This window comes from Desulfarculaceae bacterium, from assembly GCA_020444545.1.
GTDB lineage: Bacteria > Desulfobacterota > Desulfarculia > Desulfarculales > Desulfarculaceae > Desulfoferula.
Genome location: JAHLKT010000002.1, coordinates 345,417 through 401,588 on the forward strand (window position 1 = coordinate 345,417; position 56,172 = coordinate 401,588).

Annotated in this window: 54 protein-coding genes (1 of these 54 cut by a window edge); 34 read left to right on the plus strand and 20 right to left on the minus strand. The window is 66.4% G+C overall.

The features are described 5' to 3' along the window. From KQH53_06015 to KQH53_06055, 9 genes are all read left to right on the plus strand, one after another. Positions 1-116: the 3' end of an HD domain-containing protein gene (locus KQH53_06015; protein ID MCB2226216.1), read on the plus strand. The gene continues 472 nt to the left of window position 1, outside the view; the window shows 116 of its 588 coding nt (coding positions 473-588); the start codon falls outside the window, past its left edge; it ends in the stop codon at positions 114-116. 107 nt (positions 117-223) lie between these two features. Continuing rightward, positions 224-2,215, plus strand: a complete 1,992-nt coding sequence (locus KQH53_06020; GenBank protein ID MCB2226217.1) for an FAD-dependent oxidoreductase — start codon at positions 224-226, stop codon at positions 2,213-2,215. 4 nt (positions 2,216-2,219) lie between these two features. Next, the gene (locus tag KQH53_06025; GenBank protein ID MCB2226218.1) at positions 2,220-3,089 is read left to right on the plus strand and encodes a hypothetical protein; all 870 of its coding nucleotides are present in this window, start codon (positions 2,220-2,222) and stop codon (positions 3,087-3,089) included. 10 nt (positions 3,090-3,099) lie between these two features. Then, positions 3,100-3,831, plus strand: a complete 732-nt coding sequence (locus KQH53_06030; protein ID MCB2226219.1) for a metallophosphatase family protein — start codon at positions 3,100-3,102, stop codon at positions 3,829-3,831. After that, entirely contained in the window at positions 3,828-5,156 is a 1,329-nt protein-coding gene (locus KQH53_06035) for a protein kinase (protein ID MCB2226220.1), read from the plus strand. Before KQH53_06030 ends, KQH53_06035 begins: the two co-directional genes overlap by 4 nt. 80 nt (positions 5,157-5,236) lie before the next feature. Next, the gene (locus tag KQH53_06040; protein ID MCB2226221.1) at positions 5,237-5,824 is read left to right on the plus strand and encodes a YceI family protein; all 588 of its coding nucleotides are present in this window, start codon (positions 5,237-5,239) and stop codon (positions 5,822-5,824) included. 2 nt (positions 5,825-5,826) lie between these two features. Continuing rightward, positions 5,827-7,017, plus strand: a complete 1,191-nt coding sequence (locus tag KQH53_06045; GenBank protein MCB2226222.1) for a class I SAM-dependent methyltransferase — start codon at positions 5,827-5,829, stop codon at positions 7,015-7,017. 127 nt (positions 7,018-7,144) lie between these two features. Continuing rightward, positions 7,145-9,052 (plus strand): ATP-dependent zinc metalloprotease FtsH, encoded by a 1,908-nt coding sequence (gene ftsH, locus KQH53_06050; protein MCB2226223.1) that lies wholly within the window; start codon positions 7,145-7,147, stop codon positions 9,050-9,052. Between the two features lie 27 nt (positions 9,053-9,079). Continuing rightward, positions 9,080-9,493 carry a cupin domain-containing protein gene (locus tag KQH53_06055; protein ID MCB2226224.1) on the plus strand — a complete coding sequence of 138 codons (414 nt, stop codon included), beginning with the start codon at positions 9,080-9,082 and terminating at the stop codon, positions 9,491-9,493. A gap of 97 nt (positions 9,494-9,590) precedes the next feature. Here KQH53_06055 and KQH53_06060 read toward each other — a convergent pair whose 3' ends face one another. The 3 genes from KQH53_06060 to pyk all read right to left on the minus strand — a co-directional run bounded on the left by KQH53_06060 (position 9,591) and on the right by pyk (position 11,787). After that, positions 9,591-9,803: a gas vesicle protein GvpG gene (locus tag KQH53_06060; protein ID MCB2226225.1), complete on the minus strand. Its 213-nt coding sequence runs from the start codon at positions 9,801-9,803 to the stop codon at positions 9,591-9,593. 137 nt (positions 9,804-9,940) lie between these two features. After that, a complete protein-coding gene (locus tag KQH53_06065) occupies positions 9,941-10,294 on the minus strand; it encodes a DUF86 domain-containing protein (protein ID MCB2226226.1) in 354 nt (117 codons plus the stop codon). A gap of 77 nt (positions 10,295-10,371) precedes the next feature. Beyond that, positions 10,372-11,787, minus strand: a complete 1,416-nt coding sequence (pyk, locus tag KQH53_06070) for a pyruvate kinase (GenBank protein MCB2226227.1) — start codon at positions 11,785-11,787, stop codon at positions 10,372-10,374. Between the two features lie 89 nt (positions 11,788-11,876). Between pyk and KQH53_06075 the strand changes: the two genes are divergently transcribed. Genes KQH53_06075 through KQH53_06085 form a run of 3 tightly spaced genes read left to right on the plus strand, consistent with a single transcriptional unit; the run spans position 11,877 to position 13,278 of the window. After that, positions 11,877-12,374: an acyl-CoA thioesterase gene (locus KQH53_06075; GenBank protein ID MCB2226228.1), complete on the plus strand. Its 498-nt coding sequence runs from the start codon at positions 11,877-11,879 to the stop codon at positions 12,372-12,374. Further along, positions 12,371-12,781: a threonyl-tRNA synthetase editing domain-containing protein gene (locus KQH53_06080; protein MCB2226229.1), complete on the plus strand. Its 411-nt coding sequence runs from the start codon at positions 12,371-12,373 to the stop codon at positions 12,779-12,781. Before KQH53_06075 ends, KQH53_06080 begins: the two co-directional genes overlap by 4 nt. After that, the gene (locus KQH53_06085) at positions 12,781-13,278 is read left to right on the plus strand and encodes a hypothetical protein (protein ID MCB2226230.1); all 498 of its coding nucleotides are present in this window, start codon (positions 12,781-12,783) and stop codon (positions 13,276-13,278) included. Before KQH53_06080 ends, KQH53_06085 begins: the two co-directional genes overlap by 1 nt. A gap of 272 nt (positions 13,279-13,550) precedes the next feature. On the opposite strand, the gene KQH53_06090 is transcribed toward KQH53_06085, so the two are convergent. Next, complete coding sequence (locus KQH53_06090; GenBank protein MCB2226231.1) at positions 13,551-13,991, minus strand: thioesterase family protein; 441 nt, start codon at positions 13,989-13,991, stop codon at positions 13,551-13,553. A gap of 96 nt (positions 13,992-14,087) precedes the next feature. Between KQH53_06090 and KQH53_06095 the strand changes: the two genes are divergently transcribed. Continuing rightward, a complete protein-coding gene (locus KQH53_06095; protein MCB2226232.1) occupies positions 14,088-14,966 on the plus strand; it encodes a LysR family transcriptional regulator in 879 nt (292 codons plus the stop codon). Here the strand turns inward: KQH53_06095 and KQH53_06100 are convergent. Then, entirely contained in the window at positions 14,963-16,114 is a 1,152-nt protein-coding gene (locus KQH53_06100; protein ID MCB2226233.1) for a hypothetical protein, read from the minus strand. The two genes, KQH53_06095 and KQH53_06100, sit on opposite strands and share 4 nt — an antisense overlap. A gap of 175 nt (positions 16,115-16,289) precedes the next feature. Here KQH53_06100 and KQH53_06105 point away from each other — a divergent pair, with 175 nt between their 5' ends. Genes KQH53_06105 through KQH53_06115 form a run of 3 tightly spaced genes read left to right on the plus strand, consistent with a single transcriptional unit; the run spans position 16,290 to position 17,693 of the window. After that, positions 16,290-16,712, plus strand: a complete 423-nt coding sequence (locus KQH53_06105; GenBank protein ID MCB2226234.1) for a hypothetical protein — start codon at positions 16,290-16,292, stop codon at positions 16,710-16,712. Positions 16,713-16,716: 4 nt separating this feature from the next. Beyond that, complete coding sequence (locus tag KQH53_06110) at positions 16,717-17,106, plus strand: protease inhibitor I42 family protein (GenBank protein ID MCB2226235.1); 390 nt, start codon at positions 16,717-16,719, stop codon at positions 17,104-17,106. Further along, the gene (locus tag KQH53_06115; protein MCB2226236.1) at positions 17,103-17,693 is read left to right on the plus strand and encodes a molybdopterin-dependent oxidoreductase; all 591 of its coding nucleotides are present in this window, start codon (positions 17,103-17,105) and stop codon (positions 17,691-17,693) included. Before KQH53_06110 ends, KQH53_06115 begins: the two co-directional genes overlap by 4 nt. A gap of 557 nt (positions 17,694-18,250) precedes the next feature. On the opposite strand, the gene KQH53_06120 is transcribed toward KQH53_06115, so the two are convergent. After that, positions 18,251-18,592 carry a cupin domain-containing protein gene (locus tag KQH53_06120; GenBank protein MCB2226237.1) on the minus strand — a complete coding sequence of 114 codons (342 nt, stop codon included), beginning with the start codon at positions 18,590-18,592 and terminating at the stop codon, positions 18,251-18,253. Beyond that, positions 18,589-18,792, minus strand: coding sequence for a hypothetical protein (locus tag KQH53_06125; GenBank protein MCB2226238.1), 204 nt, complete (start codon positions 18,790-18,792; stop codon positions 18,589-18,591). The genes KQH53_06120 and KQH53_06125 overlap by 4 nt, the downstream gene beginning before the upstream one ends. A gap of 163 nt (positions 18,793-18,955) precedes the next feature. Here KQH53_06125 and KQH53_06130 point away from each other — a divergent pair, with 163 nt between their 5' ends. The 9 genes from KQH53_06130 (at position 18,956) to lepB (ending at position 27,317) form a co-directional block, all read left to right on the plus strand. Continuing rightward, on the plus strand, positions 18,956-19,894 hold the full coding sequence (locus tag KQH53_06130; GenBank protein ID MCB2226239.1) for an SDR family oxidoreductase: 939 nt from the start codon (positions 18,956-18,958) through the stop codon (positions 19,892-19,894). A gap of 6 nt (positions 19,895-19,900) precedes the next feature. Continuing rightward, complete coding sequence (locus KQH53_06135) at positions 19,901-20,335, plus strand: NUDIX hydrolase (GenBank protein MCB2226240.1); 435 nt, start codon at positions 19,901-19,903, stop codon at positions 20,333-20,335. A gap of 238 nt (positions 20,336-20,573) precedes the next feature. Continuing rightward, positions 20,574-21,188, plus strand: a complete 615-nt coding sequence (locus tag KQH53_06140; GenBank protein ID MCB2226241.1) for a cytochrome c family protein — start codon at positions 20,574-20,576, stop codon at positions 21,186-21,188. A 23-nt stretch (positions 21,189-21,211) separates the two neighbouring features. Beyond that, entirely contained in the window at positions 21,212-23,530 is a 2,319-nt protein-coding gene (locus KQH53_06145; protein ID MCB2226242.1) for a molybdopterin-dependent oxidoreductase, read from the plus strand. A gap of 13 nt (positions 23,531-23,543) precedes the next feature. Continuing rightward, entirely contained in the window at positions 23,544-24,386 is an 843-nt protein-coding gene (locus tag KQH53_06150) for a 4Fe-4S dicluster domain-containing protein (protein ID MCB2226243.1), read from the plus strand. An 18-nt stretch (positions 24,387-24,404) separates the two neighbouring features. After that, positions 24,405-25,670 (plus strand): molybdopterin oxidoreductase, encoded by a 1,266-nt coding sequence (locus tag KQH53_06155; GenBank protein MCB2226244.1) that lies wholly within the window; start codon positions 24,405-24,407, stop codon positions 25,668-25,670. 13 nt (positions 25,671-25,683) lie between these two features. Further along, positions 25,684-25,845, plus strand: a complete 162-nt coding sequence (locus KQH53_06160; GenBank protein ID MCB2226245.1) for a hypothetical protein — start codon at positions 25,684-25,686, stop codon at positions 25,843-25,845. Positions 25,846-25,927: 82 nt separating this feature from the next. Next, entirely contained in the window at positions 25,928-26,581 is a 654-nt protein-coding gene (locus KQH53_06165; protein MCB2226246.1) for an HAD-IA family hydrolase, read from the plus strand. A gap of 88 nt (positions 26,582-26,669) precedes the next feature. Then, positions 26,670-27,317, plus strand: a complete 648-nt coding sequence (lepB, locus tag KQH53_06170) for a signal peptidase I (protein MCB2226247.1) — start codon at positions 26,670-26,672, stop codon at positions 27,315-27,317. Positions 27,318-27,613: 296 nt separating this feature from the next. Here lepB and KQH53_06175 read toward each other — a convergent pair whose 3' ends face one another. The 5 genes from KQH53_06175 to KQH53_06195 form a co-directional block, all read right to left on the minus strand. Beyond that, positions 27,614-28,813: an amidohydrolase family protein gene (locus tag KQH53_06175; protein MCB2226248.1), complete on the minus strand. Its 1,200-nt coding sequence runs from the start codon at positions 28,811-28,813 to the stop codon at positions 27,614-27,616. A 254-nt stretch (positions 28,814-29,067) separates the two neighbouring features. Beyond that, positions 29,068-30,147 carry a dehypoxanthine futalosine cyclase gene (mqnC, locus tag KQH53_06180; GenBank protein ID MCB2226249.1) on the minus strand — a complete coding sequence of 360 codons (1,080 nt, stop codon included), beginning with the start codon at positions 30,145-30,147 and terminating at the stop codon, positions 29,068-29,070. Beyond that, positions 30,147-31,316 carry an aminofutalosine synthase MqnE gene (gene mqnE / locus KQH53_06185; GenBank protein ID MCB2226250.1) on the minus strand — a complete coding sequence of 390 codons (1,170 nt, stop codon included), beginning with the start codon at positions 31,314-31,316 and terminating at the stop codon, positions 30,147-30,149. The genes mqnC and mqnE overlap by 1 nt, the downstream gene beginning before the upstream one ends. A gap of 452 nt (positions 31,317-31,768) precedes the next feature. Further along, positions 31,769-33,685 carry an aconitate hydratase gene (locus KQH53_06190; GenBank protein MCB2226251.1) on the minus strand — a complete coding sequence of 639 codons (1,917 nt, stop codon included), beginning with the start codon at positions 33,683-33,685 and terminating at the stop codon, positions 31,769-31,771. 155 nt (positions 33,686-33,840) lie between these two features. Next, positions 33,841-34,140 (minus strand): hypothetical protein, encoded by a 300-nt coding sequence (locus KQH53_06195; GenBank protein MCB2226252.1) that lies wholly within the window; start codon positions 34,138-34,140, stop codon positions 33,841-33,843. Between the two features lie 454 nt (positions 34,141-34,594). On the opposite strand from KQH53_06195, the gene KQH53_06200 reads away from it, so the two are divergent. The 3 genes from KQH53_06200 to KQH53_06210 all read left to right on the plus strand — a co-directional run bounded on the left by KQH53_06200 (position 34,595) and on the right by KQH53_06210 (position 38,086). Then, a complete protein-coding gene (locus tag KQH53_06200) occupies positions 34,595-34,966 on the plus strand; it encodes a hypothetical protein (protein ID MCB2226253.1) in 372 nt (123 codons plus the stop codon). Between the two features lie 112 nt (positions 34,967-35,078). Continuing rightward, a complete protein-coding gene (locus tag KQH53_06205) occupies positions 35,079-37,481 on the plus strand; it encodes an AAA family ATPase (GenBank protein MCB2226254.1) in 2,403 nt (800 codons plus the stop codon). A gap of 44 nt (positions 37,482-37,525) precedes the next feature. Beyond that, on the plus strand, positions 37,526-38,086 hold the full coding sequence (locus tag KQH53_06210; protein MCB2226255.1) for a hypothetical protein: 561 nt from the start codon (positions 37,526-37,528) through the stop codon (positions 38,084-38,086). Positions 38,087-38,336: 250 nt separating this feature from the next. On the opposite strand, the gene KQH53_06215 is transcribed toward KQH53_06210, so the two are convergent. Together KQH53_06215 and KQH53_06220 are read right to left on the minus strand one after the other, a co-directional pair. Next, the gene (locus tag KQH53_06215) at positions 38,337-39,791 is read right to left on the minus strand and encodes a sigma-54 dependent transcriptional regulator (protein ID MCB2226256.1); all 1,455 of its coding nucleotides are present in this window, start codon (positions 39,789-39,791) and stop codon (positions 38,337-38,339) included. After that, positions 39,788-39,979, minus strand: a complete 192-nt coding sequence (locus KQH53_06220; GenBank protein ID MCB2226257.1) for a hypothetical protein — start codon at positions 39,977-39,979, stop codon at positions 39,788-39,790. The genes KQH53_06215 and KQH53_06220 overlap by 4 nt, the downstream gene beginning before the upstream one ends. Before the next feature lie 133 nt (positions 39,980-40,112). Here KQH53_06220 and KQH53_06225 point away from each other — a divergent pair, with 133 nt between their 5' ends. Beyond that, positions 40,113-42,953, plus strand: coding sequence for a UvrD-helicase domain-containing protein (locus tag KQH53_06225; GenBank protein ID MCB2226258.1), 2,841 nt, complete (start codon positions 40,113-40,115; stop codon positions 42,951-42,953). Positions 42,954-42,962: 9 nt separating this feature from the next. Here KQH53_06225 and KQH53_06230 read toward each other — a convergent pair whose 3' ends face one another. The 4 genes from KQH53_06230 to KQH53_06245 form a co-directional block, all read right to left on the minus strand. Then, a complete protein-coding gene (locus KQH53_06230; protein ID MCB2226259.1) occupies positions 42,963-45,047 on the minus strand; it encodes a PAS domain S-box protein in 2,085 nt (694 codons plus the stop codon). A gap of 130 nt (positions 45,048-45,177) precedes the next feature. Continuing rightward, on the minus strand, positions 45,178-46,536 hold the full coding sequence (locus KQH53_06235) for a sigma-54 dependent transcriptional regulator (protein ID MCB2226260.1): 1,359 nt from the start codon (positions 46,534-46,536) through the stop codon (positions 45,178-45,180). After that, positions 46,533-47,978 carry a hypothetical protein gene (locus tag KQH53_06240; protein MCB2226261.1) on the minus strand — a complete coding sequence of 482 codons (1,446 nt, stop codon included), beginning with the start codon at positions 47,976-47,978 and terminating at the stop codon, positions 46,533-46,535. The genes KQH53_06235 and KQH53_06240 overlap by 4 nt, the downstream gene beginning before the upstream one ends. Positions 47,979-48,053: 75 nt before the next feature. Then, entirely contained in the window at positions 48,054-48,566 is a 513-nt protein-coding gene (locus tag KQH53_06245; protein MCB2226262.1) for a periplasmic heavy metal sensor, read from the minus strand. A gap of 343 nt (positions 48,567-48,909) precedes the next feature. On the opposite strand from KQH53_06245, the gene KQH53_06250 reads away from it, so the two are divergent. From KQH53_06250 to KQH53_06270, 5 genes are all read left to right on the plus strand, one after another. Continuing rightward, on the plus strand, positions 48,910-50,136 hold the full coding sequence (locus KQH53_06250) for a phosphatidylserine decarboxylase (protein ID MCB2226263.1): 1,227 nt from the start codon (positions 48,910-48,912) through the stop codon (positions 50,134-50,136). Between the two features lie 156 nt (positions 50,137-50,292). Continuing rightward, positions 50,293-50,835, plus strand: a complete 543-nt coding sequence (locus KQH53_06255; protein MCB2226264.1) for an XRE family transcriptional regulator — start codon at positions 50,293-50,295, stop codon at positions 50,833-50,835. Positions 50,836-50,887: 52 nt separating this feature from the next. Next, entirely contained in the window at positions 50,888-52,255 is a 1,368-nt protein-coding gene (locus tag KQH53_06260) for a hypothetical protein (protein MCB2226265.1), read from the plus strand. A gap of 15 nt (positions 52,256-52,270) precedes the next feature. Then, positions 52,271-52,780 (plus strand): hypothetical protein, encoded by a 510-nt coding sequence (locus KQH53_06265; GenBank protein ID MCB2226266.1) that lies wholly within the window; start codon positions 52,271-52,273, stop codon positions 52,778-52,780. 140 nt (positions 52,781-52,920) lie between these two features. Beyond that, a complete protein-coding gene (locus tag KQH53_06270) occupies positions 52,921-54,072 on the plus strand; it encodes an acyl-CoA dehydrogenase family protein (protein ID MCB2226267.1) in 1,152 nt (383 codons plus the stop codon). A gap of 46 nt (positions 54,073-54,118) precedes the next feature. On the opposite strand, the gene KQH53_06275 is transcribed toward KQH53_06270, so the two are convergent. Together KQH53_06275 and KQH53_06280 are read right to left on the minus strand one after the other, a co-directional pair. Continuing rightward, a complete protein-coding gene (locus KQH53_06275; protein ID MCB2226268.1) occupies positions 54,119-54,934 on the minus strand; it encodes a hypothetical protein in 816 nt (271 codons plus the stop codon). A 342-nt stretch (positions 54,935-55,276) separates the two neighbouring features. Continuing rightward, positions 55,277-56,050 carry a hypothetical protein gene (locus KQH53_06280; GenBank protein ID MCB2226269.1) on the minus strand — a complete coding sequence of 258 codons (774 nt, stop codon included), beginning with the start codon at positions 56,048-56,050 and terminating at the stop codon, positions 55,277-55,279. Positions 56,051-56,172 lie beyond the last annotated feature (122 nt).

Below are 56,172 nucleotides of genomic sequence, written 5' to 3' on the forward strand. Positions count from 1 at the left end.
TGCAAACCGAAGCCGCCCGCGAGCTGGCCCACACCGTGCTCACCACCGACTGGACCGACTGGTGGTTCGAGAAGCGCGACGACCTCTGGGTGCGCAACAACCACAACGGGGACTAGCCCCGCTTGCCCGTCTTTCCCCTGCCCCGCGCAATGAGCTAAGATATATGGCCGAAAGCGGCGCCCCCGCGCCGCCCGGCCGTATAAACCCAAGGATGGGATGTTCTATGCCTGAGTACCCCAGACTGTTCAGCCCCCTCAAGGTGGGCGGCCGCGAGCTGCCCAACCGGGTGATCATGCCCTCCATGGGCAGCAACCTGGCCGACAGCCAGGGTCGGGTGACTCCGGCCATGATCGCCTATTACCGCGCCCGCGCGGCGGGGGGGCCGGGCCTGCTGGTGGTGGAGGCGGCCTGCGTGCATCCCTCGGGCAAGGTGATCGACCGGAACTTCATGGCCCACGAGGACAGCCTTCTGGACGGCATGAGCGCCCTGGCCGAGGCCATCAAGGAGCAGGGGACCATTGCCATCCTCCAGCTCATCCACGGGGGGCGCAACGCCCATCCCCGCCTGGTGGGCGAGGCCCTGGCCCCCAGCGCCCTGCGCGGCCCCACGGCCCACGCCACCCCCCGCGCCATGACCATCATCGAGATCGAGGCCATGGTGCAGGCCTTTGCCCGCACCGCCTGGCGGGCCATGGCCGCTGGTTTCGCCGGGGTGGAGGTGCACGCGGCCCACGAGTACCTGGTGCACGAGTTCCTCACGCCCTATGCCAACAAGCGCCAGGACGCCTATGGCGGCGACTTGCAGCGCCGGGCCCGCTTCGCCCTGGAGGTGGCCCGCGCGGTGCGCGGGGCCATCGGGCCGGAAGGGCTCTTGTCCTTCCGCCTCTCGGGCGAGGACCACGTCAGCGGGGGCATGGGGCCGGCCGAAGCGGCCGCCACCGCCAAGATGCTTCAGGACGCGGGGGCTGACCTGATCTCGGTGACCGGCGGGGTGTATGAGACACCGCACATGGTGGTGCCGCCCATCCCCATGCCCGCGGGCACCCATCTTGACGCGGCCCGCGAGGTGAAAAAAGCGGTGAGCATCCCGGTGGCCGGGGTGGGGCGCATCAACACCGCTTCTCAGGCCGAGGCCGCCTTGGAGGGCCTGGACCTGGTGGCCGTGGGCCGCGCCTTCATTGCCGACCCCCAGTGGCTCAAGCGCGCGGCCGAGGGGGGCGAGACGCTCACCCGCCCCTGCATCGGCTGCAACCAGGGCTGCATCGACCGGGTGCTCTCCGGCGCCCCGCTCAGCTGCGTGGCCAATCCCTGGGCCGGGCTGGAGGAGCTTACCGAGTCCCTGGCCCCGACGCCGCTGCCGGCCACGGTGGCTGTGGTGGGGGCCGGTCTGGCCGGGCTGGAGGCGGCGCGCACCCTGGGCGAGCTGGGCCACAAGGTTACGCTGTTCGAGGCGGGCGAGGAAATCGGTGGCCAGGTGCGCCTGGCCTCCCTGCCGCCGGGCAAGGGCGAGTTCTTGGGCATGGTGCGCTTCTACCAGAACGCCCTGGCCAAGCTGCCCAACGTGGAGCTGCGCCTCAAGCAAAAGGCCACGGTAAAGACAGTCTGCGCGGTGCATCCCAACGCGGTGGTCATCGCCACCGGCTCCGACCCCATGCTGCCCGACCTGCCCGGAGTGAGCGAGGCCCCGCTGGTCACCGCCCGCCAGGTGCTGGCCGGAGTGGCCGAGGTGGGCAAGCGGGTGGCTGTCCTTGGTGGCGGCAACCTGGGCTCCGAGGTGGCCCACTACCTGGCCGAGCGGGGCCATGAGGTGTGCATCATCGAGCTGGGCCTGGGCATCGGCAACGACCTGGGGCCCGCCCGCCGCTACTATCTGCGCCGCGAGCTGGGCAAGTACAAGGTGCGCCGCTACGTGCGGGCCAAGGTGCGCCGTCTGTTCAAGGACAAAGTGAGCTTCTTGCACACCCGGCCCGACGGCACCCGCGAGCTTACCTACGTGGAGCCCCTGGACACCTTCGTGGTGGCCATGGGGGCCAAGCCGGTGGAGCGCATCTTCCTGGCCCTGGAGCCCAAGGTGAGCGCCATCTTCCTGGCCGGCGACGCCCTGAGCCCGGCCGGCATGGGCCAGGCCACCAGCGAGGGAGCCCGGGTGGCCCTGGCCATCCATCAACTGGCCGTGGAGGGCAAGCTGGCCCCTCCCGCGGCCCCGACCTGCTGAGGCCTTGAGCGCCTCGGCCCGGCCCTGCCTGGCCCTGCATTTGGGGGCCTTGGGCGACTTCGTGCTCTCCTGGCCCGCCCTGGGCCTGCTCAATGCTGAGCAGGGGCTAAACCTCTGGGGCCGTGCTGAGTGGGGCCGCCTGGTGCTGCCGCCCGAGAGGGTGCACGAACGCGAGGCGGCCCGCTTCGCCTCCCTTTTCGCCCCGCAAATGGACGACAAGCTGCACGAATGGCTCTCCGGTTTCGGCCGGGTGGTGGTGTTCGCCGCCTCGCCTCCGGCCGAGCTGCTGGCCAACCTCTGGGCCGCGGCGCCCGAGGTGTGGTCCATATCCACCCGCCCCGCGCCGGGCAACCAGCGCCACGCGGGCGACATGCAGGTGAGCCAGCTGCGCGCCCTGAACCTCGACAGCGAGGCCGCGCCCCTGGAGCCCCGCTTGAATGAGCCGGTCGCGGACAGCGGGGCGATCCTGGCCCCGGGCTCCGGCGGCCAGGCCAAGCGCCTGAGCCCCGAGCTGTGCGCCCTGCTGGGGCGGCGGCTGGCCGATGAGCACGGCGAGATCACCCTGCTCCTGGGACCGGCCGAGGACGAGGCCTACGCCGGGGCCGTGCGGGACGCCTTGACGGAAGTGCCTCACCGCATGGTGCAAAGCCCTTCCATGTCCGAGCTGGCCGCCCTGCTGGCCGGGGCCTCGCTCTATTTGGGCGCGGACTCGGGGGTGACCCATCTGGCCGCCGCCCTGGGCGCGCCCTGTTTGGCGGTGTTCTTTGCCTCCAGCCCTTTCATCTGGGCCCCGCGCGGTCCCCGGGTGCGCATCCTGGGCGCGGTGGAGGCCGCCCACGCCAGCCTTTCCCCGCCGGACCCTCAGGTGTGCTAACGTAAATCTCATGCGGCTTGCGGCTCTCAGCGACGTGCACGGCAACCTGGAGGCCTTTCGGTCGGTGCTAAACGACCTGGAAGGGCAGGGAGTGGAGCACACTGTGCTTCTGGGCGACCTGGTGGGGTATGGCCCGGACCCCGAGGCCTGCGTGGAGCTGGCCCGCGAGCTGGAGCTGCCCGCCGTCATGGGCAACCACGAGCTGGGACTGAGCGATCCCAAGACCATGGCCTGGTTCAACCCCACCGCCCGCCGCTCCCTGGAGCAGGTGGGGGCCATGCTCAGCCCGGAGTCCCTGGCCTGGCTGGGCGGCCTGCCTCTTTTCCTGGTCTATGGGCCTTGCCGCCTGGTGCACGGCGCGCCGCCCGCCTCGGCCACCAAGTATTACTTCGAGATGGGCAAGGCCGAGATCGTCAAGCGCATGAAGCGCATCGCCGAGCCCTGGTGCCTGGTGGGCCACACCCACGAGCTGGACATGTGCCGCATCGACGGCAACGAGGTGACGCGCATCGGGCTGAAGGAAGGCCGCCATGATCTGGAGCCGGGCGCGCGCTATTTGATCAACGCGGGCGCGGTGGGACAGCCCCGCGACGGCGACCCCCGCGCCAAGTACGTCATCGTGGACGACCAGGCCCGCGATATCGAGGTGCGCTGCGTGCCCTACGACGTGGACACCACGGTGGACAAGATCCTGGCCAAGGGCCTGCCCGAGTTCAACGCCCGCCGTTTGCAAAATCCTTGAAGACCATCGGCAAATACACGGTGCTGGGTTTCCTGGGGCGCGGCGGCATGTCCCGGGTGTACAAGGTGCGCCACGATATCGGCCCGGTGCGGGCGCTCAAGCTCTTCGCGCCCCGGGCCGAGCTGGCCACCCTGCTGCCCGGCGATGAGTTGCGCGCCCGCTTTTTGGACGAGGCAGCCACCCTGGCCGAGCTGAAACACCCCCGCCTGGTGCGGGTGCACCAGGTGCATCCCCACGAGCCCGCTTTTTACGTGATGGACCATTACTGCCTGAGCCTGGCCGAGGTGATCGGCGAGGGGGCCCGTTTGGAAGACCCCACCCGGCCCCTGGGGGTGGAGCAGGCCCTGGCCTGGGGGGCCCAGGCCCTGGAGGGCCTGAGCGTGTTGCACCGGGCCGGAGTGGTGCACCGCGACCTCAAGCCGGCCAACCTCATGCTGGGCGACGACGAGACGGTGCGCCTGGGCGACCTGGGCCTGAGCCACCGCCACGGGGAGCTTTCCAGCGGGAGGCCCAACCTGGTGCTAGGCTCGCCGGCCTATGCCGCGCCCGAGCTGGAGCGCGATCCCTTGGGCGTGGACCCCCGCGCGGACCTCTACTCCCTGGGGGTGAGCCTGTTCCGTCTGCTCACCGGACACCTGCCCGAAGAGGGTAGGGCAGCCTCGGTGCTGCGCCTCGAACTGGACGTGGCCTGGGACGCCTTTTTCGATACGGCCCTGGCCGACAAGCCGGACGGCCGCTTTGTGGACGCCCAAGCCATGGCCTCGGCCCTGCACGAGCTGTTCGTGGCCTGGGAGGCGCGCCGCGAGGCGGCCTGCGCCTTGATCGAGCCCACGCCCGCTCCGGACAGCGCCCCGGAAGGCCAGCCCCGGAGCGAGCCGCTGCGGGTGCGCCTGGCCGAGGCGCGCGATGCCTTTGGCCTGGACGGGCTCATGCGGCCCCAGCAGTGGTTGCCCCGCGATCTGGCCCAGGCCGGTCCGGGAGTGCTGCATGACGCGGCCAGCGGCCTGTTCTGGCAAAAGGGCGGCTCGCCCCAGCCCCTGACCCACGAGCAGGCCGCCGGTTACGTCCAGGCCCTGAACCTGCGCCGCCTGGGGGGCCGCAATGGCTGGCGTCTGCCCACCGTGGCCGAGCTGGCCACCCTGTTGGCCCCGCCCCCCGCGCCTGGGCAAGACTGCGCCCCGCCCATCATGGACCCCTTGCAGGATCGCCTGTGGTCGGCGGACACCGCCACGCCCTGCGCGGCCTGGTACGCCAACCTGGCGGCGGGCTATTTGGGCCGGGCCGACAAGGACTGCTTTTTGTTCGTGCGCGCGGTCCGCGCTTGAATCAAGCCTCTCCCTGGCATCCCGCCGGGCCAAGCCTCATAATTGTTACATGTGAGAATTAACTTCTTAGGAGAAGACCCATGAGGCGAATCAGCTTGTTGGTGGCCCTGGCCGCTCTGTTGGCCCTGTCCGCGCCCGCCCTGGCGGCCGCGCCCGCCTGGCAGTTCGACCCGCCCCACTGCCAGATCATCTTTCAGATAAAACACGTCTTCGCCCCGGTGATGGGCCAGTTCATGAAGTTCGGCGGCAAGGTTAACTTCAGCCCCGATGACCTGGCCACGAGCAAGGTGGAGCTGACCATCGACGCGGCCAGCCTGGACACCGGGGTGGACGCCCGCGACAACCACCTGCGCACCGCCGATTTCTTCGACACCAAGCGCTACCCCCACATCACCTTCCGGAGCACCAGCTTCCAGGCCAAAGGCAAGAACCGGTTCGTGGTCAAGGGCAAGCTGACCATGAAGGACGTGACCAAGCCGGTGGAGCTGGTGTTCAACTATCTGGGCAGCAAGCCCAACCCCATGAACAAGGGCCAGATGGTGGCAGGCTTCACCTCCGAGTTCTACCTGGACCGCCTGGACTATCACGTGGGCAGCGGCAAGTTCTACGAGCAGGGGGTCGTGGGCAACAAGGTGCTGGTGTACATCCATCTGGAGCTGGTGCGTTAGCAATGAGTCCGCTGGACCCCAGAGGCGCGGCCGGCCTGATCCTGGAGTTGGTCTGGGCCAGCGGCGAGGCGGCCCACAAGGATCTCTTGTACGCCCCGGTGGACCTGTGGGGCGACATCCTGCCCCCCCGCCTGCTGGACGGTCTCAAGGACCTGGGACAGGGCGACAGCCTGGAGCTGGACCTTACCACCGCCGAATCGGTGCCTGCCCGCAGCGAGGCCCTGGTGCGCGCCGCGCCCTGGAGCGCCTTTGCGAGCGGCCAAATGCGCCCCCGCGCTGGCCGCTTCTATCCCCGCCGCCTGCTCTCGGGCGTGGCCGGGGTGTCGCCGAACAGCCTGGAGCCCTTCCGCTGCCTGGGGCCGGGCGGCGAGGGCTTCTCCCTGGACCTGAACCACCCCCTGGCCGGGCACGGGCTCAAGCTGGTGGTGGCCGTGGAGCGCGAGACCCTGCCCGAGTCCGAGCTGAGCGGGCGCGGGGTGGACTGGCTGAGCCGCCTTTGCGCCGGGCCGGGTATGCAGGCCCGGGCCGACGGCAAACCCACCGACTTCCTGGACGGCGAGGCCTTGGAGCGGGGCGACGAGTCCCCGGACTCTGAGTTCTATGAAAAGCCCCGCCTGGTGGGGCACGTGGATTCGCGGGCCAGCGAGCACATCGCCGAGTTCTACGGCGGGCTGCTGCCGCCCGGAGGCCGGGTGCTGGATTTGATGAGCGCCTACCAGAGCCATTTGCCCCTGGGGGCGAACGTCGGCGAGGTGGTGGGCCTGGGCCTGAACCTGGAGGAGATGGCGGCCAACCCGGCCCTGGACGGCCGGGTGATCCACGACCTCAACGCCGAGCCGCGCCTGCCCTTTGATGACGCCAGCTTCGACGCCATAATCTGCACCGCCAGCGTGGAGTATCTCACCCGGCCCCGCGAGGTCTTCGCGGACCTGGCCCGGGTGCTGGCCCCGGGCGGAGTCCTGGCCATGACCTTCAGCAATCGTTTCTTTCCGCCCAAGGCGGTGCGCCTGTGGACCGAGCTGCACGATTTCGAAAAGCTGGGCCTGGTCCTGGACTACTTCCTGGAGAGCGGGCGATTCACACAGCTGGGCACCCTGAGCGCCCGGGGCTGGCCCCGGCCGGAGGATGACCGGCACTATGGTGAGTATCCCGCATCGGACCCGGTTTACGGGGTGTGGGGGCGCCGGTCCTGAGCCGGGACGGCTTGACCGTTATTCGAACGGCAAGTAACCTGATTAACAATATTTGAGTGGTCTTACCCCTCATGGGGCCGCCCCCGGCGAATGCAGGCGGCCTCTGGGCAAAAGGGAAGGGTGTCCGTTGGAAAAGCACCATAAATTTTCAATCTGGTACGTGCTCTTGGGCATCTGGTTCGTACTCATCCTCAACAATGTCATCTCCAGCCAGATCGGGCCCAAGCAGATCCCTTACAGCGAGTTCATCAATCAGGTGCGCTCCGACAAGGTCCAGGAGATCGCCATCGGCAAGGACACCATCACCGGAAAGATGCTTGACGATCAGGGCAAGGCGATCAGCTTCACCACGGTGCGGGTCAACCCGGACCTGGCCAAGGAGCTGCAAGGCCACAAGATCGAGTTCCGCGGAGAGGTGGAGTCAACCTTCCTGCGTAGCCTCTTCTCCTGGATGGTGCCGGTCTTACTGTTCCTGGGCATCTGGTACTTCATGATGAAGCGCATGGGTCCGGGCCAGGGGGTGATGAGCTTCGCGGGCAACAAGGCCAAGGTCTATGCCGAGGAGGACATCCCCACCCGCTTCGTTGATGTGGCCGGGGTGGACGAGGCCAAGGGGGAGCTGGAGGAGGTGGTGCAGTTTTTGCGCACCCCGGATAAATTCACCCGTTTGGGGGGGCGCATGCCCAAGGGCGTGCTGTTGGTGGGCCCTCCGGGCACCGGCAAGACGCTCCTGTCGCGCGCGGTGGCCGGCGAGGCCGCGGTGCCCTTCTTCAGCATCAGCGGCAGCGAGTTCGTGGAGCTGTTCGTGGGCATGGGCGCGGCCCGGGTGCGCGACCTGTTCAAGCAGGCGCGGGAAAAGGCCCCCTGCATCGTGTTCATCGACGAGCTGGACGCCCTGGGCAAGGCTCGGGGCATGAGCGGCGCCATGGGCGGCCACGACGAGCGCGAGCAGACCTTGCAGCAGCTGTTGGTGGAGATGGACGGCTTCGACCCCCGGGTGGGGGTGATCATCATGGCCGCTACCAACCGCCCCGAGATATTGGACCCGGCTCTCTTGCGGGCCGGGCGTTTCGACCGCCAGGTGCTGGTGGACAAGCCGGACCTGAACGGCCGTATCGCCATCCTGGAGGTGCACGCCAAGCGCATCACCCTGGCCGACGACGTGAATCTGAAGGTGTTGGCCCAGCGCACCCCGGGCCTTTCGGGCGCGGACCTTGAGAACATCCTAAACGAGGGGGCGCTCTTGGCCGCCCGGGCCGACCGCGACGAGGTGATCATGGCCGACCTGGAGGAGGCGGTGGACCGCATCGTGGGCGGCCTGGAAAAGAAGAACCGGGTGATCAACCCCGAAGAGAAGAAGCGGGTGGCTTTCCACGAGACCGGGCACGCCCTGGTGGCCTCCTTCACCCCCAAGGCCGACAAGGTGCACAAGATATCCATCATCCCCCGGGGCATCGCCGCCCTGGGCTACACCGAGCAGCGCCCCACCGAAGACCGTTACCTCATGAGCCAGAGCGAGCTGGAGAGCAAGGTGGACGTGATGCTGGGCGGCCGGGTGGCCGAACGCATCATCTTCGGGGAGGGGAGCACCGGCGCGGCCAACGACCTGCAACGGGCCACGGACCTGGTGCGGGCCATGCTCACCCAATACGGCATGGGCACCACCCTGGGGCCGGTGACCTACTCCCGGCGGGGCCAGCCGGTGTTCATCCCCAGCGACTCGGCCTACGCCCCGCCCCCCTCGGAGTATTCCGAGGCCACCGCCGCCTCCCTGGACAAGGAGCTGCGCGAGTTCATGGAGGAGCGCGAGCAGCAGGTGGAGAACCTGCTTACCAAGCACCGCGACCTGCTGGAAAAGGTGGCCCAGAAGCTGTTGGATGTGGAGGTTTTGGACGAGACCCAATTCCGCGAGCTCATCGGCCAGGTGGAGGGCGAAGAGGCCAAGCAGCAGGTGGCCGAGCTGGACGCCGAGAAGCCCGACCGGCCTGGCGACGAAAAGAGCACCCTGGGCAGCCATCCGGCCCCGGACGCGTAATCACCGAGCAACGAGGAGCTACACAGCATGGAAGCGAATCAGGCCCTGGATTACGAGGACATCGTAATCGAGCAGTTCCCCTACCGGGGCAAGATGTACGAGGTCAAGGGCATCAGCGTGCGCTGGCTGTCCAAGTGCGGCGACGACGGCCACGGCAACCCCGAGTACGGCCTTAGGCTGTTCACCGCCCAACCCGGCGGCGAGATACCCATCCACAACCACTTCTATCACCAGACCATGTACATCACCGAGGGCGAGTTCGAGTGCTACGCCTATGACCCGGAGAGCGATGAGCTGACCGAGACCAAGCTGTGCGGCCCCGGATCGAGCATCTACATCCCCTCCCTGGAGCCTCACGGCATGAAGAACGTCAGTGACGGGCAGGGCCGCTTCCTGTGCTGCATCGCCAATGTCTACGAGGACAAAGAGGCGGTCCTTTAGACGGCCTCTTCTCACACCGCAAAAAACCGGGTCCGGCGCGTTGCCGGGCCCGGTCTCTTTTTTGATGGCCTGGTGCGGCGCTGGCCGCGCCGGAGAGCTACTTGTCCAGAATCTTCTCTTTCTGGTCCTCGTACTGCTCTTTGGTGATGGCCCCGGACTTGTAAGCCTTTTGCAGGTCGATTAGCTGCTGGCCCTCGGACACGGTGGTGGTCTGGGTTTTTACGTCCGCGCCGCCGCAGCCGCTCAGGCCGACCAGGCCCAGAGAGAACAGCAGCGACAAGCCGATGAGCAGGGAGATGGTTTTGCGCATGGTTGGATCACCCTTCTGGCGTTGGAGTGCATGATCAATACGGGCACGAATATATGCAAACATGCTAACCCGGTGCGTGAAACGGGTCAATCCTTCCCGGCTGGCAAAGTGCCCGGGGACGAGAGGCGGCGAATAGCCTATTCGCCGCGAGGAGTGAGCTTCTCCAGAAGCAGGTAGCAGCCATGTCCCAGGGGTTCCAGGTCGTGGTGCACCACCTCCCAGGCCAGGGCCAGGGCGGCGGCTTCGTCTTGGTGCGCCAACTCTTCGCGCAGGGCGATTATCTTGCGCCAGGGCACCCTGGGAGCGCTGGAGCGCAGCTTGTCCGGTAGGCGGCTCGCGGCCTCGCTTATGGCCTGCAAATCGCTGATCGCGACCTCCTGGGCCTGGGGAGCGTTTTGGAAATCCTTAAAGTCCATTCCCGCGAGGTAATCACGGATGCGCGCCATGGACTCCAAGATGGCGTCCAGATACGGGCGGTAATCTTCTGGCATATTGGTCTCCTTGTATATCCCCGGCCCAGGCGGCGGGAGCGCTATGCATCTTGGCAAACCACCCCGCGCCCGGCCGGCTACAGTTCCAGAACCTTGAGCAGGTTGGTGGTGCCGGGCACGCCCACCGGCGCGCCGCCGGTTACGATGATGTGCTCGCCCTTCTGGGCCAGGCCCGAAGCCAAGACCCACTCCCTGGCGCGCTCGCCCATCTGCTCGATGTCCGCGAAGGGCTCCACCAGGGCCGGGATGATGCCCCAGGAGATGGCCAGCTGGCGGCAGGTGCCCGCGTCCGGGGTCAGGCCGATCACCGGAGCCCCGGGCCGAAGGCGGGCGATGAGCCGGGCGGTGGAGCCGCTGGTGGTGGAGGCCACGATGGCCGCGGGCCGAAGGTCCTGGGCCAGCCAGCCGGCGGCGCGGCTGAGCGCGGCGGCCACGGCCGGGAGCAGGGGGCTGAGCCCCTCCTTGAGCGCGGCCTGGCTGTCCACCGAGCCCTCGCTGGCCCGGCAGATGCGGTCCATCATGGCCACCGACTCCACCGGGAACTCGCCCATGGCCGTTTCGTCGGAGAGCATCACCGCGTCGGTGCCGTCCAAGACCGCGTTGGCCACGTCGGCGGCCTCGGCCCGGGTGGGGCGCGGGTTCTCCATCATGGAGCGCAGCATCTGGGTGGCGGTCACCACCACCTTGCCTGCCTTGCGCGCCTCGGCGATGATGCGTTTCTGGATCAGGGGCACCTGCTCCAGGGGCATCTCCACCCCCAGGTCGCCCCGGGCCACCATGACCCCGTCCACCGCGGCCATGATCTGAGGCAGGCGCTCCACGGCCTGGGGCTTTTCGATCTTGGCCACCAACAGGGGCGGGTCGTCGGCGTGGTTCAGGCGCTCGCGCACCGGGCCCAGGTCGTCCTCGTGGCGCACGAAGGACAGGGCCACCAGGTCCACCCCGGCCTCCAGGCCGGCCTCCAGGTCGCGCTGGTCCTTGGGGGTGAAGGAGCTGACCCGAAGGTGGCTGGTGGGCAGGTTGACCCCTTTCCGGGAGCTGACCGTGCCGCCCACCTTGACCTGGCAGCGCACCCGGTCCGCCTCCACGGCCAGCACCTTGAGCTCCACCATGCCGTCGGCCAACAGGATGGGCTGGCCCTCTTTCACGTCCTCCAGCAGGTGCTCGTAGGCCACGGGAAGGATGTCGCCCTCCGCCTCGGAGCCCGGGGCCAGGATCACCTCGTCTCCGGCGTCCAGATCGCGGGGTTCGGGTAGGGTGCCCAGGCGGATCTTGGGGCCGGCCAGGTCTTGCAGGATGGCGATCTGGCGACCCTCTTGGGCCGAGAGGGCGCGCAGGCGGCCGACCATCTCGCGGTGGCTGGCGTGGTCGCCGTGGGAGTAGTTGAGCCGGGCCACGTCCAGCCCGGCGTTGATCATGCGGCGGAGCGTGGCCTCGTCGGCGCTGGCCGGGCCGATGGTGGCCACTATCTTGGTCTTGCGAGCAGGCTTCATTCGTACCCTCCAGGGTTTGCCAAGCATCGTCCTACACAGGTAAGCTTAGGCTGAAAAGCCGCTTTTTAAAGGCCTGTAAGAGGAATGTCATGGAATCTAAACCGGTCAGTGACACCAGCGTGGTCATGGCCATGCTCATGGAGCCCGCCGACGCCAACGTGGCGGGCAATGTGCATGGCGGCGTGATCATGAAGAACATCGACAACACCGCCGCGGTGGTGGCCCTGCGCCATGCGGGCTGCAACGTGGTCACCGCCAGCATCGACCGCCTGGACTTCCATAACCCAGTGTACGTGGGCGAGGTGCTGTTTTTAAAGGCCACCCTCAACCGCACCGGCACTTCCTCCATGGAGGTGGGGGTGCGGGTGGAGGCCGAGAACCCCAGCAAGGGCGTGGTGCGCCACGTGGCCAGCGCCTACCTCACCTTCGTGGCCCTGGACGCCGACGGCCACCCCACCGGAGTGCCGGAGGTGGTGCCCGAGACGGCCATGCAGCGCCAGCGCCACGCCGAGGCCACCGAGCGCCAGAAGACTCGCCTGGCCGAGAAGCAGCGCGAAAAAGAGGGGCGTAAGAAGGCCGGCCTGTGAAGCTTCTTATGTTCTATAGTCCCAGCTTCTGGCACCGCACCTTTGCCAAGGTCTTGCCCGACGCGCCGGAGATGGAGCAGGACCAGGAGGCCATCAACGCAGTGGTGGTGTTCTACCAGGCCGAGGCCGAGGACCAGGGCCGCGAGTCCAAGGTTCTCAATAAGATGCTCAAGAACATTAAATGGCTGGCCGGCAAGTTCGACAGCAAGCGGGTGGTTCTGCACTCCTTCGGCCACCTCTCGGCCTCCAAGGCCCCGCCCTCGCTGGCCCGGGAGCTGGCCGGCCAGGCGGCCGAGCGCCTGGCCAACAGCGGTTACGAGGTGAGCCAGACCGCCTTCGGATACCTCAACGAATGGAAGATGCACGTGGCCGGCGAGTCGCTGGCCAAGGTGTTCAAGGAGATATGATGCCCCCCAGCCGCGAGGACGTTCTGCGTGAGGGCCTGGCTCTGGCCGCCGTGGCCCAGGGCCGCTTGGCCATGTTTGCCCAGAAAGCCCGGGTGGAGGGCAAGCCCGAGGCGGAGGCCCTGTTCGAGGCCCTGGCCGCCTCTGCCGGGGTGCAGGCCCGCCGCTTCACCATGTTGCTCAGGGGCAAGGTTCACGACACCGAGGCCAACCTGGCCGAGGCGGCCGAGGAGCTGCTGCCCGGCCTGGTGCAGGGCTACGCCGCCTTGGTGGCCGGGGCCGACGGCGCGGGCGAGGCCTTGGCGGGCAGCGCCCTGGACCAAACCGCCCAGGCGGTGGCCCGCCAGGCCGAGCTGGTCCGCGCCCTCAGTGATGGCGAGGGCGGGCCTTACCTGGTGTGCCCGGTTTGCGGCTGGCTGGCCCAAGGCGAGGCGCCGGAAAACTGCCCGGTGTGCGGCTGCATCGCGTCCAAGTTCTCGGCCATGGACCCGGCGGAGTAGCGGGGCTTTTTTTAGAGCAAGCCGGAAAAGACAAGAGGGTTGGGAAGGGAAGAGGCTAGGGGATTATCCAGATGCCCTAGTTGTCCGGCCGCGCCCAAACCATGCCCACCATGCCCGCCCCGATCCTGCTAGGTTCCGAGAAAGCCTGATACACGGCACTTGTGGCCGGCCTGTCTTCCCGCCCGCCAGATGGACCGCATTGATACTACCCAAGTCAACGCCCCAAACAGCCCACCGCATCTTTCCTTACCTGGTTCTTTGCCTTGCGCGAATTAAGCGGGCTCTTGCGCCATCGCCACCGCCCTTTTGGCCTCGGCCTTGGCGTTGAAGCGCTCCGCGTCGATGATAAAACGCTGGTGCTTCCCCTCTGAGATAAGCTCCACGCCGTCGTGCCCCCTGAGCGCGAACTCCAGGCGCTTGCCTTCCCGCTTGGTCAGTTCACCTTCGATGGTCACGGTGAGGCCCGGCGGGGTGGCGGCCACGTGGCTCAGATGCACCCCTATGCCCACGCTCTGCTCGCGGGGCCAGTCCAGGTGCGGGTTGATGGCCCGAATGCAGGCCCACTCGAACAGGCCCACCATGTAGCCGGTGGCCAGCACCCGGGGCATCTGGCCGAACTCCGGTGACTCGGGCAGCAAACCGGGCACGCAGCGGCTTTCGGGGACTTCGTAACTAAAGGTGAACTTCAAGCTGGGTTGCAGGGTGTCGCGCATGGCGCTCTCCTTGCTCGGGTTTTACAACCTTGACTCTAGGCCGGGCGGCAATATAAGAAAAATGAATAAAACTAATCATGCAAATAAGGAAAGCTAATGGAGGCGCAGCAGCTCGCGGCCTTTCGGCACCTGGCCCGCACTGGCAGCTTCTCCGGCGCGGCCCGGGCCACCTATCGCACCCAGCCGGCGGTGAGCCAGCAGATAAAGGCCCTGGAAGATGAGCTGGGGTGTCTATTGGTGGAACGGGCGGGCCGCCGCTACGCGGGCCTGACCCCGGCGGGGGAGCGCCTCTTGGCTTTTTGCCAAAACGCGGCCCAGCAGGAACAGGCCCTGCGCGAGGACCTTGCCGCCCTGGCCGGGCGGGAGCTGGGACGGGTGCGCCTGGCCGCGCCCCTGACCACCCTGATGCAGCTGATCCCACCGGTGCTCAAGGACTACGCCGCGCGCTATCCCGAGGTGGAGTTGAGCCTGTGGGACCGGCCCCAGGCCGAGGCGCGGGCTCTGCTCCTGGCCGGGGAGGCGGACCTGGGTCTGGGGCTGTTGTCGGCGGCCAGTGCCGGGCTGGAGGCGCGGGCCTGGCACCAGGTGCGGCCCATGCTCATGGCCCCCAAGGACCACCCCCTGGCCCGGCGGCGGGGGAAGCTGGCCCCCGGCGACCTGGCTCCGTACCGCCTGATCCTGCCGCCAACCGGGGCGGCCCCGGCTCACCGCAAGGCATTGGACGAGTTGATCGGGCCTTGCCGGGTTTTGTTGGAGTCGGCCAACGTGGAGCTGAGCGCGGCGCTGGTGGAGCAGGGCCTGGGCCTGGCTTTCGCATCCGTGGCCCAGCCAAGGGCCACGGCGCGCTGGCCTCGCCTCAAGTTCCTATCCCTGGAGCACCTGCTGCCCTCGGAGCGCTTGGCCCTGTTCTGGAAGAAGGGCCGCAAGCTGCCCGCCTATCAGCAGGCCTTGGCGGATATGCTGCTGGCCGGTTAGGACGCGGGCGGGGCGGGCAGCTCCACCTGGCACATGGCGCCGCCCTCGGGGCCCGGGCCCAGGCTCAGGGTGCCCAGGTTGCGCCGCGCGGCCAGGGCGGCGATGGGCAGTCCCAGGCCGGTGCCCATGGGCTTGGATGAATGGAAGGGGCTGAGCATCTGCTCCATCTCTTCCTGGCTGGGGGCGCGGCCGGTGTTGTGGATGGCGATCTCCACGAACCCTGGCGTGCGCCCGGCCCGGCTGGAGATGCGCACCCGGGGGTCGTCTTGGTCCACGGCCTCGGCCGCGTTCTCCAGCAGATAGCGCAGCAAAAGCCCCAGCTCCCCGCAGTCGCCCATGACCTCCTCGTGGGCCGGGTCCAGGGCCAGGCTCAGCTCCACACCCTCCAGCAAGCCCCGCGCGGCCACCCATTCCCGCGCTTGTTCCACCAGACCGGCCAGCTCGCAGCGCTGGGCCGAGGGCTCCTGTTGGAACAGGCCGGTGTACACCGCGATGTCGCCCACCATGCGCTCCAGGCGCTGGTTCTCCTTGAGCACCATTTCATAGGAGCGGCTGGCCGGGCTGTCTGGGTCGGTCTGCTTTTGCAGGCGGCGGATGTTGCCCCCGATCACGGTGATGGGGTTGCGCACCTGATGGGCGATGCCCTCGATCATGGAACGGTCGCAGCGCGAGGTCATGGTGATGAAGGAGTCCGTGGCCACCAGCACGCAGAAGTCCAGCATGCGGTCGATCACCGTGGCCACCGGCTCCTGCTGGGCCAGGGGCACCGCCTGCTGGATCACCCCGTGGCAATACTCCCGCGCCACGGCATAGCCCATGTTCACGAAGCGCTGATCCAGGCTGAGCTGCACGTGGCGCACTCCGCTGTTCCATAGGTAGGTGAGGAAGCCCTGGCCGAAGTCGGCCTCGAACAGGGAGCGGAACCACTGGGCCAGGATCTTTTCGAGTTGGGCCAGGTTGTTGTTCTGCTCCAGGATCAGGCGGGTGCGCTCGATCTCCAGGAAGTAGGCGCAGAAATGGCGGCCGAAATCTTCGCCGTGCGCCTGGAAAGCCTTGGCATGCGGGGCCAGCAGCGCCAAGTTCTCCGCGTCTAGGCCCAACTGCTCCATGAAAAATTGCAAACGGTCAAAGGGAATGGGTTCGTTCATGAGCGGGAGTTCCTCGCAAGGGGAAGGCCATGCCCGGGCCGCTCCGGGTTGGCGAAAACATAAGCACCCCTCAAAGATGGCGCAAGGCGGGGCTGCAATTTGTTCCGGGCCCGCCGCATGCCTTACAATTTAAACATAGCACGACAACAATACTCTCAGCCGGAGCGCGGGAAAGATGGAAGACAAACGCAACCTTCATCTGAAGGTCCAGGAACTGAGCGACTGCTTTGCCACCACCGATTACTTGGGGGAGATGTCCAAGCTGGTCTCGGACCAGGACAGCGACGAGGCGGCCCTCAAGTGGCTGGCCCTGGCCGCCCTGCACGCCGTCAACGCCGGGGCCAAGAAGATTAGCCTGATGCAGCACGACGACGGCACGGTGACCGTGCAGGCCAAGTACCGCTCCAGCGGCCTGCCTTCCCCGGGCGGCGAGATCGGGGCCAAGGTGCTGGCCGCGGTGCGCGAGATCGTCCACGCCGAGGGCGACAAGGCCAAGGCGCTTCTGGCCCTTGGCATCCGCAACGACAGTCTCGATGTGAAAGTGAAGCTTGAAAAGGAAAAGGGCGGCGAGCTCCTTACCCTCAAGTTCCCGGAGTAGGGCCATGCGCGTCCTGACCGCTTGCTTGCTGGCTTTGGCCGTGGCCTTGGCCTTGGGCGGGGCCGCCTCGGCCAAGCCGCCGGCCCAGGCCCTGGTGCTGGAGACGGGCCAGGTGTTCAAGGTATCCCTGGCCGCCAACCACACCACCGGCTATCAGTGGGTGCTGGCCGCCTTGCCTCCGGCCAAGGTGATCAAGCTGGTGAGCAAGGATTACGTGCCTTCCGGGGCCAAGAGCCCGGACGGCAAGCCCCTGGCCGGAGCGGGCGGGCGCGAGGTTTGGGTGTTCCAGGCCATGGGGCCGGGCAATGCCCTGATCAGCCTGCACTACGTGCGGCCCTGGGAAAAGGATAAGCCCCCGGCCAAGAGCCGCTCCCTGGAGGTGCAAGTGCGATGAGCGTTTTGACTCGACTGGGTATGCCCCGCTTTTCCGCGGGCGGCATCCCCAGCACCAGCGACGCGGACTGGCGGCTCACGGTGGACGGCCTGGCCGGTGGCCCGCGCGAATTTGGCCTGGCCGATCTGAAGGCCCTTCCCCAGAGCGAGGTCAACGCCCGGCTCACCTCGGTGTCCGGCTTCAGCGTGCGGGCCCTGTGGCAGGGCGTGCTGTGGCGCGACTTTCTGGCCGGGCTGGAGCCGAAAGACGGCAGCAACCACGCCACCTTTGCCAGCAGCGGCGGAGGCTACACCACCACGGTGAGCCTGGCCGACCTGGACCACCCCCGGGTAATGCTGGTCACCGCCGTGGAGGGTGAGCCCCTGGAGCGCGATTACGGCGGGCCCTTGCGCATGTTCATCCCCCAGCTCTGGGGCTACAAGAGCGCCAAGTGGCTCACCGGCATCACCTTCGGCGACCGGATGCTGGGCGGCTATTGGGAGGACCGGGGCTATCCCCGCGAGGCGGAGATCCAGCCCGGCACCACCCTGGATATCAACACGCGACAGAGGCGGGCGATCCAGGGCGGCGAGGTCACGGAGTTTTAAAAGGCCGGCGCATCCAGAGGCCCGTATGCTGCGTTGCCGGCTGCGCTCCAGCCTCGACGTAGCTAAAGGCTACGCCTCCGGCTAAAGCTTGCCGGACGCCTTGCCTACGAACCTCTGGCCGCGCCGGGCGCAGTCTGTCATACGAAGAAAAACAAGCGCGGCTCGGGAGCGATCCCGGGCCGCTTTTTTGTGGGCGGTGAACATTTGGAAAGCAGGAAGAGGGTAGGGAAGGGAAAGATGACGGCGAGTAGGTTGCTTTCCTGTGTTCATAGAAAACGGTTTGTCAATGCGAGCGCAGCGAAGCAATCTCTGCTTGGAGCAGGCGGTGCGGGGTTGGTTGAGAAGTTGTACTTAGCACGCGTCGCCCGCGCAGGGCGGGAGCGAGGGCCTTTTGCATTACCCGCCTGGGGGCCGTCGCGCTTCGCGATGACTGCCTATTACTGGATTGGGGGCCATCGAAAGGTCGGGCAATCGCGGGGCGGCGCAAAAGAAGAGGGCGGGGGCAAGCCCCGCCCTCGGGCGTTCGGTTTGGCGGCCCGGAGGCCGCGATCGGAAGCCTAGCCCTGGGCGGTGTAGCGGTTGGGGTCGGCGAAAACGTCGATGACCAGGCTGTCCTCGAAGACGTTGGCCGCGTGCTCCACCCCGTCGCCGATGAAGTAGGAGTCGCCGGGTTGGTAGGTCTTGGTCTCGCCGCCGATGGTCAGCTCGACTTTGCCCGAGACCACGATGCCCCACTGGGCGCCGTGGCTGTGCGGGGGCACCGAGGCTTCGGCGGGCAGCTCGAAGAACACCACCTGTCCGGTGGGCGCGGCCATGAGGTGGGCGGTCATCCCGGCCATGGGTAGGTCGGCCTTGGGCAGGGATTTGATGAACTCGGGGTACGGCGCGAAACTGCTCATGATTGGGCCCTCCGTATTTCTCGCTGCTTTTCCTTGTAATTGTAGTGAACCACGCATTGCTCGCGGAATTTGCAGTAGATGTCCGGGTCCGAGCAATGGGGGTCGGTTTCCAGGCACTCGGCGCAATAGCCGTGGCTATACTTTTGGCACAGGGCGACCGAGGGTCGGTCGGGATGGTTGCGGCAGTATTCTCCAGCCATGAGGTTCCTCGCGCAGGTGGTTGAATAGTCAGATGTTTAACACGGACCTTCCCCCCCGGCAAGACCCCCCCGGCCTTGACCTGGTACCGAGCTTGGAACATAATGCCGCCAGTAGCGGCCACTTGAAACCAAACCACCCGGCCGAGCGCGAGGAGGAGGCGATTTGCAACGTGTACTGGTGACCGGCGGAGCCGGCTTTATCGGTTCCCACCTGATAGACGCGCTGATGGAGCGCGGCTACGAGGTGCTGTGCCTGGACAACTTCTTCACCGGCAGCAAAAGCAACATCGCCCACCACCTGGGCAACCCCAATTTCGAGCTGGTGCGCCACGACGTGGTGGAGCCGATTTTTCTGGAAGTGGACCAGGTCTACAACCTGGCCTGCCCCGCTTCGCCGGTGCACTACCAGTACAACCCGGTCAAGACCGTGAAGACCAACGTGCTGGGGGCCCTGAACATGCTGGGCCTGGCCAAGCGGGTGGGCGCGCGCATCCTGCAAGCCTCCACCAGCGAGGTCTACGGCGACCCGGAGGTGCACCCCCAGCAGGAGAGCTATTGGGGTAACGTGAATCCCATCGGCCTGCGCTCCTGCTACGACGAGGGCAAGCGCCTGGCCGAGACCTTGATGATGGACTATCACCGCTCCAACAAGGTGGACGTGCGCATCGTGCGCATCTTCAACACCTACGGCCCGCGCATGGCGGTGAACGACGGCCGGGTGGTGAGCAACTTCGCGGTGCAGGCCCTGCGTGGCGAGCCCATCACGGTCTACGGCGAGGGCAGCCAGACCCGCTCCTTCTGCTATGTGGACGACCTGGTGGCCGGCATGATCGCCATGATGGAGGGCGAGGACTTCATCGGGCCGGTGAACCTGGGCAACCCCGACGAGTTCACCATGCTGGAGCTGGCCCAGGAGGTGCTGCGCCTCACCGGTTCCACCAGCGCCATAGAGCATTTGCCCCTGCCCCCCGACGACCCCACCCAGCGCAAGCCGGACATCTCCCTGGCCCGCGCGCACCTGGGCTGGAGCCCCGCGGTCAAGCTGGCCGAGGGCCTGGTGCCCACCATCGACTATTTCCGTTCGGTCCTGGCCGAGGGCTAGGCCGTCTTGGGGCGGCGATATCCCAGCCTGCCCGTGGTAGGGGTGGGCGGCGTGGTGCTCTGTGGCGAAGAGGTGCTGGTGGTCCAGCGGGGGGCCGAGCCCTCCAAGGGCCTGTGGTCCATCCCCGGCGGCGCGGTGGAGGTGGGCGAGAGCCTGGCCGAGGCCTGCGCCCGGGAGGTGGCCGAGGAGACCGGCCTGGCGGTGAGCGTGGGGCCCATGGTGGAGATCATCGAGCGCATCCTGCGCGACCCCGAGGGCCGAGTGGAGTATCACTACGTTTTGATTGATTTTGTCTGCTCCAGCCCCCGGCTGGAGCCCCGGGCGGGAGACGACGCGGCGGATGCCCGCTGGGCCACCCTGGAGAGCCTGGAGGGGCTGGGCCTGACCCCGGACACCCGGCGAGTGATCCTGAAGGCGGCCCGGATGGCCAACAGCGGGTAAATTCTCCCCGATTTCCTCGGGATGTTTTGTTGACAGCCCCCCGGCTTAGCTGCTATTTTGCTCCAGTCCTCGGCGGACTTTTGTTTTGGCGGGATTTGTGCCTAAAAGGACAATGACCCGCCGGGGGCGCCAGGAGGGTTGTTGATTACCAATCAGTTGGGCCACCGGGGGCGACAAGCGCCCGCGGCCGGGCCGTAGGCTTGTTTGAGGCTATAGCAAATAGCAGAGGCAAGGTTCTATGTCATCGCACCAGCAAGGAAAGAAACAACGGTCGCGAGCGGACTGGATCCTTCTCTTCGTGGGGTTGGTGGTAGGCTCCGCCTTCGGGTTCTGGCTTACTCCCACCATCCTCTACGCCGAGAAGGCGCAGCCGTTGCAGTTCAACCACAAGCTGCACCTGGAGCAGGTCAGTGACAGCTGCAAGTCCTGTCACACCCTGCGTGAGGACGGCTCTTTCAGCGGCATTCCCAGCATTCAGTCGTGCATGGAGTGTCACGAGGCAGACTCGCCCATGGGCGACGGCGCCAACGAGGCCGCCTTCCTGAAATACCTGAAGGCCAACCAACCGATTCCTTGGCTGGTCTACTCCCGTCAGCCAGATTGCGTGTTCTTCTCGCACGCGGCCCACACGGCCAACGCCGGCTTCGAGTGCGCTCGCTGCCACGGCGACCACGGCCAGACGACCAAGTTGAGGCCCTACGAGTACAACCGCATCACGGGCTACAGCCGGGACATCTGGGGCAAGGGGCCAATCGGTTTGAGCGGACCGCCCCACCGGATGAAGATGGATGACTGCGCCAAGTGCCACAGCGAAAACGGCGTGAACCGCGCCTGCTTCGTCTGTCACAAATAGGCGCTGGCCAAGGAGATACCCCTATGCAATGGGATAGACGAGCGTTTATCAAGCTGGCCGTGGGCGGGGTCTTGGGCATTCATGCCAGCCCCCTGGTCTGGAAGCTCATGGACGACTCCACCATCTGGACCCAGAACTGGTCCTGGGTGCCGGTGCCCGAAGACGGCGCGGTGGCTTTTGCCAACACGGTGAGCCCCCAGACCGGCAACGCGGTGCAGACCCGCCTGGTGCAGGGCCGCGTGGACGGCACCCGGGCCATCCGGGTGGAAGGCAACCCGGCCCATCCCCTGGGCAAGGGCGGCGTGGTCCCCGAGGACGCCTCGGCCCTCCAGCTGCTCTACAACGACGACATCCGGGTGAAAACCCCGCTGATGCGCGACAAGGCCACCGGCAAGGTGGTGCCCCTGAGCTGGCCCGAGGCCCTGGACCTGCTGGCCGGCAACCTGGCCGATCTGGTCAAGAAGGGCAACGCGCAGGGCATCATGGCCCTGGGCCACGACCCGGACAGCACCACCGGCCAGCTCCTGCTTTCGCTGATGGCCTCCCTGGGCTCGCCCAACGTGGCCTTCACCCCGGACGCGCGGGAGACCCTTGCCCTGGCCGGCCTGGTCATGATGGGCCAGACCGAGTTCGGCTTCGACCTGGCCAACTCCGACTACGTGGTCTCCTTCGGGACTCCGCTGCTGGAGGGCTTCGGCAACCCGGTGGCCACCCGCAAGGCCTTCGCCTCCTGGCGGGGCTACCCCAAGAACTCCGGGTTCTTCGCCCAGATCGAGTCCCGGGCCAGCGTGACCGCCAGCCAGGCGGACATGTGGCTGGCCTGCCGCCCCGGCACCGAGGGGGCCCTGGCCATGGCCATGTGCTCCATCATGATCCAGGAGGGGCTCTACGATCAGAACGCCGTGGAAAACTCCTTCGGCTTCAATGACGAGGGCGACTTCCCGGGCTTCAAGTCCTATGTGCTCAAAAACTACCCGCGCGAGCAGGTGGCGGCCATGGCCGGGGTGCCCTTGAGCAAACTGCTCAAGCTGACCCTGGGCTTCGCCAAGGCCAAGAGCGCGGTGGCGGTGTTCGGGCCGGGCAACTCCGGCGGACCGGGCCGCATGTACGACTACATGGCGGTCATGGCCCTGAACGCACTCAAGGGCAACATCGGCAAGCCCGGCGGCGTGATCATCCAGAAGGACATCCCCCTGAAGCCGGTGGGCAACCCCGGCATCGCGGGCAACGTGCAGCCCCTGGTCAGCCCGATCCAGGGCCTGGACCAGAACAACCCCCAAGCCCTGGCCCAAGCGGCCCTGGAGGGCAAGCCCTACGGCATCAACACCCTGCTGTTGGTGGGCGGCAACTTCGTCTACAACGGGCCTTCGGCGGGCACCATGCACAAGCTGGCCCGCCAGACCCCCTTCGTGGTGGCCATCACCCCCTTCCTGGACGAGAGCGCCATGGTGGCCGACCTTGTCCTGCCCTCCACCCACTGGCTGGAAGGCTGGGGCGACAGCGTCACCCCCTACGGCAGCCCGGTCGCCTCCTACGGCATCCACCGGCCGCTGATCAAGGCGGTGCCCGAGGCCAAGGACGCGGGCGACATCTTGCTGGCCGTGGCCGCCCGCCTGGGTGGCAAGCCGGCGGCGGCCATGCCCTACAAGAGCATGCAGGAAGCCTTGGCCGCGCGCACCGAGGCCATGGGAGACTTCGAGGAGCTGGCCGAGCAGAGCTACTGGATTCAGGAGAAGCCGGCCTACGGCGCTCCCAAGTTCAACACCCCCAGCGGCAAGTTCGAGTTCTTCAGTCTGGGCCTGTTCAAACTGCTCTCCGGCCGGGCCAAGCAGCCCGCCGCCCTGGCCCAGCTGGTGGCGTCCATGGGCGTGGCCGGCGGCCTGGAGGCGGCCTTCCTGCCCCACTGGGAGGCTCCGGCCGCCCTGGCCGATTTGGGCACGGGCATGCCTCTGGTGATGCAGGCGGTACCCAGCCTGCGCACCACCTGGGGCGACGACGCCACCACCCCCTACATGGTCAAGGTTCTGCCCGACACCATGCTGGCGGACAAGGACAAGCTGGTGGTGGAGATGAACCCCTCCACGGCCCATGAGCTGCACATCTACGAGGGCGACATGGTCCGGGTGGACTCCACCGAGGGCAGCGTCACCGCCAAGGTGCACCTGTTCGAGGGAGCCGCCCCGGACATGGTCTTCGTCCCGGTGGGCCTGGGCCACGATGCCTTCGGGTTCCAGGTGGCCGGCAAGGGCATGAACTTCAACGGCGCGGCCAAGGTCACCTCCGATCCCATGAGCGGCCTGCCCATCTGGGAGCTGACCGCGGTCAGCGTCGAGAAGGTTTAGGGGTGCAATAGCTATGTGGAACAAAGACAAAATCAGGTTCGGCATGGTCATCGACCTGGACAAGTGCACCGGTTGCGGTGCCTGTTCGGTGGCCTGCATGAGCGAAAACAACATAGGCGTCTTGCACGACGAGACCGATAAGATCCGCTCCATCACCTGGCTGCGGGTCTATCAGATCGACAACGGCAAGTCCTTCCCGGACACCGAGGTGGCCTTCATTCCCCGGCCTTGCATGCACTGCCAGGGCGGCAAGTCCGGCACCCCGGGCCAGGCCTTCTTCCAGGAAGACCCCCTGGTGGACGCCGAGGCGCATCCCCCCTGCGTGAGCGTGTGCCCGGCCACGGCCACCGACTATGACGAAGAGACCGGCATCGTAAGCCAGATCCCCACCCGGTGCATCGGCTGCCGGTACTGCGTCGCGGCCTGTCCGTATCACGCGCGATACTTCAACTGGTACGACGTGCCCTGGCCCAAGGGCACTCCCCGGGCCCTGAGCCCCTTTGTGAGCCCCCGCATGCGCGGCGTGGTCGAGAAGTGCACCTTCTGCTACCAGCGCTACCAGCGGGCCCGCAACAAGGCTCTGGTGGACGGCAGCGAGGTCGGCGAGATGGATTACCAGACCGCCTGCACCGAGGCCTGCCCTTCCGGGGCCATCACCTTCGGCCAGCTGCAGAACCCCGAGCACAAGGTTCATAAGCTGATCTCCAGCGAGCATACCTTCCGCCTGTTGGAGAGTCTGCACACCGATCCCAAGGTCTACTACATGTCCAAGCGGGAGTGGGTGCGCAAGATGGCCGATAACTACGTCACCCGCCATAAGAAGCTGGCCAAGGCTGCCGCTGGCGGCGGCCACTAGGGATAGGCGAGGACAGCTATGAGAAGATGGTTTGACGATCTACCCAAGTACGCGGACGACCAGTCCTGGCACCCCAAGGGGGTCAAGCGCTGCCGTCCCGAGATCTTCCTGTTCTGGCTGGGCTTGCCCCTGACCCTGCTGGGCTACTTCACGGTGGGCGCGGTGCTCTGCCTGGCCCTGGGCCTCAACCAGACCAACATGAACGACTACTTCGCCTTCGGCGTGTGGATCGTGGTTGACCTGGCCGTGATCGCCCTGGGAGCCGGCGCGTTCTTTACCAGCTTTTTGAACTACGTGGTAGGCAAGACCGAGCTGAAGCCCATCGTCAACGCGGCGGTCTTGATCGGCTTCATCTGCTACGTGGGCGCCATTTTGATGCTGGGCATCGACATCGGCCAGCCTATCCGCGGTTGGTTCGGCTTCTGGCACGCCAACGTGCACTCCATGCTCACCGAGGTGATGTTCTGCATCACCACCTACGCCATTGTGCTGACCATCGAGCTTCTGCCCACCGTGTTGGACAACAAGCGCATCAGCCGGGTGCCCGAGTTCGGCACCATGAGCCACAACCTGCACACCATCATGATCGTGTTCGCCGCGGCGGGCACCTTCCTGAGCTTCTTCCACCAGGGCTCCCTGGGCGGCATGTTCGGCGTGCTCTACGCGCGGCCCTTCGCGGCCCGCGGCGGCATCGGCATCTGGCCCTGGACCTTCTTCCTGTTCATCTGGAGCGCCATCGCCGCCGGCCCGAGCTTCACCACCATGATCGTGATGCTCACCGAGAAGATCAGCGGCCGCAAGCTGACCACCCACAAGGTGAAGATGCTCATGGGCAAGATCAGCGGCTCCCTGCTGGTCTCCTACATGGTGGTCAAGAGCGCGGACACCGCCTGGTGGGCCTGGGTCAAGCTGCCCTCCATGGGCCTGACCATGGACGACATGTACCACAACCCCTACGGCTACTGGCTCATGTGGTTCGAGCTGGGCCTGTTCGGCTGGCTGCCCGCCCTCATGCTCCTGCAGAAAAAGGTGCGCGAGAGCTACGGCCTGCTGTTCCTGGCCATGCTCATGACCTGCACCGGGGTGGCCCTGAACCGCTTCATCTTCACCATCCAGTCGCTGGCCCTGCCGGTGTTGCCCTTCGAGAAGTTCTACGCCTACCTGCCTTCCTGGCAGGAGTGGGGCATCGCCTCGCTGGTGTTGGGCTTCGGGCTGCTGGTTTACATGCTGGCCTACCGCTACCTGCCGGTCTTCCCGCAGGAGCCGGAACTGAACGACGACTAAGGAGGCCTAGACCATGTTTCCTTTTGCCTACGAATGGGTGTGGGACATCGGCCACATTATCTTCTTCGGCCTGTTCTACGGAATCATCTCGGTGGTCATGGGCACCCTTACCCTGACCATACTGAAGACCATGTTGGACCTCTGGGCCGGGCATATTCACACCCCGGACCACTAACCGTCGCGCGGCGGGGCCCACGGGCCCGACAAACACGAACCAACGGCGGGGCCCTTTGCGGCCCCGCCTCGTTTTGGACACCATGAGCAGAGCGCAATTCCCCCAGCCGCCCCAAGGGCTCAAGGCGGTGGTCTTCGACCTGGACGGGGTCATCTTCGACTCCCTGCCGGCCAACATCGCCTTTTACAACCACATCCTGGAATACCTGGGCCGCGAGCCGGTGGCCGAGCGCTTCGCCCAGATCATCCACCGCGAGGCCATGGACGGCTCCATGCGGGCCCTTTTGGGCGCGGACTACGAAAAAGAGATCGAGCGGGCCCACGCCTATTGGCGCACCATGGACAGCCGCCCCTTTTTCAAGCTGCTCCAGCTCTACCCCCACGCCCGCGAGGTGATCGAGCATCTGCACACCCGCTGCCGGGTGGCGGTGGCCACCAACCGCACGGCCACGGCCCACGACGCCTTGGCCCACTTCGGCCTGCTGGAGCTTTTCGACTCGGTGGCCACGCCCCTTACCTCGGGCGCGGCCAAGCCCGACCCGGCCATGATGTTCCAGGTGCTGGAGGATCTGGGCCTCGGAGTGGAGCAGGTGGTTTACGTGGGCGACAGCACCACCGACGAGGGGCTGTGCCGGGCCTGTGGGGCGCGCCTGGTGTCCTTCGGCAATCCCGAGCTGGAGGCCTGGGCCCACATCGACGACCTGGGCCTCTTGCCCCGGCTTCTGGGCCTGGATTAGGCGCGCCTAAAGGGGGCTTGCCCCGGCGGTGCCCAAGGGATATGCTTTCCCGCTAGTTATCCGCTTTCGCAACCACTGGGAGCCTCTAGTGTTTATCCGCCGCCGCTCGGAAAAGAAGAAAAAGTCGGTATTCCGGGATTACCTCGAGGCCCTGCTCTGGGCCGTGGTCCTGGCCCTGATCATCCGCACCTGGGGGGTGCAGGCCTTCAAGATCCCCTCCGGCTCCATGAAGCCCACCCTGTTGATCGGTGACCACCTGCTGGTGAGCAAGTCCTCTTACGGGCTCAAGCTGCCCTTCAGCGACGTGGTGGTTATCCCCATCGGCAACCCGGAGCGCGGCGACATCGTGGTGTTCCGCTTCCCCGAGGACAAGGACAAGGACTTCATCAAGCGTATCATCGGCCTGCCCGGCGAGAGCATCGAGGTGCGCAACAAGGCGGTGTACATCAACGGCAAGAAGCTGGACGAGCACTGGGGCCACTTCACCGACAAGGTGGTGCTGCCCTCGGGCGTGCAGCCTCGGGACAACTACGGCCCGGTTACCGTGCCCAAGGATCATTACTTTGTGATGGGCGACAACCGCGACCAGTCCTATGACTCGCGCTTCTGGTTCGGCGGGCGCGGCGGCTTCGTGCCTCGGGAGGACATCCTGGGCAAGGCCTTTATCATCTATTGGTCGTGGACCGATCAGGGGTTCGGGGTCAGGTGGAACCGAATCGGAAAAATTCTTCACTGAGCCTAGCGAAGGTTTGAGAAATATTCGGGTCCGCCCAAACAGGGCGGGCCCGTTTTTATTTGGGTTGGGAATAGGGGGAGGGTGGAAAGGCTCGATTGGGTCCCGGTTTCGCGGCGAGGCTTGAAGATTGGTTTTGAATGAAGATGGCGGGCGTGCGGTAGATGTGGCCGCGCATAACGCGGGGCGTAGCGCAGTCGGGAGGCGGCTTTTGGGGGCTTCGCGGCGGCGGACCATGCCGGGAGCACCAGTAGGGCGCGCCTCGTTTTTTTACCTTCCCAACCTCTTTTCCTTTTCTCTCAACCCACCCGCCCCACACCGCGCGGCGGCCCGGCGTGCTCGCCGTGCACCACCGCCGCGATGACTTCGCTCTCCGCAAGCTCCGGCAAGGGCACGAAGGCCAGGGGCCCGGCCGCGCCCGGAGCCAGCACGCCGAAGCGTCCCGCCTGGCCCAGGGCCTTGGCCCCGCCCAGGGTGGCCATGGCCAGGATGGCCTCGGGCGCTAGGTTGGGCTTGGCCGAGGCCAGCAGGGCCATTTCTGCCCACAGGGACAGGCTGGGGCACGAGGCCAGGGAGTCGGTTCCCAGGGCCAGGTTGACCCCCGCGGCCAGAAGCTCCTCCACCGGTGCGATGGCTCCGGTGAGGCCCAGGTTGGAGCGGGGGCACACGCACAGGCTGGCCCCGGCCTCGGCGATGCGCTCGCCCTCGTTGGGGGTGAGCTGGACACCATGCACCAAGAGGGTGTTGGCGTCCAGGGCCTTGGCTGCCTCCACCTGGCCCAGGGGCGTATCCGCCGCCAGGTTCAGGGCCTCGCGCCGAAGGCCGCGCTCCAACAAGAATTCCTCCAAGCGCGCGCCCTCCGGGCCGCTGCCCGCCAGGAACTCCACCTCGGCCAGGGACTCGGCCAGATGCATGCAAAAAGGCAGCGCCCCGGCCCGCGCCTTGAGCGCGGCCAAACGAGCGGTGGGCACGGAGTAGGGGGCATGAGCCGCCACCGCCGCTTCGCTGAGCAGCGGACCGCGCCACACGGCCTCGGGTTCGGGGGGCTCGGCCTTGGCCGCGCCCAGGGCCTCGTAGAAGCTCACCGCGCTCACCCCGGCCGAGGCCAGGGCAGGGGCCGCCTTGCCGGTGTTGGTGATGTCCCCCACCAGGGCCGTGCCGTCTGCCGCCAGCCCGGCCACCGCCGAGGCAGTGGCTTCCGCGCCGTTGATGCGCAGGGTGTCGGGCCGCTGCAAGACCATCTGCTCCAGCCAGCCCACGAAGTCGCCAGTCGGCGGGACCAGCCCGGCCAGGCCCGACAGCTCCAGATGAGTGTGGGCATTGACCAGGCCGGGCAGGAGCAGGCCCTCGCCCAGGTCAGTAATGGCCGCGCCGCGCGGGGGGCGGGCCTCCAGGCTGGTGATGAAGCCGTCTTGCAGGGTGACCGCCGCGCCCGGCACCAGGCGGCCGGGGCCGGTCCACACCCAGCGGGCGGTGAAGGTATGGGGGGCGCTAGGCATGAGTGCAGTTATAGCGGGCTGAGCAAGGGATGGCAAAGGAGTTTGAAGCAGCAAAGCAGAGAGGTTGGGAAAAAGTAGGGTAGGGCGATGTGGCGTCAGGCCGCTAGTGGGCCGCTACTATAGCTACCGGCCTTAGCCGCCACAGAGATTGCTTCGCTGCGCTCGCAACGACAAGGTGGTTTTTATTCGGGTGAGGATTGCTGGTAGCCGAAGCCAGCCCTTTTTTACCAGCCTTCTTTTCCTCTGGCCCAGCTCTACACCGGGTTGTAGAACACGTCGCGCTGCTGGGCACGGTAGCCCATCTCTTCGGCCAGGCGCACCAGCTCCTCGCGGGGCAAGCGGAAGCTGACCCCCGCGGCGGCCACCACGTTCTCCTCGATCATGGTGGTGCCCAGGTCGTCGGCCCCAAAGGCCAGGGCGGTCTGGGCGATGGCCGCGCCCTGGGTGACCCACGAGGCTTGCAAATGCGGGAAGTTGTCCAGGTAGAGGCGGCTCACCGCCAACATGCGCAGATAGTCCACTGCAGTGGCCGGTGACACGTGGCTCAGCGCGGTGTGGGGCGGCTGGAAGGTCCAGGGGATGAAGGCGGTGAAAGCCCCCTTGCCCTTGCCCAAGCTTTCGTCCTGCAAGGCGCGCACCCGCTCCAGATGCTCGATGCGCTCGGCCGGGGTCTCCACGCTGCCGAACATCATGGTGGCCGTGGTGCTCATGCCCTGGGCGTGGGCATCGGCCATGACTCCCAGCCAGGCGTCGGTGTTGCACTTGCCCGGCGCGATGAGCCCGCGCACCCGGTCCACCAGGATCTCGGCCCCGCCGCCGGGGATGGAGCCCAGGCCCGCTTCGCGCAGGCGCTCCAGGGCCTCGGGGATGCTCAGGCCGTCCAGGGCGGCCATGTGCACCACCTCGGGCGGGCTCAGGCCGTGGATGTGGATGGGGTGGTGCTGTTTGATGAAGCGGAAGCTGTCGCAGGTGGCGGCCACGCCGATTTGGGGATGCAGGCCGCCTTGGATCAGGATGTGGGTGCCGCCCAGGGCCAGGGTCTCGTCTATCTTTTGGCCCAGCTCCTCGCGGGTCAGCACGTAGCCTTCCGCGTCGCCCGGCGGGCGGTAGAAGGCGCAGAAGCGGCAGCCCGAGGTGCACACGTTGGTAGTGTTGATGTTGCGGTCCACCGCGTAGGTGACCACCGGCTCGGGGTTGGCCCGCAGACGCGCGGCGTGGGCCAAGCGGCCCAGGGCGAGGAACTCGGCCTCCTCCAGCAGGGTCAGGGCCTGCTCCGGGCTAAGGCGCCGGCCGGCCTCGGCGGTCCGCAGGGCATCGTTGAGCGCGGCGGGCATCAGGCAGTCTCCAGGCTGTTGTAGAAGCAGTCGCGCCGGGTCGGGGCGAAGCCCGCCGCCTCGATCATGTGGCGAAGCTCGTCCTCGGTGAGGCCCTTGGCCGTGGTGGCCGCCGCCGCGTGGGTGATGCGCTCCTCCACGATGGTGCCGTCCAGGTCGTCGGCCCCGAAATTAAGGGCCACCTGGGCCAGCTTGGGTCCCAGCATGACCCAGTAGGCCTTGATGTGGGGGAAGTTGTCCAGCATGAGGCGGGCGGTGGCGATCATGCGCAGGTCGTCCAGGCCGCTGGTGCGCCGAACCGTGTCCAGGCCGGTGTTCTCCGGGTGGAAGGCCAGGGGGATGAAGGCGTTGAACCCGCCGCTGAGGTCCTGTTGCTCGCGCAAGGCCAGCAGGTGCTCCACCCGCTCCTCGGCGGTTTCGATGTGGCCGTAGAGCATGGTGGCGTTGGTGGGCAGGCCGCGCTCATGGGCCAGGCCGGAGATGGCCAGCCACTGGCTGCCCGGCAGCTTGCGGGCGCAGAGCTTCTGGCGCACCCGGGGGCTGAACACCTCGGCCCCGCCGCCGGGCATGGCCGCCAGGCCCGCCTCGATGAGCCGGTCCAGCACCTGGCCCGGGGTGAGGCCGGACTGCTCGGCGAAGTGGGCGATCTCAACCGGGGTGAAGCCCTTGATGGCGGCGCGGGGCCGGGCGCGCTTCATGGCGCGCAGCAGGTCCAGGTAGTAGTCCAGGCCCAGGCTGGGGTGGCAGGAGCCCACCACGTGCAGCTCGGCCAGGTCCAGGCCCGGGTGCTCGGCGGCCATGGCGGCGGCGTCCTCCGGGCTGAGCAGATAGGCCCCTTCCTGGTCGTCGTCGCGCCAGAAGGCGCAGAAGGAGCACTTGTTCACGCACACGTTGGAGTAGTTGATGTGCCGGTTGATGACGTAATAGGCCTTGCGCCCGTTCTTGGCCAAACGGGCGGGATGGGCCAGGGCGCCCAGGCCCACCAGGTCTTGGCTGTTGAGCAGGGTGACGCCGTCGTCGAAGCCGAGGCGCTCGCCGGCGGCCAGTTTGGCGGCCAGGGGTTTGAGGGCCTCGTCGCTGATAAGACCGAGGTCCGGCTCCAGGGGCGGCAGGGGCTGGGCCAGGGGCGTGGCTTTGGTGTCGTGAGCGTGGCTGACGCTGGGAGGCATGGCTTCCTCTGATGCCTGGGGCCAATGACCACCTGGTCATGACCGGGTGCAAAAAACAGGCGCGAACCGGGTCGGCCCCGTATGACCACCTGGTCATTCGTGGGGGCGCAAAAAACCCGGCACGGGCCGGGCCGCATGGGGGGATTGTAATACTAAGCGCCCGGTCTGGCAAGACCTGGGAAGCGTTTGATCCGCTTGGGAATGTAAGGCCGGGACCGTACAGGGATAAGGGAAGGAAGGATGGGTTGGGAATAGGGGGGCGGGGCTGAGGGGCCGATAGTCGGTGCTGCCGGGCGGGCGGCTGCCTGCCGGCTGATTGGTTCCTAGGGCGACCCTTGGGCGGGCCTGCCTTACGCCCGCAAGGAGGGCGCTACGGCAGGTGGAAGCGAGGGGAGGGGCAAACTGTGGTCGCCCCTTCTTGCCTTCCCAACCTCTTCCCGCTTCTCTTTCTCTTACAGCTGGCTCTTGATGTAGTTGAGCCGACCGCCCAGGGCCAGAATCTCGCGCTCGCGGGGGCTGGCCGAGATGATCAGGCTCAGTGGGGCGCCGTCCACCAGGGCCTCGTAGTTCTCCACGCCATCAAGCAGGGCCTTTTTCAGGCCGGGCAGCTCAATGCGCTGGCCCAGGCTGAGGCGGTCGTAGTCGCCTGGATCGGCCAGCACCAGGGGCACCACCCCGAAGTTGATCAGGTTGGCCCGGTGGATGCGCGCGAAGCTCTTGACGATCTTGGCCCGCACCCCCAGATAGCGCGGCCCCAGGGCGGCGTGCTCCCGCGAGGAGCCCTGGCCGTAGTTCTCGCCGCCCACCACCACTGCCGCTCCGGCGGCCTGGGTGCGCTGGGCAAAGCTCTCGTCCAGGGCCGCGAACACGAACTCGCTGATGGCCGGCACGTTGGACCTGAGCGGCAGGATCTTGGCCCCGGCGGGCATGATGTGGTCGGTGGTGATGTTGTCGCCCACCTTGAGGGTCACGATGCAGCTCAGGTCCTCGGGCAGGGCGTCCAGCTCGGGGAAGGGCGCGATGTTGGGCCCGCGCAGGATCTGCACGGCGCTGCCGTCCGCCGGGGGAGCCACCAAGGCGCTGGGGTGCAGCTGAGGCTCGGGAGGCACCACCGGAGCGGGGCCCAGCTCGCGGGGGTCGGCGATATGCCCGGCCAGGGCGGTGGCCGCGGCCACCTGGGGGCCGCTGAGGTAAACTTGATCGCCTTCGGTGCCCGAGCGGCCCGGGAAGTTGCGCGGGAAGGTGCGCAGGCTGGCCACGCCGGTGGCCGGAGCCTGGCTCATGCCGATGCAGCCCAGACAGCCGGACTGGTGCAAACGCACCCCCGCCTCCAGGAGGTCGTTCAGCGCGCCGTTGGCCGCGATCTGGGCCAGGGCCTGGCGCGCCCCGGGGTTGATGCCCAGGGTGACGCCCGGGGCCAGCTTCTTGCCCTTGAGGGCGCTGGCCAGGATCATCAAATCGTGGTAGGAGCCGCCCCCGCAGGAGCCCACCAGCACCTGCTCAACAGCCACCTCGCCCAGCTCACCCGCCGGGCGCACCGCGTCCGGGCTGGAGGGGCAGGCGGCCAAGGGCTCCAGGGCCCCCAGGTCGATGCGCTCCACCGCGTCGTAGGCGCAGCCCTCGTCGGCGGCCAGGGGCTGGTACACCTCCTCGCGGCCCTGGGCGGCCAGGAAGGCACGGGTGTTCTCGTCGCTGGGGAAGATGCTGGCGGTGGCCCCCAGCTCGGCCCCCATATTGGTTATGGCCGCGCGCTCGTATACGCCGAGGCTGGCCACGCCCGGGCCATGGTACTCCAGCACCCGGCCCACCCCGCCCTTTACGCTCAGGCGCCTGAGAAGCTCCAGGATCACGTCCTTGGCCCCCACCCAGGGGATCAGCTCGCCGCGCAGCTCCACGCCCAGCACCTGGGGGCAGGGCAGGGAGAAGGGCACCCCGGCCATGGCCGCGGCCACGTCCAGGCCGCCGGCGCCCATGGCCAACATGCCCAGGCCGCCGCCATGCGGGGTGTGGGAGTCCGAGCCCAACAGGGTGGCTCCGGGCCGGCCGAAGTGGAGCAGATGCAGCTGGTGGCAGATGCCGTTGCCCGGCGGGGAGAACCACAGGCCGTAGCGCGCCGCGATGGAGCGCAAGAAGCGGTGGTCGTCCGCGTTCTTGAAATCGCTCTGCATGATGTTGTGGTCCACGTAGGAAACGCTGAGCTCGGTGCGCACCCGCTCCAGGCCCAGGGCCTCGAACTCCAGGGCCGCCAGGGTGCCGGTGGCGTCCTGGGTCAGGGTCTGGTCGATGGTAAGGGCGATCTCCTGGCCCGGGGCGAAATCGCCCGATACCAGATGCGCTTCGATGATTTTTTGGGTCAGGGTGCGGGGCATCCGACTACTCCAGGTGGGGAAAATGGCCCCGCAATTCTAATGGCTGGGCAACCCTATGGCAACCCCGGGCCTTGCCATAAAAAAGCCCGCGCCTTGCGGCGCGGGCTCCGGGTGGGCGCGGGGGTGACACGCCCGCCCAACTGCAGGAGGAAGAGCTAGGCTGCCTCGGCGGCAACCTCGAGATTGAGCTGCTTGGCGTTCTGGGCTCCCACCTCGCACTCGCGGCAGGGCACCAGGTTCATCTTGAATACGAAAATATGGAAAGGCTCCGCACCGATCTTGGCCCAGCGGGGCTCGTTGGCCGCCAAGTGGCGGCGGGCGCAGGCTTCCTTGGTCAGGCGGAGTTTGCCCGGTTGACCAGGGCACTCGATCATCACGCCGGGGTTCTCGGCCAGCCAAGCTTCGGTGTCGATGTTGGGAACGAACTGCTTTCGGGATCGTCTCGTGCGCCTCATTGTATAACCCCCTTTGGCTTGGTGTCCTTCTTAGGAATTGGTAATCAACTAAGCAAATCGGGTGCCAAAAAGTTGTCTCTAATGCTCACAAGGATTCAATTAAAAATAAACGCGAAATAACAGATAGTTATATCATGGTGACAATTTGGTGACGGGGAAGAGGGCGTTTTCGGGGTGCTCCGGTCGACCTTGATGCGCCCAATTTGGTATGTCTGATTCGATACATGTGGCGAAATGCGGACAGTGGTGGATTCGCCGTACTTAGGGGCCATTTTGTTCGCCTTTCCGCTTAGCGACAACGGATGTGTCGAAATCCGGTCAGTTGCTTTGTTTCTCAGGAACCTAAGTTCCTGATAAGGCTACCCCCGCTGTTTGGCGTTTTTATTGCAGATGCTTTACGTAGATGTTGCGGAAAATGCCCGCCCCTCCGCAGGTATCGAAGTGGGGAAAAACCATGATGAGAGTAGTCATAGTCGAGCGTGACGCCATCCTGGCGCGGTTGTACCGCGAGGAGTTGGAGGAGGCCGGGTTCGGGGTGCGGGTAAGCCCGGATCTGCGCAGCGCGGTCCGGATCATGGAAGGCGACCCCGCCCACGTGCTGGTGACCGACCTCGACACCATGGGCGGCCGCCTGGACCACTGGATGGACCATCTGCGGCAGGTGCACAGCGGGGGCGTGTTGCTCCTGGCCTCCCGGGCCCGTCGCCTGCCCGCCATCAAGGGCCTTTCGGTGATTCCCAAGTCCTCCGACGTTAGCGGCCTGGTGAGCCGCCTGCGCTCCCTATGCGGCGAGGCCCTGTGGGCCGGCACCTCCGGCGTCTGCTGAGCTTTCCTTCTCCCCCCATACATGACCTCCTTCCGCCGGAAGCCTCCGGCTGTGCTATCCTATTGGCCAAATCAGCCGCCCCGGCCAAGCTCATGCGCAGCAGGAGACCATCATGCCTTCATCTTCCTTCTCTCCCCTGAGCCCCGCTGAGTTGCGGCGGGTCTTCGATCCCGCCCAGGTTCCCTTTGAGACCAGCGACAACGCGCCCAATTGTCTGGAGTCGGTGCTGGGCCAGACCCGGGCCAAGGAAGCCCTGGGCTTCGGCCTGACCATGCCGGACATGGATTTCCACGTGTACGTGGCCGGGCCCCAGCGCACCGGCAAGACCCACCTGGTGACCACCTTCCTGAACAAGCTGGCCGTGGACCAGACCCCGCCGCCGGATTGGGTGTACGTGCACAACTTCGCCGAGCCCGACGAGCCCAAGGCGCTGCGCCTGGCTCCGGGCGGAGGCAAGCGCCTGGCCGCCCAGATGAAAGAGCTGGTGGCCAGCCTCAAGATCAGCATCCCCGAGCTGTTCGAGGGGGAGGACTACTCCCGGCGCAAGGAGGCCATGGCCGGACAGTTCAAGCGCAAGCGCAGCGACATCTTCTCCCAGCTGGACAGCGAGGCCCGGGAGCAGGGCTACGTGCTCAAGTTCGAGCCCGGAGGCATCATGGCTGCGCCCATGGGCGAGGACGGCGAGCCCCTGCCCGAGAGCGCCCTGAGGGACATGAGCGACGAGGAGCGCGAAAAGCTACGGGCCAAAAGCGACGTGATCCAGTCCAAGGTGACCGAGGCCCTGCGCGTGGTGACCGGCCTGGAAAAGGAGCTGCAAGACGCGCTGAGCAAGATGGACCAGGAGATGGTCCTGGGCGCGGTGGGCGGCATGCTCAAAGAGCTCCGGGACGACTACCAGGACAACAAGGCGGTGCAGGAATACCTGGACGCGGTGCAGCACGACCTGGTGACCAACTACGAGCGCTTCAAGAAAAAAGACCAGCCCGCCATGCCTTTCCCGGTGCCCAGCGAGGAGCCCAACTTCCGCGAGTACGAGGTCAACGTCTTCGTGGACAACTCCGAGACCAAGGGCGCGCCGGTGGTGGTGGAGCACAACCCCACCTATCCCAACCTCTTCGGGCGCATCGAGCGCCAGGCCTCCTTCGGGGCCCTCTTGACCGACTTCACCCTGCTCAAGCCGGGCGCTTTGCACCGGGCCAACGGCGGCTATCTGGTGCTGCCCGCCCTGGACCTCTTGCGCTACTGGCTGCCCTGGGAGGGGCTCAAAAGGGCTCTCCGGGACCGGCAGGTAAAGATGGAAGACGTGATGGAGCAGCTGGGCTACATGATCACCCGGACGCTCCGGCCCCAGCCCATACCCCTGGATCTCAAGGTGGTGCTGGTGGGCGACAGCCAGCTCTACCACCTGCTCTACGTGCACGACCAGGTGTTCCCCAAGCTGTTCAAGGTGCGGGCCCAGATGTCGGAGCACATGGAGTGGGACGACAAGGAAGTCTCGGACTTCATTAGCCATCTCTGCCAGATAGGCCGTAAGCACGAACTGTTGCCCCTGCACCGCACCGCCGTGGCCCGGCTCATCGAGCGGGCGGCGGAGATGGCCGGGGACCGCGAACGCCTTACCCTCAGGCTGGCCGACCTGGAGGACCTGCTCAAGGAGAGCAACTACCACGCCAAAAAGGCGGAGCGGGACCAGGTGAGCGGCGAGGACGTGGCCACGGCCATCGCGGCGCGCCGCCGCCGGGGCTCCATGATGCAGGAGCGCCTGCAAGAGGCGGTGACCCGGGGCTTCATCAAGGTGGAGACCGACGGTCAGGACGTGGGCCAGGTCAACGGCCTGGCGGTTTACGACCTGGGCGACTACGCCTTTGGCAAGCCCAGCCGCATCTCGGCCAGCGTGGGCCTGGGCAAGGAGGGGGTGACCAACATCGACCGCGAGGCCGACCTCTCGGGGCCGTTCCACAACAAGGGCGTCTTGATCATCGGCGGCTTCCTGCGCGAGCGCTTCGCCCGCTTCGGGCCCCTGGCCCTCACCGCCAGCCTGGTGTTCGAGCAGAGCTACGGCATGATCGACGGCGATTCGGCCTCCCTGGCCGAGGTGCTGGCCCTGATGAGCCAGCTCGCGAAGGTGCCCCTGCGCCAGGATCTGGCCATCACCGGGTCCATGGACCAGCACGGCGCGGCCCAGGCCATCGGTGGGGTCAACCTCAAGGTGGAGGGCTTCTTCCGCCTCTGCGAGGAGAGGGGCCTCACCGGCAAGCAGGGGGTGGTGATCCCGGCCTCCAATGCCAAGAACCTGATGCTGCACCCGGATGTGGTGGCCGCGGCCCAGGAGGGCAAGTTCGCGGTGTACACCGTGGAGACGGTGGATGAGGCCCTGGAGCTGTTCACCGGTCTGCCCGCCGGGCAGCGCGGCGAAGACGGCAAGTTCCCCGAGGGCACCCTGAACCACCTGGCCGAGGCCGAACTGGAGCGTATGCGCCAGGTGGTAAAGGATCTAGCCGGCAACAACAAGTAGCCAAATAAAAGCGTTTTGATACGCTGCGATAGGATATTTATTTAATGCATCGCTTTAAAGAAAATAAGCCCGGGGAAATGACCCCGGAGCAGGCCGAGGTGTGGTCCGAGATCTGCGCCGCGCGGCCCAGCCCGGCCGGGCCCTTCAACGCCTGGCTGGCCTCGCCGGGCCTGGCCCAGAAGGCCGCCGACCTGGGGGCCTACGTGCGCCTGCACACCAGCCTGGAGCCCCGCCTCAGCGAGCTGGCCATCCTGATCACCGCCCGGCATTGGGACTGCTCGGCCGAGTGGGCCATTCACGAGCCCTTTGCCAAAAAGGCCGGGGTGCCGGACGAGGTGATCAAGGCCCTGAACCACAAGCAGGAGCCAGTGTTCGCCCACGACGGCGAGGCGGCGGTGTACGCCTTCTGCCGCCAGTCCCTGGAAAAGGGCCAGGTGGCCGACAGCACTTACGAGTTGTGCGAGGAACTCCTGGGGCACAAGAGCGTGGTGGAGCTGGTGGGCCTGATCGGCTACTACTGCCTGGTGGCGCTCAGCCTGAACATCATGCAGGTGCCCCTGCCCGAAGGCTGCGAGGCCACCCTGGAGGGCGCGGAGGTCTTCTAGGCGATCCCCAAAAGCCGGGAAAGTACCGGTTTGGGGGGAAAAGAGGCGGGTAAAAAAGGAAGCCGGGGGGAAGCCGGTCTCCGGCGGGCGGCTAGGGGCCGGGAGGCGGGTTCCAGACCTATGAGGCCGTGCTTGTCTGACCCAATGTCAGGGGCAGGGCGCACAACAAGCGCGCCTTGCCCTTTTCTTTTTATTCCAAACCATAATTCGGGCGATTGGTCTCAACCACCCCGGTCAGACGCTACCCGCCTCACGCCTCGGAGGCCCCAGCCTCTCCCTCGCCGCTCGCGGGCGGCTCCACCAGGCCGTATCTCTTGATCTTGCCGTAGAGGGTGCTGCGCGCGATGCCCAAGACCTGGGCGGCGCGGTATTTGTTCCAGCCCACCCGCTCCAGGGTGGATGCGATCATCTCCTTTTCCTGGTCCCACAGCCGCCCCACCTGCCGGGACGCGGCCTGGCCGGCGGGCGCGTCTCCCTCGGCCAGGCGAGGGGGCAGGTTGGCCAGGGACACCACGTCATCGCGGCACATCAGGGCGGCGTGCTCCACCACATTGCGCAGCTCGCGCACGTTGCCCGGCCAGGAGTAGCCCATGAGCCGGGCCAGGGCCTCGCGCTCGAAGCCGAAGATGTTCTTGCCCAGACGCTCGGCCTGAGACGAAAGAAAGGCGTGGGCCAAAAAGGGGATGTCCTCGGGCCGCTGGCGCAGGGAAGGCACCTCCAGGCGCACCACGTTGAGGCGGTAGAACAGGTCCTCGCGAAAATGCCCCTTGGCCACCATTTCGGCCAGGGGCTTGTTGGTGGCCGCCACCACCCGCACGTCAACGGTCAGGGTCTTTTCGCCGCCCACCCGCTCGAACTGGCGGTCCTGGATCACCCGGAGCAGCGCCAGCTGGGTCAACGGGCTTATCTCCGCGATCTCGTCGAGGAATATGGTGCCGCCTTCAGACAGCTCGAAGCGCCCGGCCTTGCGCCGGATGGCCCCGGTAAAGGCGCCCTTCTCGTGGCCGAAGAGCTCGGAGGAGAGCAGGGTCTCGGGATAGGCCGAGCAGTTTACCACCACCAGGGGGCCGTCGTGACGCCGGGAAAAGCGGTGCACCGTCTCGGCCAACAGCCCCTTGCCCGTGCCCGATTCGCCCTCCAGGAGCACCGTGGTGTCGGTGTCCACCACGTTTTCCAACACGTCGGCCAGGGACTGCACCTGGGACGAGCCGCCCATGACCTGGCTGAGGTAGCGGCGCATCTCCAGGGATCGCTGGGCCTGCTGCCGGCCGGAGCGTTCGTGGGCCAGGTCTTCGTATAGGCTGCGGATGCGCAGCATCACCCGCACCCGGGCCAGCATGCGCTCCACGTCCACCGGCTTGGTGAGGAAGTCCTCGGCCCCCAGCTCCAGGGCCTTGAGGGTGGTGTCCTTGTCGTTCAGGGCCGAGAGCACCACCACCGGCACATAGCGCAGCTTGCCGTCCTGCTTGATGTACTTGAGCACCTCCCAGCCGCTGAGGCCGGGCAGCACCAGGTCCAGGAGCACCAGATCGAAATCGCCGTCGTCGGACAGGTGGTCCAGGGCTGCCTCGCCGCTGGCCGCCACCACCGCGGCGTGGCCCTCTGACTCCATCAGGGCGCTGAACAGGGTGGCCGAGTCTGGCTCGTCCTCCACCACCAGCACCCGGGCGTGGGGCTTTATGCGCGGTAGGGGGACACTGCTCACCGGGGCTCCTCCGGCTCCGGGCGCAGGGCGCAGCCCGGGCATATCTCGCCCAGGCGCTCCAGGGCCAAGTCCTGGTTCATCTCGGGCCAGTTGTCAGCCTGGCCGCCCAGTTCGCGGCCCTGGCGCATCAGCTCCGGGCAGGTGCCCGCGCTCAGGTGCAGGCAGCGGGTCCACAGGGGTTCTTGCATGGCTGTGCCTCGTGTTTAGGGTCGGGCCATCATAGCACTGTCCGGTATTCGACACAAGGGCGGCGAGATGCGGACAAGGTGACGATTCGATGGCCCTTGCTTCCCGCCGCCCGCCGCGCTAGTTTGATTAGCCATGTTGGTCGCCGATCTGCACATACACTCGCGCTACTCCCGGGCCACGGCCAAGAGCCTGAACCCCGAAAACCTGTGGCTCGCCGCCCAGGTGAAGGGTATCGGCCTGCTGGGCGCGGGCGACTTCACCCATCCCGCCTGGCTGGAGGAGCTGGGCGAGAAGCTGGTGGAAACCGGCGACGGGGCCTATGCCCTGCGGCCGGAGCTGGCCCGCGAGCTGCAAGACCAGGTGCCCCCGGCCTGCGCGGGCCAGGTGCGCTTCCTGCTCTCCGGCGAGATATCCACCATCTACAAGCGTCACGGCGCCACCCGCAAGGTGCACTCGCTGATCCTCATGCCCAGCCTGGAGTCCGCCGCGCGCCTCAATGCCCGTTTGGACCGGGTGGGCAACATCACCTCCGACGGCCGCCCCATCCTGGGCTTGGACACCCGCGACCTGTTGGAGCTGTGCCTGGAGGTGGAGCCTTCGGTGATTTTCATCCCGGCCCACGTGTGGACCCCCTGGTTCAGCCTGTTCGGCTCCAAAAGCGGCTTCGACTCCATAGAGGAGTGCTTCGACGACCTGAGCGGCCACATCACCGCCGTGGAGACCGGGCTGTCTTCGGACCCGCCCATGAATTGGCGGCTCAGCGCCCTGGACCGCATGGTCCTGGTGAGCAACTCCGACGCCCACAGCCCGGCAAAGCTGGCCCGCGAGGCCAACCTGCTCACCTGCGAGCCCACCTATCCCGCCCTGGCCTCGGCCCTGAGCGGCCCGGAAGCTGAAGGCTTGGCCGGCACCCTGGAGTTTTTCCCCCACGAGGGCAAGTACCATTTGGATGGCCACCGCAAGTGCGGGGTGTGCCTGGAGCCCGGCGAGACCCGCGCCCTGGATGGCCGCTGCCCAGTGTGCGGCAAGCCGCTCACCGTGGGGGTGCTCAGCCGGGTGGAGGACCTGGCCGACCGGCCCGAGGGGCGCCGTGCGCCCAATGCGCGCGAGTTCGAATCCATCGTGCCCCTGGACGAGGTGGTGGGCGAGGTCTTGCAGCGCGGCCCGGCCACCAAGGGGGTGCGTGGGGCCGTGGAGCAGCTCCTGGCCGAGCTGGGGCCGGAGCTCAGCATCCTGCGCGCCGCGCCTCTGAGCGAGCTGGAGCGGGTGGGCGGCCCGGTGCTGGCCGAGGCGGTGCGCCGCATGCGCTCCGGCGAGGTGGTGCTGGAGGGCGGCTTTGACGGGCAGTTCGGGGTGGTCAAGCTCTTCAGCCCCCAGGAGCGGGCCCAGCTGAAGGGGCAGGGCGCCCTGTGGCGCGACGCCCCGGCCAAGCCGCGCAAGCTTAAAAAAAAAGCCCTGACTAAGCCCCAGGCCCCGGCCCCGGTCGAGCCCCCGCTTTTTGCGGAGCCCGCGGCCGTGGGCCTGAGCGACGAGCAACGCGCGGCGGTGGAGCACCGGGGCGCGCCGCTCATCGTGCGGGCCGGACCCGGCGCAGGCAAGACCCGGGTCTTGGTGCAACGCGCCGCCGCCCTGGTGGAGGAGGGCGCCGCGCCCAAGCGGGTGCTCATGATCACCTTTACCCGCAAGGCGGCCGGCGAGCTGGCCGAGCGCCTGGCCGGGGAGCATCCCCACGCGGCTGGGGTCAAGGTGAGTACCTTCCATGCCCTGGGCCGCGAGGTGCTGGCCTCGGCGAGCGGCGGGCCGCCCGCGATCATGGGGCACGAGGAGCGCTCCGCCTTGGTCAAGGAGCTGGCCAAGGCCTTGGGCTGGAAGCCCGGCCCGGCCGAGCTGGAGCTGACCCGCCTCAAGCAGGCGGTGGAGCCTGCGCCCCGGCCCGAGTTTAAGCCCCTGTTCCGGGCCTATGAAGAAGCTTTGCATCGGGCCGGGCTCATCGACCTGGACGACCTGGTGCCAGGCGCGGTGCGCGCCCTGCGGGACGATCCCGCCCTGGCCGCCGCCTGGGCCGGGCGCTTCGCTCATGTGCTGGTGGACGAGTACCAGGACTCCAACCCGGCCCAGGTGGAGCTGTTGAAGCTGTTGGCCGCGGGCAAGGCCTCCCTGGCGGTCATCGGCGACCCGGACCAGGCCATCTACGGTTTTCGCGGAGCGGAGCGAGAAAACTTTTTGCGCTTCGAGGCTGACTTCCCCGGCGCGGCGGTGCTGGGCCTCACCGCCAACTTTCGCAACGCCGGATCCATCCTGCGCGCGGCCACGGAGTTGATGGCCACTGACCCCGACCCCGGCCGCCTGGCCCTGAGCGCCCGGCGGCCCGAGGGCGAGCTTCCCGTCCTGGCCGACCTCGCCGGCCCCCGGGCCGAGGCCGCCTGGGTGGCGGGGCGCATCCTGGAGCTGACCGGCGGGCTGGACTCGCGCCAGGTGGAGGCCGGGGAGGGCGGAGGCCTGGCCCCCCGCGACATCGCGGTGCTCTACCGCATCCACGCCCAGGCCGCGCCCCTGGCCGAGGCCCTGGCCAAGGCCGGGGTGCCTTTTCAGGTGGCTGGCCAGGAGCCCCTGGGCGAGACCGACCCCCTGGATTTCAAGGCCCAGCGGGTGAGCCTGATGACCCTGCACGCGGCCAAGGGCCTGGAGTTCAAGGCGGTGTTCCTGGTGGGTCTGGAACAGGGCCTGTTGCCCTACCAACCGCCCAGCGGCGAGGCCTCGGACCCCGGCGAGGAGCGGCGCCTGCTCTATGTGGGCATGACCCGGGCGCGGGAGCGCTTGTACCTGAGCCGTTGCGCGGCGCGCTCGCTTTTCGGCGAGAGCGGCCCGCGCAACGCCTCGCCTTTTTTGGCCGATCTGCCGCCAGCGGCCTGCCAAAGGGTTAGCGTGCGCAGCCAACGCCGCGCCCGTCAGATGGATCTTTTCGGGGGGTAGGGGAGGCTCTCAGGTCTCTTTGTTGTAGCGCTCGCGGGCCCGCTTGACCGCCTGTTGCAGCTCCGCCATTTGCACCGGCTTTTCCAGGAAATCCGAGGCGCCCATGCGCATGGCCGCCACCACCGACTCCTTGTCGCCGTGCCCGGTGATCACGATCACCTCGGTGTCCGGGCTCATTCGCTTGACGTCCTGCAAGACCTCCAGCCCGCCCTTGCCCGGCATCTTCAGGTCGGTGACCAGGATGGGGGTGGGCGACTGGGCGAACTTCTCTATGGCCTCCACCGGGTCGTTGAAACTGACGATGTCGTAGGCTTCCCGCTTCAGGAAGCTGCAATACACATTCAGTACCCCGGGGTCGTCGTCCACCACCGTGACCCGGCGGTCCTCCAGGCCCAGGATGGACAGGGCCGCCTCGACCACCTCGGGATCGAAATGGGTGCCCGAGCCTTGTTCCAGCACCGCGCAGGCTTCGTGTATGCTGTGGGCCGGACGATAGGGACGGTGGCTGGTCATGGCCTCCACCACGTCGCACACCGCCAGCAGCCGGGCCCAGGGGTGGATCTCCTCGCCCTTGAGCCCCTGGGGATAGCCCGAGCCGTCGATGCGCTCGTGGTGCTCGTAGACCACGCGGGCCACCGGCCAGGGGAAGGAGATGTTCTCCAGGATGCGGAAGGCCGTGGCCGGGTGCTCGCGGATGATGCCCATCTCGTGATCGGTCAAGCGGCCGGGCCGGTTGAGGATGTCCAGGGGGATGGCTCCCTTGCCGATGTCGTGTAGCAGGCCGCAATACTTCAGGCCGGTCAGGTCGTCATCGGACAGGCCCATCTCGCCGCCCACCTGCACCGCCAGCTCGGCCACCCGCTGGCTGTGGCCGGAGGTGTAGGGGTCGCGGCTGTCCACCATGTTGGTCAGGGCCAGGGTGGTGGCCTCCAGCCCCCGGTTGAGGGCCATGGTCAGCTCGTTGCGCTCCTGCTCGCGCTTGCGGTGCTCGGTAACGTCCTTGAACAGGTGCACCGTGCCCTGGACCTCTCCCCGGTCGTCGGTGACCGGAGTCAGGGTAACGGCGAAAAGGCGGCCCGAATTGGGGTCTTGGAAATCGCCCGAGCACATTTTGCCGTCCTGGAGGACGCCATTTTGCAGGCAATCCTCCGGCGGTGCGTAGGCGCCGTGCATCAGTTGGTAGCAAGACTGGCCCACGATTTCGCTGTAGTTCAGGCCCAGGTAATCGCGCATGGCCTTGTTGCAGCGTTGGACTTTGAAGTCCTTGTCGATGACCACCAGCAGGTCTTCCAGGGAGTCGAAGCATTGGCGCCATTCGGTGGCCGCCTTGCTAACCTCGGCCTCGGCCCGGCGCAGCTCGCTCAGGTCGGTGTAGATGGCCATGGAGCCCAGGCATTCGCCGTCTTCCCGCAACAGGGGAGAGGCGGACACGAAGATGGGTATCCGGCGGCCGTCCTTGGTGGTCACCTCCAGCTCATAGGACGAGGAGCTGCCCTGGCGCCGCTTGGCCAGCTCTCCCTTGAGGAACTCGGCGCCGTCTTTTTCGACCAGGGAGAACAAGGAGCCGCCCACCAGCTCCGCCTCGCTGTAGCCCAATAGCTCGGCCAGGGCCGGGTTGGCGAAGGTGATCACCCCGTTGGTGTCCACCGACATCAGGCCGTCCTTCATGGTCTCCACCAGGGTGCGGTAGCGCCCTTCGCTGTTGGCGACCATGTGCTGGCGGGAGGCCATGCGGTTAAGGGCCTTGACCGCCACCGCCTCCAAGAGGTCGAGCTGGTTGATGCCCAGATAGTCGGCCGCGCCCAGGCGCAGCAGCTCGGTCATGACCTCCTGGCTGGGCCGGGGGTCCAGCACCACCACGGGACGGATCAGCATACGCCGCTCGAGCAGATTCAAAACCTCGCGCGCTCCGCAGGGGCCGTCGTTATAGGCGATGATCAGTTCAGGGGGGTCATCGAGGGCGCCGGCCAACTCGGCCTGGTCGTGGGCGTGGCTGAAACGGGGGGGGCTATCCTGGCCCCGCAACAAATCCGAGATTTCTTGCTGCAACTTGGGCGGCAGCCCTAGGAGCAATATGGAGCGGGCCAGGGGCATAGCTGAGCTTTCCACCGGACAGGGACGGACCTTCCCCGTTAAGGACCCATCATTCTTGCCAATATGACCTTAGAGTATAGGGTTAGGCCGTCCGGAGGGGCAAGGCAATATTTTCACCAGAATGGATGAATCAGGCGGGGGGCAGGCCGTACTCCTTAATTTTGTTCTGCAAGGTCTTGCGGGTGATGCCCAGCATCTCCGCCGCCCGGGTGCGGTTGCCCTCGGTGGCGGCCAGGGTCTTTTCGATTAACATGCGCTCGGCGTCGCGGATGGTCATGCCCGCGTGCAGGCTGTCCCCGGCCTCGGATTCGGGAACCCGGTCGCCCAGGAGCAGATCGCCCGGCTCTATGAGCTGCCCTTGCGACAAAATCACCGCCCGCTCCACTCCGTTGATAAGCTCGCGCACGTTGCCCGGCCAGGCGTAGGACATGAGCCGGGTGCGGGCCGCGGGGCTGAAGCCCTTTATCTCCCGCTGGTTCTCGGCCGCGAAACGCCGGAGAAACAGCTCGGCCAACAGCAGCACGTCCTCGCCCCGGCCGCGCAGGGGGGGCATGGCCAGGTTGACCACGTTGAGGCGGTAGTAGAGATCCTCGCGGAAGGCGCCTTCGCTCACCGCGGCGGCCAGGTCGCGGTTGGTGGCCGCGATCACCCGCACGTCGGCGTGGAAGGTCTTGTCGCTGCCCACCGGGGAGTACTCGCCTTCTTGCAAGGCCCTGAGCAGCTTGGCCTGGAGGGCCGGGGTCATCTCGCCGATCTCGTCCAAAAACAGGGTGCCCCCGTCGGCGGCGGCCATGCGCCCCTCGCGGCGGCTGGTGGCCCCGGTGAAGGAGCCTTTCTCGTGGCCGAACAGCTCGCTCTCCAGAAGGTTCTCCGGCAGGGCCGCGCAGTTCACCTTGATCAGGGGCCCCTGGGCCCGGGCTGAGTTCTGGTGCAGTATCTGAGCCACCACCTCCTTGCCCGTGCCGCTCTCGCCGGTGATGAGCACCGTGGCCTGGCTGGGGGCCACCAGGGCCATGGTCTCCTTGAGGCGGCGCATGGGCGGGCTTTCGCCCACCAGGGCCGAGAAGTCGAAGCGCTCGTTCAGGCGCTCGGCTTGGGAAGCCACCTGGGCGGCCAGGCGGGCGGCCTTGAGCTGGCGCTCGATCTTTATGAGCACCTCGTCCACGTCCAGGGGCTTGGTCAGATAGTCCTCGGCCCCGATCTTGAGGGCCTGCACCGCGCTGTCGATGGAGCCGTAGGCGGTCATCATCATCACCGGCAGCTCGGGGTGGGCCCCCTTGATGCGCCCCAGGGCCTCCATGCCGGTCACCCGGGGCATCACCAGGTCCATGAGCACCAGGTCCACCGGCTCGGCCTCCACCGTGGCCACCGCCGCGCCGCCGTCGGCAGCCTCGGCCACGCGGTAGCCCGCCTCTTCCAGGTGGGCGGTGAGCATCAAGCGATGGGCCGCCTCGTCGTCCACTACCAGGATCAGGGGTTGCTTGCTCATGCCTTGGCCTTTGTCAGGGGCAGGGTCAGGGTGAACACCGCGCCGCCCTCCGGGCGGTTGGCAGCGCTCAGCTCGCCGCCCTGGGCGGAGGCCAGGCGACTGGCGATGGCCAGGCCCAGGCCGGTGCCCCGCTCCTTGGTGCTGAAGAAGGGATCGAAGATTTCGTTTTCCTGGCCCGGGGGCAGGCCGGGGCCCTGGTCGGCCACGCTGAGCGCCACGCTCTGGCCGTTGCGCGCCGCGCTCACCTCCACCCGGCCCTGGCCGTTGTTGGCGTCCATGGCGTTGAGAAGGAGGTTCATGAGTATCTGGCGCACCTGGTCCGGGTCGGCCGGAACCTGAGGCAGGCCGGGCTCGCAGTGGGCCGCGACCTCCACGCCCTGGCCCCGGGGCTCGTCGGCCAGCAGGCGGATGGTGCCATCGATGCTCTCGCCCAGGTCCAGGGGGATGAGCCGGGGCGGCCGGGGGCGGGTGTAGTCCAACAGGCCCGAGACCACCCGCTCCAGGCGGTCCACCTCGGCCACGGCGGTCTGGGCGCACTGGGCCTGGCGGGTGCCTTCCTGCTGGCCCTTGGCCAAAAACTGCACCAGCCCGCGCAGGGCCGAAAGGGGGTTGCGCACTTCGTGGGCCACCGAGCCGGCCAAACGGCCCACCGCGGCCAGGTGCTGGTTGGCCGCCACTTCCTCGCGCAGGCGGCCCAGCTCGCGTTGGCGACGGCGGGCCAGGAGAAACATGAACGCGGCCACCGTGCCCGCGGCCAGGAAGACCACGCCCGCCAGGAACAGGGAGCTGGCCAGGTCGCGCTTTTGGGCGGTCTGGATGCTCTTGGTGGATAGGCGCACCAGCACGTAGCCCGGCTTTTGGTTCGGGGCGGGCAGGCCCATCATGTTCATGCCCGGGGCCATCATGCGTCCCATCTCTTCCCGATGGTCGCGTGCCCAATTGGGCAGCCTGCCGCCCGGCCGCCGCAGCGGAGCCAGGGGCTCGAAGGGCCGCCCCAGGACCAGCTCTCCCTTGAGGAAGGTGGTTACCGGCATACGATGGTCGATGGCCGCGTCCACCTCCTGGGGCAGGCCGCCCAGGGCCATGCGCCGCACGTCCTTGGCGTTGGGCACCGAGACTCCGGCGGCCATAAGCTCGTTGCGCGGGTCCACCACGGCCAGGGAGAGCAGGTTGGGCAGGCGCAGCATCTCCTCCACCAAAGACTGCATACGCAGGGTGCCCCACATGTGGTGGCGCATACCGAAGCGGGTGGCCCCCTCCAGGGAGCGCACCACCAGCTCGCCCTGGGTGGCCAGGGAGTGGCGCATCAGCTCGCCGGTCTTTTGCATACGCCGGGCGGTGGTCAGGCCGATCACCACCAGGATCAGCAACAACATCCCGGCCAGCAAGAGAACGGGCAGACCGCTCTTGGGCTCGCGCTTCTTGGGGGTGTTGTTGCTCATCCTGTCGGGTCTCCTAGACAATCAAGGCCCGGGCCTTTGGGGGCCCGGACCCTGATTGTAACCGAGGGTCGGTGCTTAGCGCCAGCAAGAGCCCTGGCCGTAGCCTTGGCCGGGGCCGTAACCCCTGCCCATCATGCCGGGGCCGTAGCCGCCGCCGCGAGGACCGAAGCCGCGTCCCTTGCCCCGGCCGCCGAAGCCGTAGGCGGGCAGGCCGGCGTTGGTGGCCTTCTTGGCCATCTGGGCGCGCAGGTCGATCATCTCGGTCTGCAGGGCCTTGATCTTGGCCGCGTCAGGCGTGGCCTGGGCGTACTCGGTGCGCAGCTCGATGCCCTTGAGGGCCATGGTCTGGCGAAGCTGCATGGTGTCCTTCAGGAAGGCGGCGCGCTTGGCCTGGAACTTCTCGAAGTCCTGCTTGCTCATCTGGGCGCCCGCGCCGTAGCCGGGCCCGGAGCCGCGTCCGCCGGCCGCGTAGCCGGGGCAGTTGCCCGGGCCGTAGCCTTGGCCGGAGCCCCAGGGGCCAGCCCAGGCTCCCACCGCCATGAGGGCCACCAGGGTCAGGCTACCTGCGATCACGCTAATCTTTTTCATGTTCTTGCCTCCTTGGGCTGACTCTTGGGTTTTGGTTTCCGTTTAGGTGCGTATCCGTTTTGGTGCGTTCCGGATGCCCCATGAAGTAGCATGGCGCGTGCCAACGCCTTGCTTGGCGGCCAAAAAAATGGATTTGCTAGTTATATCCAGAAGTTATAATGTGGGAAAAAATTGGGGCAGGGGGCGGGGCGGCCCTGGCCAGCGAAAAAAATAGGCGCGCTCCCGGCTGGGTGGGAAATTTTTTCGCACCAGACAGGAGCCATCCCCAGGTTTGACTGGTTCCTGAAAGGGGACCTACCATAGTTAGGGAAGCTCTTGACGAACCTGCAAGCGAGGATGCGACATGAAAACCAGCCTGGCCGGCCTTTTGCTGCTCTGTTTGGTCTTGCTGGGCCTCTCTGGCCCGGCCCGGGCCGAGACTCCCAAGGTTTCGCCGGACTGCCCCTGCGCCGGCTCCATCAATCGGCTGGTCCAAGCGTATGAGTCGCGGCCGGAGTTCAAGACGCTGTTGGACGCGGCCTTCGCCAACATGCAGCAGCTGCCGCCCGACTATCCCCGAGGCAACCCCTGGATCGGCAAGGACCTGGGCTATCTGGTCAGGTTCCTGGAGTCCTGGTGCACCTTTTTGCCCCAGGTGAACGGCAGCCACGACGATGGGCTCAAGTACATCCAGGACTTTGCCTGGTTCTATTACCAGAACCCCTTTGGCCGGGTCTTCGTGCGCCTGCCGCCGGGCAAGGGCATCATGCAGCAGTTCGTGCGCGAACGCGGGGCCTACATGGACAGCCCGGCCTCGCTGAAGTTCGTGGAGCAGTGGATCAACGACCCGCGCGGCGAGAAGGAGGACTACGCTCTGCCCGATCCCTCAGCCAAGGACGGGGGCTACAAGTCCTTTAATGAGTTCTTCGCACGCGAGCTGAAAAACCAGGCCGTTTCCCGGCCTCAGACCATGCCCGGCCGCGACTACCTGATCGCCGCGCCCACCGACTGCATCATGAACTCGGTGCCCCAGAAGATCACCAGCCTGGATACGCCCATTACCACCAAGGGCGGCGAGGCCCTGAACATCCTGGAGATGCTGGGCGGCTCCATGTACGCCAAGAAGTTCGTGGGCGGCACGGCCCTGTCCTGCGTGCTCATGCCCAACACCTATCATCACTTCCACGCGCCGGTGAAGGGCAGGGTGGTGGAGGCCCAGATCCTGGGCGGGTCTTTCTTCGGGCACCCCAACTTCCCCAAGTGGGCCCCCAGCACCGGCAACGTGGGATTTCCCGGGGCCAACTTCAACCCCTTCGGCGGCTTTCAGCGGGCCTATTTCGTGATCGACACCGGCCAGTACGGCCACGTGGCCATGGTGGCGGTGGGCCTCAACACCATCAGCTCAATCACCCTGGAGCCGGCCTTTTCCCATTTGAGCGCGCCGGTGGCTGTGGAACGGGGCCGCAAGCTGGGCCATTTCCTCTATGGCGGCTCGCTGTGCCTGATGTTCTTTGAAAAAGGCCGCTACACCTCCGGGGCGGTCAAGGTGCGCCTGGGCAACCAGATCGGCATCTTCGACACCCCACGCTAGCCGCCATATCTCCCCGCTCTTGCGGGCCCGCGCGGGGGGCGGGCCCCACCACCGGCCCGCGCCCTTATTTTGCTTGACCGGCGAACAAGTTTGCCCTATGGTAAATATTAACCAAGCCGACATATTGGTAAAGTAACTGAAATAACGGATAATATATTGAACCTGGGCAATGAGCTGCGCCGCTGCCGCAAGGGGCAAAATCTCACCCTCAAAGCGGTGGCCGAAAAGGCCAGGGTGTCGGAAGGCTTCCTGAGCCAGGTGGAGAACAACGTCAAGTCTCCCTCGGTGGAGACCCTGATGGCCATCGGCTCGGCCTTGAGCGTGGACGTGGGCGTCTTGCTCAGCCGTTTGCAAAAACAGGAGCGGGTCTTCGTCTTCCGCACCGAGGAGTGGGCCGAGGTGGACATGCCCCACACCGGCTTCGTCACCCGCCGCATGAGCCCGCCGGAAAACCGCGCCGTCCTGGACGGGGCGGTTCTTTTCATAGAGCCCGGCAAATCCCTGCCGGTACGCAAAAACATCAAGAATGGCCAGGAAGTGCTATGCGTCCTGGACGGCCTCATCGAGCTGCGTCACGGGGACCGGGTGTTCCAGCTGAAAAAGCATGACGCGGCCCATTTTTGGGCCGAGCCCAAGGCCCAGGCAATCGCCAACATTGGCGAGGAAACCGCCGTGGTCTTGTGGGTAGGGACTCTTTGAGCCGGGCCGGGAGGGGTCCGGTTCGCCAAAAATGTGAGGAGGGAGAGGACGCATGATCAAATTCGGCAAGGGCAACCTTAGGGTGCCCCAGTGGTCGCGCAGGGTGTTCATGGTCGCCGGCGGCTGCACCCCCTTCCGCAAGTACTTCCCGGAGTACAAGCTGGAAGAGCTGGTGATGATGGGCTACAAGATGATGCTGGAGGACAACGACCTGAAGATGTCCCCCAAGGAGATCAAGGACCAGATCCAGTACTGCGCCTACGGCGAGTTCGCCGATCACTTCCAGGACCAGCTTCTCTGCGAAGCCAAGATTCACGACTACCTGGGCCTGGACCCCCTGTGGAACAACGGCATCAAGACCGGCGGGGCCACCGGCGGCGCGGCGGTGCTCAACGGCGCCATGGCCGTGGCCAGCGGCTACGCGGACACGGTGCTGGTCTGCGGCTGGGAGCGCATGGACGAGGTGGACACCCGCACCGGCAACTTCTACATCTCCACCGCCGCCTGCAAGGACTTCGAGACCCGCATGGGGCGTATCTACAGCTCCTATTACGCGCCCATGGCCAACCGCTTCGCCGAGGCCTACAACCTTTCGGAAGTGACCCGGGCCAAGGTGGCGGTGAAAAATCGGGGCTACGCCATGAGTAACCCCAACGCCCAGCAGCCGGGCCACCATACCGTGGAAGAGGTGCTGGAGTCGCGCATGAGCGCCTATCCGCTGCGCTTCCTGGAATGCTGCGCCATGACCGCGGGCAGCGCCTCGGTGCTACTTTGCAACGAGGAGATGGCCTACAAGCTCAGTGACCACCCGGTGGAGCTGTTCATGGCCGGGGGCACCCACACCTTGCGCGTGGCCGACCGGCGGCACATGGAGATTCCCCTGCTGCCCAACGAGCCCGAGGGCATGTACGACGACCTGCTGGCCGAATCCGGTCGCTGGCCCGGCTTCGAGTCCTTCCTGGCCGCGCGTTTCGCGGCCTATCTGGCCTACCGCATGGCCGGCATCAAGGAGCCCCTGGATGAGCTGGACCTGGTGGAGCTGCACGACGCCTTCACCATCAGCGACATCCAGACCTACGGCGACATCGGCCTCAGGCCCTATGGCCAGGAGCCGGACTACATCGAGAGCGGCGACGCTTACTACGGCGGCAAATGCCCCTCCAACCTCTCGGGCGGCCTCTTGGGCACCATGCACGCGGTGGGCGCCACCGGCATCTGGCAGGCGGCCGAGGTGCTCTGGCAGATCCAGGGCAAGTACGACAAGTTCCACGGCGACGAAAAGTGGTGGCAACGGGCCGGCAAGGAGAAACCGGCCGACTGGAAGAGCCTGCAAGTGCCCGATGCCAAGCAGGGCCTGTGGATCAGCCACGCCGGAGTGGGCTCCCACGTCACCTGCGGCATCCTGCGCAAGGCCTGGTAAGGGAGGAGGCGTAACATGAGCAAGGCATACGAAGGTCCTTTGGCCACCAAGTTCATCGGCACCCCCAGCGAGATCTACGACGACAAGGGCGACTTCTGGGTAGTCGACTTTCCCCGCAGCATTACCCACCATCACACCTACGGCCTGTTGACCCCCTTCTTCAAGGGGCTCACCGAAGGCAAGCTGATGGCCACCAAGTGCACCAACCCCGAGTGCACCGAGAATTCGGTGTGGCTGCCCCCCCGGGCCGATTGCCCGGACTGCTACGCCCGCACGGAGTGGGTGGAGGTGCCTACCGTGGGCAAGATCTACGCCTACACCATGCTGGACTACGCGGGCATCGGCATCGAGATGGAGACGCCTTACTGGCAGGTGGACGTGCAGATCGAAGGCGTGGACACCATCTTCAAGGGCTACTTGAAGCAGGGCAAGCCGGTGACCGGCATGCCGGTGAAGGCCGAGTTCCGCACCGAGAACCCCACCCACACCATCCTGGATGTCTGCTGGGTGCCCATAGAGGGATGAGAACGCACGGCGGGGGGCTCCGGCCGGGGCCTCCCGCCTTTTGAGATTTCGCCGGCCCGGAGCGCGGCAGGCGGCTTGACGCCGGGAGAGCCGGTTATCTAGATTAGGTAAGCCCTAATCCGATCAGCGCGGAGGAGAGGATGGACTTCGAGCTATCCATGGAGCAGGATATCCTGCGCAAGACGGTGCGGGACTTCGCCGAAAAGGAGATAGCCCCGGTGGCCCGGGAGCTGGACCAAAAGGAGGAGTTCTCGCTGGACACCTGCCGGGCCATGGGCGAGCTGGGCCTGTTCGGCATGATCGTGGCCGACGAATACGGCGGCCAGGGCATGGACTACGTGTCCTACATCATCGCCGTGGAGGAGATCGCGCGCATCGACGGCTCCCACGCCGCCACCATCGCGGCGGGCAACTCCCTGGGCATCTCGCCCTTGTACTACTACGGCTCCGAAGAGCAGAAGCGTAAATACCTGCCCAAGCTGTGCACCGGCGAAGGGCTCTGGGGCTTCGGGCTCACCGAGCCGGGGGCCGGCTCCGACGCGGGCAACAGCGCCACCACCGCCGTGTTGGACGGCGACCAGTGGGTGCTCAACGGCTCCAAGATTTTCATCACCAACGCCAGCGCGCCCAACAGCATGGGCGTGACGGTGATGTGCAAGACCGGCAAGCGCGAGGACGGCCGCGACGAGCTGAGCTGCATCCTGGTGGAGCACGGCACGCCGGGCTTCGAAGCCCGCGAGATGCACGGCAAGATGATGTGGCGCGCCTCCAACACCAGCGAGCTCTACTTCGACGACTGCCGGGTGCCCAAGGACAACATCCTCGGGGTGCGGGGCAAGGGCTTCCACCAGATGCTGGAGACCCTGGACGGTGGGCGGCTGTCCATCGGGGCCATGGGCGTGGGCGGGGCCCAGGGGGCCTATGAGCTGGCTCTACGCTACGCCAAGGAGCGCCAGCAGTTCGGCAAGCCGGTGGCCAGCTTCCAGATCAACGCCTTCAAGCTGGCCGACATGGCCATGGAGATCGAGGCGTCCCGCCTGCTGCTCTACAACGCCTGCTGGCTACGCGACAATCACAAGTTTTTCTCCAAGCACGCGGCCATGGCCAAGCTCTACGCTTCCGAGGTCATGGGCCGGGTGACCGACCAGGCGGTGCAGCTCCACGGGGGATACGGACTCATGCAGGAGTACGACGTGGAGCGCTTCTACCGCGACTACAAGCTGCTGACCATTGGGGAGGGGACCAGCGAGATTCAAAGGCTGGTGATCGCCCGCTTGATAGGGGCGATCTAAGACACAGCGGCTGGGGAGAGGGGAAGGCGCCTCCGCGAGGGGGCGCCTATTTTATTGCGCCGCGCCCCACCGGGCAGGCCAGCTCGCAACGGCGGCAGTAGCGCACCTGCTTGCTGGGCTGCTCCCGTTCCGGCAAATCCACCATGCGCCCGTCCGTGATATCCGCCTCCATCTGACGGTTGCAGACCTCGCGGGCATAGGCCCCGTCGCGGCCGGGCAGGGGAGACGGGGCGTCCGGGGGCCACTTCCGCCCATTCGGGGCCATGGCCCCTTGCGGGCAGGCCGGGCGGCAGGGGCCCTCGCACTCCGGGCAAGGGTCCCAGTCCAGAGGCTCGCCCGGCGCCAGCTGTGCGCCCACGGCCAGGGCGCGCAGGCGCACCCGGGGGCCCAGCTCCGGACACATGAACAGGTTGCTCCGGCCCACCACGCCCAGGCCGGCCAGCACGGCCGCGTCCTTGAGAAACACCCCGCCGCGCTCCGGGTGATAAGCCAGGTCGCGCGCCGCCACCCCGTGCTCCTCGCGCAGCCAGCGCGCCACGCCCTTGGTCACCTTGGCCAGGGCCTGGTTGCCCAGGGTGCGGCTGGGGATGTGCTCTTGCCACCAGTCCAGCTCCGGCTCGCCGCCGGGATGGGCCACGCCCACCACCACCAGGCTGATCGGCTTGAAGTCCAGGTCCGGCTCCGGGGCCCGGCCGGGATGCCCCGCGCCCACCCCGCCCCAAGTGGGCATGAAGGGTTGCACCGCGTAGGAAGGCCCGGCCATGAGCCGGTCCCAGGCCACGGCTCCGGCGATGTCGGCCCCCAGGTCGCGGGCCTGGTTCAAGGCGGCTTGGGTGAGTTCGGAGGGATTCGGTTCGTTCAAGACTTCAGCCTATCTCGCGGCCTGGGGCCGCGTGCGCGGGTGGGCTGTTACACCGAGGGTGCAGGCTATAGGCGGCCATGTCAATGGGGGAGGTGCGAAATTTGGGATTGGCCAAGCACGAGCGGTTGAGAGCAAGGCGGGAGGCAAGCCATGAGCAGCGCCCCAAAAGAGAGCCGATTTGGCAAAGAGCTTCAGGCCCACATGGAAGGCGTGGTTGCCTAGCACTTCGCGGCCCAGCGCCAGCGCCTGTGGCAAAGCTGAGAGCCGCGTATGTTGGGGGAGGTGGCCGCCGTGACTGTAGGGAAGGCTTATATATTAAGATGCCCCGTTTTTTGTGATCGCCTATTTAGGCATCGGCCAATTGTTTGTAACGCCTTCTAGGCCAATATCTTTGAGTTGGTCCAGCGTGATGTTATATTGCTTTGCAATGTCATTTTCATAAATTTCCAAGAGTTTGTTGGAAGCCGCCGCTTGTCTTTTAAGTTGTTCACGAGCGTCATCTTGCGAGTACCCTGGTTGAGAAGGGTTGGGAAGAGGATATGCCGCCTCTGCTTCTGCGTGTGACTTATCTTCAGCTTTGACAATCGTAACGAAGATTTCCCTGCGCTTTGCTTCGTCTAGCCCGTGAATTGTTTTTGGTAGCTCTTTGATTTTTTCAATTAAATCACTTTTTATACTTATTTTTACTGGATCTTCATCGCCCACTTTGCTCAGCATGCCAATCCATTGACCCATTCCTGAATCGAAATGATCGCGGGAGGTGTAAAGATATATAAAGACATGGGTAGGTCTGCCGCTATGATAATTAAAGCTGGTTTTAGAAGTTTCCTGCAAATATAAATTTTGCAGTAATTGGCGGAGATTAGCTTCGGTGATTGTGCCGTTTATTTGAACATGCAACTCCACTTGGGTTTTTATGGGAGCATCATAAAGCTCCCGATCAATTATGTTGTATTTCAATGCGGATTCATTCGTTTGCCTTTGGTTTTCGTAAGCCTTCGGCATTGTATCCAAATCCTTTCTTGATTTGTTGGGGGGACTTTCGCTGCACCCAAAAAAAGCGATTGTGATAACAGCTATGGCAGTTAGAATAATGGAATGTCGATGTTGACTCATGATAGCGTCCGCCTATTTGGTTGCTTTGCTCGACATGCAATATATAAAATATACTAAATGAAATTGGCAATTAGGAAAATTTGTCATTAGAGGAGTTTATGCATAAACTTCCGCTAAAATTA

Coding starts and splice junctions, on each gene's coding strand:
- KQH53_06020 (MCB2226217.1), top strand. CDS start 224: ATGCCTGAGTACCCCAGACTGTTCAGCCCCCTCAAGGTGGGCGGCCGC.
- KQH53_06030 (MCB2226219.1), top strand. CDS start 3,100: ATGCGGCTTGCGGCTCTCAGCGACGTGCACGGCAACCTGGAGGCCTTT.
- KQH53_06040 (MCB2226221.1), top strand. CDS start 5,237: ATGAGGCGAATCAGCTTGTTGGTGGCCCTGGCCGCTCTGTTGGCCCTG.
- KQH53_06045 (MCB2226222.1), top strand. CDS start 5,827: ATGAGTCCGCTGGACCCCAGAGGCGCGGCCGGCCTGATCCTGGAGTTG.
- KQH53_06055 (MCB2226224.1), top strand. CDS start 9,080: ATGGAAGCGAATCAGGCCCTGGATTACGAGGACATCGTAATCGAGCAG.
- KQH53_06060 (MCB2226225.1), bottom strand. CDS start 9,803: ATGCGCAAAACCATCTCCCTGCTCATCGGCTTGTCGCTGCTGTTCTCT.
- KQH53_06065 (MCB2226226.1), bottom strand. CDS start 10,294: ATGCCAGAAGATTACCGCCCGTATCTGGACGCCATCTTGGAGTCCATG.
- pyk (MCB2226227.1), bottom strand. CDS start 11,787: ATGAAGCCTGCTCGCAAGACCAAGATAGTGGCCACCATCGGCCCGGCC.
- KQH53_06075 (MCB2226228.1), top strand. CDS start 11,877: ATGGAATCTAAACCGGTCAGTGACACCAGCGTGGTCATGGCCATGCTC.
- KQH53_06085 (MCB2226230.1), top strand. CDS start 12,781: ATGCCCCCCAGCCGCGAGGACGTTCTGCGTGAGGGCCTGGCTCTGGCC.
- KQH53_06090 (MCB2226231.1), bottom strand. CDS start 13,991: ATGCGCGACACCCTGCAACCCAGCTTGAAGTTCACCTTTAGTTACGAA.
- KQH53_06095 (MCB2226232.1), top strand. CDS start 14,088: ATGGAGGCGCAGCAGCTCGCGGCCTTTCGGCACCTGGCCCGCACTGGC.
- KQH53_06100 (MCB2226233.1), bottom strand. CDS start 16,114: ATGAACGAACCCATTCCCTTTGACCGTTTGCAATTTTTCATGGAGCAG.
- KQH53_06105 (MCB2226234.1), top strand. CDS start 16,290: ATGGAAGACAAACGCAACCTTCATCTGAAGGTCCAGGAACTGAGCGAC.
- KQH53_06110 (MCB2226235.1), top strand. CDS start 16,717: ATGCGCGTCCTGACCGCTTGCTTGCTGGCTTTGGCCGTGGCCTTGGCC.
- KQH53_06115 (MCB2226236.1), top strand. CDS start 17,103: ATGAGCGTTTTGACTCGACTGGGTATGCCCCGCTTTTCCGCGGGCGGC.
- KQH53_06120 (MCB2226237.1), bottom strand. CDS start 18,592: ATGAGCAGTTTCGCGCCGTACCCCGAGTTCATCAAATCCCTGCCCAAG.
- KQH53_06125 (MCB2226238.1), bottom strand. CDS start 18,792: ATGGCTGGAGAATACTGCCGCAACCATCCCGACCGACCCTCGGTCGCC.
- KQH53_06140 (MCB2226241.1), top strand. CDS start 20,574: ATGTCATCGCACCAGCAAGGAAAGAAACAACGGTCGCGAGCGGACTGG.
- KQH53_06145 (MCB2226242.1), top strand. CDS start 21,212: ATGCAATGGGATAGACGAGCGTTTATCAAGCTGGCCGTGGGCGGGGTC.
- KQH53_06150 (MCB2226243.1), top strand. CDS start 23,544: ATGTGGAACAAAGACAAAATCAGGTTCGGCATGGTCATCGACCTGGAC.
- KQH53_06155 (MCB2226244.1), top strand. CDS start 24,405: ATGAGAAGATGGTTTGACGATCTACCCAAGTACGCGGACGACCAGTCC.
- KQH53_06160 (MCB2226245.1), top strand. CDS start 25,684: ATGTTTCCTTTTGCCTACGAATGGGTGTGGGACATCGGCCACATTATC.
- KQH53_06165 (MCB2226246.1), top strand. CDS start 25,928: ATGAGCAGAGCGCAATTCCCCCAGCCGCCCCAAGGGCTCAAGGCGGTG.
- KQH53_06175 (MCB2226248.1), bottom strand. CDS start 28,813: ATGCCTAGCGCCCCCCATACCTTCACCGCCCGCTGGGTGTGGACCGGC.
- mqnC (MCB2226249.1), bottom strand. CDS start 30,147: ATGCCCGCCGCGCTCAACGATGCCCTGCGGACCGCCGAGGCCGGCCGG.
- mqnE (MCB2226250.1), bottom strand. CDS start 31,316: ATGCCTCCCAGCGTCAGCCACGCTCACGACACCAAAGCCACGCCCCTG.
- KQH53_06190 (MCB2226251.1), bottom strand. CDS start 33,685: ATGCCCCGCACCCTGACCCAAAAAATCATCGAAGCGCATCTGGTATCG.
- KQH53_06195 (MCB2226252.1), bottom strand. CDS start 34,140: ATGAGGCGCACGAGACGATCCCGAAAGCAGTTCGTTCCCAACATCGAC.
- KQH53_06200 (MCB2226253.1), top strand. CDS start 34,595: ATGATGAGAGTAGTCATAGTCGAGCGTGACGCCATCCTGGCGCGGTTG.
- KQH53_06205 (MCB2226254.1), top strand. CDS start 35,079: ATGCCTTCATCTTCCTTCTCTCCCCTGAGCCCCGCTGAGTTGCGGCGG.
- KQH53_06210 (MCB2226255.1), top strand. CDS start 37,526: ATGCATCGCTTTAAAGAAAATAAGCCCGGGGAAATGACCCCGGAGCAG.
- KQH53_06220 (MCB2226257.1), bottom strand. CDS start 39,979: ATGCAAGAACCCCTGTGGACCCGCTGCCTGCACCTGAGCGCGGGCACC.
- KQH53_06225 (MCB2226258.1), top strand. CDS start 40,113: ATGTTGGTCGCCGATCTGCACATACACTCGCGCTACTCCCGGGCCACG.
- KQH53_06230 (MCB2226259.1), bottom strand. CDS start 45,047: ATGCCCCTGGCCCGCTCCATATTGCTCCTAGGGCTGCCGCCCAAGTTG.
- KQH53_06235 (MCB2226260.1), bottom strand. CDS start 46,536: ATGAGCAAGCAACCCCTGATCCTGGTAGTGGACGACGAGGCGGCCCAT.
- KQH53_06240 (MCB2226261.1), bottom strand. CDS start 47,978: ATGAGCAACAACACCCCCAAGAAGCGCGAGCCCAAGAGCGGTCTGCCC.
- KQH53_06245 (MCB2226262.1), bottom strand. CDS start 48,566: ATGAAAAAGATTAGCGTGATCGCAGGTAGCCTGACCCTGGTGGCCCTC.
- KQH53_06250 (MCB2226263.1), top strand. CDS start 48,910: ATGAAAACCAGCCTGGCCGGCCTTTTGCTGCTCTGTTTGGTCTTGCTG.
- KQH53_06260 (MCB2226265.1), top strand. CDS start 50,888: ATGATCAAATTCGGCAAGGGCAACCTTAGGGTGCCCCAGTGGTCGCGC.
- KQH53_06265 (MCB2226266.1), top strand. CDS start 52,271: ATGAGCAAGGCATACGAAGGTCCTTTGGCCACCAAGTTCATCGGCACC.
- KQH53_06270 (MCB2226267.1), top strand. CDS start 52,921: ATGGACTTCGAGCTATCCATGGAGCAGGATATCCTGCGCAAGACGGTG.
- KQH53_06280 (MCB2226269.1), bottom strand. CDS start 56,050: ATGAGTCAACATCGACATTCCATTATTCTAACTGCCATAGCTGTTATC.